We start from the raw sequence: 57,671 nt of genomic DNA on the forward strand, positions 1-57,671 counted from the left end.
GTCTGATAGAAACCAAGATGCATTGCATCAAATTATTAGGCGATAAACTCCGTGCGAGAAACTTTCAAAGCCAAGTCAATGAGATTCATGCACGTGTGGCCGTATTAAATAAATTTACAGATTTAGGCCGACCTCACACCCAAGTTGCCACTTAAATTTAGATAACTTGGAAGAAGTTTAGCTTTTGAATGTTTGTGCAACAAAGCCGTTACCTATACAAAATCCAGTTTTGTTGTTGTAAACCTTATCACTTCATACCAAAAATAAGTTTCAAACCTAACACTGTCATCACCGTCCCTGCTGCGCGGTCAAATACGGCTTTAAACTTCAAATACACACGGCGCGGCTTTTCAGCAGACAATGCCACTGCAACCAACGAACACCAACCCGCATCAATAAAGAAACATAGGATAGGCAGTACATAATAGTAATAAGTTGGGATTTCTTTGGGTAAAAGTGCAGTAAAAATACTGGCTAGAACAATCGCAATTTTAGGGTTGGATAGCTGAGTAATTAAACCAGTCATAAAGGCACGGCGTAAAGTCATTGCTTTCGAGCTGGAATGATCTGCCTCAATTGGCTCTTTGGCATGTTTAATAATTTTAAACGCGAGCCAAAGCAAATAGATCCCACCACAAATTTTTAAGGCCAAATACGCTGACGGCACTGCCAACAAAAAGGCTTGTAAACCAAGTACAGCCAACAGACCAAAAACAGCTGCGCCTGTTCCTGTCCCCAGTGCGGTAAAGAGGCCATGCTTTCGAGAAATCGCAATCGAATTTTTTGCTACATAAATCGACGTCGGTCCAGGGCTCATTGCGCCTAACATTAATGCAAAGGCAATCGAGCCCAAAATCCAAAATGATTCCAAGAGTGACCTCTAAATTGAGAAAATTTATCAGATGCGATTTTACGCTAAACAAAGTTTTTACGATATTCACTTTATCAGTTATTTTTCACATTTATATCGTGATCAAGCCGTAGCGTGTACGTCCATTATATTTTTTAATGATAAATAAAAAAGCCTATTTTAAGGAAATTTGGCATAGGGCATAGTGAAAACAACAATAGAGCAATTGCTCAAAAATAAACTGCAACATCAGTTATTTAGATCATATTAAATTTTAATAAAAAGACAAATGTGTATTAAAAATAGCCATCATATGCTTATTTTTGATTACAAAATATAATGAGGGAATTACTTCCCTTTTCATACTTTTTTAATATATAAAAAGACTTACTATTTATAAGGTTTTATTTCTAAAAACCACATTTTTTAACTTCATAATTTTTAACATCATAATTAAAGGTGAACCATGCAAAATAAGAAGCGCCCCCCATTAGACGCGCAACAGTCCCATCTTTGGATCATTGGTGGTGGTATCGCAGGTATGGCTGCTGCTGCATTTGCGATCCGTGATGCCAAAGTCCCTACCAAAAATATCCATATTTTAGAAGAACTCGATATTTCAGGCGGCTCGATGGATGGCGGACATACACCGCATGCCGCGCAAGCTTGGGTAACACGTGGTGGGCGGATGCTGACCGATGAAACTTATTTGTGCCTATGGGACTTATTTTCTAGTATTCCATCTTTGGAAAATCCAGACATTTCTGTGCGTGAAGAATGTCGTGAGTTTAATGAAAAAGTAAAAACCCACGCCAATGCACGTTTAATTGATGCCAAACATGTCATTGCGGATGCAGCAAAGCTTGGTCTGAATACACTACATCGTGCACAGATGCTGCGCCTATTGGCTTCAAAAGAAGAAAAAATTGGCAGTCGCCGCATTGATGAGTTTTTTGATGAAGCCTTTTTTGAAACCAATTTCTGGCGCATGTGGCGCACGACTTTCGCTTTTCAAAAATGGCACAGTGCAGCAGAGTTAAGACGCTATTTCTTGCGTTTTATTCAAGAATTGCCACGCATTCATACCTTAGCTGGTGTGAAACGTACCAAGTACAATCAATATGACTCGATGATTCTGCCCCTACAGCGTTGGCTAGTCGCACAAGGCGTCGATGTACGTTTTGGACACTATGTCACAGATGCTGACTTCATTACCAATGCTGAAACTCAAAAGCGCCATGCCTCGCGACTATATGTACAATTGCCTGAAGGCTCAGAGCAAATTAATCTGAAAGCCAATGATTTAGCTATTTTCACTTTAGGCTCTATTACAGCAGACTCACGTTATGGTGGTAATCATGACGTGCCTGCCCTCATTCGTCATCGAGAAGATCATGGCTGGACACTTTGGGAAACACTGGCGCAAAAAGCCCCAGACTTTGGCCGTCCAATGACCTTTTATGGCAATGTCGATGAACATAAGTGGGAGTCTTTCACTCTGACCATGAAAGATGACGTGTTGCTTAAACGCATTATTGACTATACGGGGAATGAACCAGGCACAGGCGCACTGATGACTTGGTATGAGTCGGGTTGGCATTTATCCATAGTGGTTCCCGCACAGCCGCACTTTGCCGACTTACCTGAAGGCCTGTATACCTTATGGGGCTATGGCTTCCAAATTGACCATATGGGCGATTACATCAAGAAACCAATGTCCGAAGCCACAGGGCAAGAAATCCTAACAGAACTGATTAAACAGCTCGGTTTTGACGACATTTTAGATCATGTTTTGGCAACCACCCATGTAACCACTGCCATGATGCCATATGCTTCTGCCCTGTTTGCCTGCCGTAAACCGGGAGATCGTCCACAGGTGATTCCGCAAGGCTCACAAAACTTTGCTTTCCTTGGACAGTTTGTGGAAATTGAAGATGACGTGGTCTTTACTGTGGAATATTCAGTTCGTGGAGCGATGCTTGCCATTTATGAATTCTTTGGGGTGGAACGTGAAATCCCTGAAATTTACAACGGTCTGCTTGATCCGAAAGTCGGTTTGAAAGCTTTGGAAACCGTGTTCCACTAAGCTTTTAACAATAGTGATAAGAGCATGCTTCTGTGCTCTTATCATTTTTGAGCAAAATTTCACTTATTTGAATTACAAAACTCACTTGCAGCTTTGATTGCATAGAGGCAGCATTAGACTCATCTAAAACTTTAAAAATAAATCTATGAAACTAGCAGAAGCACTTTTATTGCGTAGTGACTTACAAACCAAACTCGCTTCTTTACAACAACGGATCAACAATAATGTGCTAATCCAAGAAGGCGATGAACTGAGTGAAGACCCCAATACGCTGATTGGTGAGGCCTTTAGTGTAAATACAGAGTTACATCATCTGATTGAAAGAATTCATGCGACCAATGCTCAAGCTAAAACCAGCACGGGTCAATCCATGCTCAGTGTTTTAAACACACGTGATTTGCTCACACAACAGCATCGTATTATTCAACAGGCCATCGACAGCTCACGACGTGAAAATGGTCGTTATAGTTCGAGTGAAATTCGCTGGGTTAAAACCATTACGGTTGCAGACTTGCAAAAACAAGCCGATGCAATTAGCCAGCAACTCAGGCAAAATAACTTAGAGATTCAAGCTTCAAATTGGCAAATCGAACTGATCTAGTCAATTTGAGCCACAACAGTTTGGGCATATTGGGCGAGTACAAGGCCTTTTATACGTTTGTAAGGCTTTAATTCAACAAACGTTTGCAGGAAGTAAGACGTCTACTTCACATTTTCACAAATCTGGCGTAGCACAATGCATCTTTTATACTGCACATCGCACCTTGCACCACCATGTACTGACAATATGCCTCCCTATTTTTACCTATTAGTAGGCATCAGCCTGTGGAGGCTTTTTCTGATTAAAAGCCATATCTTGTGATGGAAGTTTATAGTCACGATCATGCACAGGAACACCACCAATAATCATGGTACGAGCCTCAATTCTAGGCTGATTCAAATCCTTTTTTGCATCACACGCGGTCAGTTGAGTGAGCAATAAAACCAATACTAGGGTAGATAAGGTTTTCATCATAGCCCCTCATTTATCATTATTGTGCTTTCAGCATAGCACTTTTATTTTTCCAATCCTATCGACTTTGTTACAACTCTTATCCATCTACATGAGGGTTCTCTGTGAATTTTCTTTATAAAATAAATATCAATCATTCATAAATAAAACAATAACATGAATGATTTAGATTAGAAAAATACAAAGTAATTTACAAAATCTTACAGGATTGAATATTTACAACGGACACTTTTGTCCGTTAAATAATAGCACTTCCAAATTAAATGAAATAATCACCATGACCAGTCGTCAACAGCGTGCTGCACAAAACCGTGAAGAATTGCTGGAAGCCGCAGTTCAGGTTTTTCGTACACACGGGATCAATGCACCCTTACAGCAGGTAATTGATGCCGCCAATGTCGGACGGGCGACGTTTTATCGTAATTTTGATGACCGTCGTGCCTTAGTGATTGCACTCATGGAGCAAGCTTTGGAACGTCTCGCAGTTCGTGCAGAAGCATTTTCTCAATATGAAGATGGTTTTATCCGTTTAATTGAAAACCATGTCTATAACTTACCGTATTTAACTGCGCTGATGGAATATTGGCGGGTGATTGAGCGTAATGATCCCGTCATGGTCGATATCTACGCACGCCGCGATGCGATTTTACAACCTTTGATTGATCAAGCCATTCGCCACGGCGTATGTCGCCCTGATTTAACCACCCAAGATTACGCCATGATTACGGCCATTTTAAGGACTTCATTTCAAGGGCTGACCGATATAGAGCAACAACAACTCGCACAACGTGCGATTGAGCTCTTACTCAATGGCATTCGGGCATAAAGGTCACCACTCATGACACAGCCTCCGCGTTTACTCGAACCTGCGCCAAACTGGACAGCAGAAGAAAAGCCAACCCTGCCCGGCTCTCCTGCCGTGATCGCGCACTCCACACCTAAGCGCTTCATATATTTTTTTATTGGTTTATTTGTCGCACTGTCTGCAAGTCTCAGTAATGGTTTCATTACCGCAAATTTACCCTTAATTCAGGGTGAATATGGGCTAACACCCTCTGGGGTAGCATGGATCCCCGCAGCTTATGTGATGGCCAATGTCAGTGCGAACCTGATTCTGTTTAAAGCCCGCCAGCAATACGGTCTGCGTCTATTCTCTGAAATTGGCTTACTGATTTTTATTGTGGTTTTAGTTTTACACGTCTTTGTGCATACCTTTGAAATGGCCGTACTGGTACGTTTCATTAGCGGCATGGTTACAGCACCACTCAGCTCTTTAGGCATGTATTACATAATGCAGGCCTTTAAGCGGGAAAATTTTGGTCGCAGTATCTATTTGGCTTTAGGCTTCCAGCAGCTCGGTATTCCTTTGGCATGGATCATTTCTCCCTATCTCATTGACGTCAATAACTGGAATGTCCTGTATACCTTTGAAATTGGTTTAGCGCTGTGCTGTTTCGCAATGGTGGTGTCTCTTAAGCTCCCCCGCAGTTTAAGAATTGCTGTTTTTGAAAAGCAAGACTTCTTCACCTTTGCCCTGCTTGCGCCCGGTTTTGCCTTTTTGTGTATTGTGCTGACCCAAGGGCCTATCTTATGGTGGTTTGAAGTGAAATGGTTAGCCTATTTGCTCATTGCAGGGTTTTGCCTAATTGTGATTGGTTTGGTCTACGAGCATTATCGGGTCAATCCACTGATTATGACGCGTTGGCTGGGGACATCATCCACGCTTCGTTTTATCATCGGTGCCTTTGCTATTCGCTTCTTAATGTCGGAGCAAAGTTATGCTGCTGTGAGTTTTCTCAAAACGATGGGCATGGGCCCCGATCAATTTGTGCCGCTCTATGTGGTGATTTTTTTAGGCATTGTGTCTGGTACCTTATTTAGTGCGATTACTTTTTCACGTGAACGGATTATTTGGCACCTACTATTAGCAGAAGTTTTGGTGTTGATTGCTTGCGGGCTGGATTTTCACCTTACCAGTGATATTCGCCCTTCCAACTTCTACGGCAGTCAGTTTTTGGTGGGCTTTGCCAGTGGTGTATTTATTGGCCCACTCTTGATCACGGGGATCTTAAGCGCCATGCAAAAAGGCCCTACCCATATTGTCACATTCATTGTTTTATTTTCAGCGACTCAAACATTTGGTGGCTTAGTTGGTTCATCGTTTTACTCCACCTATCAACAAGTCCGAACCCAAAACTATCGTGCTGAGATGATTCAGCAACTCCCCGAAACCAATCCATTGATTGCACAGCGTCTTTTAGCGTATCAACAAAGTTCGCATAGTTACACGCTGGATCAACAATTAGAGCAACAACAAGCCTTAAAAAATTTAAATCAAGTGGTGACTCGAGAAGCTCAAGTGCGTGCCTATAACGATGTGATTAGCTTCAATGGCGTCGTTGCCATGCTGCTGTTGTTGTGGGGGACATTCCTGATTGCGCGGAATCAATATCAATTTCGGAAACAAGCGAAAATCGGTCCTGCCTAATGCCACTGCTCCCTATTTATTGAGAAATTGTTATGTCTGAAGATCAAAAACCAGTAGCTCCCGCTGAAACCACTGCAAGGTCTGAAAATGCCTCTCAGCCTGAACAGCCCGTGACAGCAACAACACCGATTACGCCGCCTTCAAGTAAACTGATTCCAACAGCAAAACGGACCTTGATTTTGATGTTTTTAGTACTGATCATCGGTATTGGCATCATCTTGTGGGCATGGAAAATTGGGCCATTTGACAGTGCCGCTGAGTCCACTGACAACAGCTATGTCAAAGGCAAAACCACGGTGCTTTCTTCGCAAATTAATGGCTATGTCAAAGATGTATTGGTCAGTGATTTTGATCACGTCAAAAAAGGACAGGTGTTGATGCATATTGATGCCACAACTTATGACCAAAAAGTCACTCAAGCAGAAGCTGGGGTGGATCAAGCGCAAAATAACCTATCTAATCAAAGCCAAAATATTGCACAGCGTAAAGCCGATATTGTGACGGCAGAAGCCAAAGTTGAACAAGCGCGAGCAGCGTACCAACTGTCATTAGCACAACAGCAGCGCTATCAACAGTTGGGCGACTCTGGTGCAGTGTCTAAATCGGAACAAGACAAAGCCTTTGCCGATACCCAAAATAATTTAGCTTTACTGCAACAAGCACAGGCCAATGTATTGGTGGCAAAAGAAGCGCTCAAAACCGCTCAAGTGGCTGAAACAGGACTCAAAGCACAAGTGACCAATGCCGCTGCGCAACTGGATCAAGCAAAAACCACCAAAAATTACAGCAGTATTATCGCCCCGATGGATGGACAACTGGGTGAAGTCAATCCACGTGTGGGACAATATGTGGCCGCAGGCACACAGTTGCTCTATCTGATTCCACAACAAACTTGGGTCACTGCCAACTTTAAAGAAACTCAAATTGCCAACATGAAAATTGGACAAAAAGCATGGTTCACGGTGGATGCCCTCAATCATCAGAAATTTACAGGTCATGTCGAGCAAATTTCCCCAGCGGCGGGTTCAGAGTTCAGTGTACTTAAAGCTGATAATGCGACAGGTAACTTTACTAAAGTGGTACAACGCATTGCGGTACGGATTGCAATTGATCCGAATCAAACGAGCATTGAAAATTTACGCCCAGGCATGTCCGTGATTAGTTCGGTCGATACCCACTCTGCACAGCGTTAATTCTGTGCAGAAACCACGACTTTTCACTTACACTAAGCACTCAACCTGATTGATTAAAGTCCTATGTTTGAACAGATTGCACAGTCCATTCCCTATCAGCACATCAGTGTTGGCGGGATCAATATCAGCATCAAACGTTTAGACTTGGTCCATCCACACATTTCAGGCAATAAATTTTTTAAACTGAAATACAATCTATTGGCGGCGCAGCAACAAGGCTATAAAAAACTGCTGACTTTTGGCGGTGCCTATTCCAATCATATTGCCGCGACGGCCTATGCAGCGCAGTTATTTGGTTTTGAGAGTCTAGGCATTATTCGGGGCGAAGAACTGGCAAGTAAACCTTTAAATACAACCTTAAATACAGCACAGCAATTCGGCATGCAGGTGCAGTTTGTAACGCGAGAAGTCTATCGGCAAAAGCAAAGCTCAGCCTACTTAGCTCAGTTGCAACAAGATTACCCTGATTATTATGTGATTCCCGAAGGCGGAAGCAATCCCCTTGCCATTCAAGGCTGCACAGAAATTCTCTCTGATGCTGATCGACAAAATTACGATCTGATCTGTTGTGCCGTAGGCACAGGTGGCACCATTGCAGGTCTCATTGAAGCCAGTCATTCACAGCAGCAAATTTTGGGCTTCTCCGCGCTCAAAGGGGACTTTTTGAGTCGAGAGCTAGAGCAACTGACTGAAAAACGGAATTGGCAAATTACCGATCAATATTGCTGTGGTGGTTATGCCAAAACCACCGCTGAACTCTTGCAATTTATTCGTGCGTTTGAGCAGCAATATGACATTCCACTGGAACAGATTTACACAGGCAAAATGCTGTTGGGTTTAACCGATTTAATTCAACAAGGTACATTCCCCAAAGATCATCGTATTTTAGTGATTCATTCAGGTGGGTTGCAAGGTCGTTTAGCCGCGCTTTAGATAGTCCTGAAAAAGCAAAAAAGATGGTCTATAATGCCCTGCTTTATTCTCCCGTGAGTGTGTCATGTCCGCAAATCAATATGATGTCTTAGTTTTAGGTGCAGGTGCATCTGGCTTAATGACAGCCTATATGGCAGCTCAACGCGGACGTAAAGTGGTGGTGGTAGAAAAAGCCAATAAAGTCGGCAAAAAAATTCTCATGTCAGGTGGGGGTAAATGTAACTTTACCAACCTCTATGTCGAGCCAAGCAACTTTATTTCACATAATCCACACTTTGTGATTTCAGCCCTCACTCGCTATACCAATTGGGACTTTATTGGCCTAGTATGTGAGTACGGCATTGAATATGAAGAGCGTAAACACGGTCAGCTTTTCACCCTAAAAGGTGCCAAAGAAATTTTAGCTATGCTGTTGAGCGAGTGTGAAAAAACAGGTTTGGTCGATATTAAAACCAACTGTGAAGTGAAAGCCATCACCGCACTCGATGAGCAAGGTTTTCAAATTGCCACGACACTAGGTTATTTTGAGGCTGAATCTGTCGTGGTTGCATCAGGTGGTTTATCCATTCCAACTTTAGGTGGTTCTGGCATTGGTTATGAAATTGCCAAACAATTTGACCACCATGTATATCCAACTCGCGCAGGTTTGGTGCCTTTTACCTTTTCAGATAGCTTTAAAGAAGTGACCACACGCTTAAGTGGCAATGCGGTCGATGCCACTTTATCGAATGACTTAAACGCTTTCACCGAAGCCCTTTTATTTACCCATCGTGGGCTCAGTGGGCCAAGCTCGCTACAGCTGTCGAATTATTGGGATGTGGGACAAAGCTTCAAAATTGACTTCTTGCCAAGTGTGGATTTGCACGACTATTTAAAAGCCAAGAAGCACAGTCAACCCAAAGCCCTGCTGCGTACTTTACTTGGTGAACATTTTCCTAAAAGTGTGGTGGTTGAACTGCAAAACCTCATTTGGCCTGAACTGGCTGAAACAGCGATTGGCCAACTGTCGGATGAGAAACTGGAGCACATTGCAACGCGCTTGCATGCGTTTGAAGTCAAACCATCAGGAACCGAAGGCTACCGTACTGCTGAGGTGACTTTAGGTGGCGTAGACACCACTGAAGTTTCATCGAAAACCATGGAAAGTAAAAAGCAAAAAGGCTTGTACTTTGTCGGTGAAATACTCGATGTTACAGGACATTTGGGAGGCTTTAACTTCCAATGGGCATGGTCATCTGCGCATGCCGCATCAGAATATGTCTAAGCAATGTACTTAAGCTATAAATTATTCCAAATAGTCCGTGCGTAGCAGTACGTACTGCTTTTGCTTCTGCTGACGGGCAAGTGCTAAGTCCATTTTCGCAATAGCAATATGGACATGGCTCGGATGGATCACTGAACGTTTCATCATCAATGTTTTTTTTAATATTTGTATCATCTGTTTTTTCCTTTTTAAACTGCAATTTATAAAAATAAATCGTGAAATGTCCATACAGCTATCACAAAAGTATAGGCATGTAAGTATTTCTAATTTATGAAATATCCATATTCCACATGCATCAAACATACCAAATTAAAGTTCATTCAACACTATAGACTTTTGTATTATTTTTCATCAGATTCAACCGCATCGCGTCCCTCAGTTGCCGCAGTCGGTATTCTTTCAGCATTGGTCTGTGTTGTCTCACTGGTCTTGGTTTTTGCAAATACAAATTTATAAGCACTCACAAAAAATCCAACCGTAATACCTGCAATGATGATTGGGGCAAAATATTTATTTGGGGTTTTTTTTGACATCAGTTTACTCCAATAAAAAACACCAACCGCCATCAGCGGTCGGTGTTTAGTGCGATTAATTTAGTCTGGATCTTTGGGGTGAACGTCAATATCTTGTTCAGCTTCACCCGTTGAACCAAAAGGTTTATTTAAAGGTTTATGCGCAGGATCGACCTCTGCTGTAGTTGGAATATCATCTGCATGTTGATATTCCTCTGCAACCGTTGGTGTATCCATTTGCTCTTTCAGTGAGGCATGCTCTTCTTTGCCCTGTCCTGATTGCGTGCTTTCAGCTTTGGCCTGATAAAGTGGATTCGGTTGCGTACCTTCTTTTTTGGCTTTATCTAACAAATCGGTCAAAACCCGTTCCGCAGGTTGACGCCCACCGAGACCAAAAGCCAGTGCAAATGCAATGGCAACGGCCCCAAGCGTTAAGCCAAAAGCCAAATTCACAATGGAATCTGCGATACCCATTGCACGCAAGCCCATCGCCAATACCAAGCCAATGATCAAGACACGAACAATGTTCGCCACCCAACGAGAGCTGTTGTATTCACCACGCTCAATCACCTGTGCAACCAAGTTCGCCAGCCAGAAGCCCACGCCCAGAATGACTGCACCCAATAGGATGTTTGCACCAAACTGGATAAACATCGCAATCAAACCACTAATCTGTTCAAAACCGAGCCGATTTGCCGCCTCAGAGACCGCAAATAACATGGTAAAGAACACAATGAAATAACCCACGACGCAAGACGCTTTGGTGTTTCCTAAGAAACGTTGCAAGCCAACTTTGCTTGGAATGTCATCTACACCTGTTCCCGACAAGACTTCAACCACAAGGCTTGCAACAAAACGTGACACTACATAGGCCAAAATTAAAATTAATGCCGCCGCAATGATGTGCGGAATCGCATTCATGATTTCATACAACATGGCCGTCGCAGGTTGAGAAATTGCATCAATCCCTAAAGCTTCAAACGCAATAATCAGCGCTGTGATAATGACGATTGCAAAAACAAAAGATCCGAGCACTTTAGCCAAATCTGAGTTTTTAAACAGTCCTACTTTTTCAACCTGTTTTTGTACATCTAGGCTTCTCAATAAACCCTCAATAATGCCCCGTACAATTTTTGCCAGAATATAGCCCGCAAAAACAATTACACCCGCAATAAAGATATTTGGCAGATACAGTACGGCTTCATTGACCATATTTTGGATCGGAAAGAGCAGCCCAGTCAGACCGAGTATCGAGAAAACAATGGGTAAGAATAGTAATAAAATCAGCCAATAGACAATTTCACTGATGTTTTGACTCAGCGTACTGACTCCGACATCCTGGCTGAGCTTTTCATCTAGCTGAGTCCGATCCAGTCCTTTTTGTAAACCCACTTTGACCAGCTTTGCCACAATCCAGCCAATAAAACCCACAGCAACAGCAGCCAGTAGTTGTGGAATAAACAACAAGAACTGTTGAACCATATTACTAAATGGCCCACTTACACTGGTGAGATTGAGAACATTGAGTGCACCAATCACCGCAATAATCAAGATGAGCCAAAACACAACTCGAGAGATAATATTTTCAATATTTGAGTGATGGCCGGTAGCACTGGAAAGTTTTTGGTTGGTCCCGAGTTTGGTTAAAACCTTTTTCACAGCACCTGCAATCAATAATGCAATAATCCAACCAATGATCAGGATGGCGATTGCGGACAGGATCGGGTGAAACTGGTCCCAATAATACATCGCATCAAATCGACCCTGATGCCCTACATAATCATTCATTTTGTTCTCCCTCTTGTTGTGTCTACATCACAGCGACCTTTGCTCAACTACAGATTTTAGTTTTGAAGTAATTGTCTGCCATGAGGTATGAATGAGAAATGGAATACCTTTTGATGACTGCTAAAGAAAAAACCCCTGTACACTACAAGGGCTTTAGTCACATTTAGCGGTCTGTTGCAGTCGCCGTATTGCTATCGTTGGCTGTCGCTTCGTCACCTGCTGTTGCAGTGGTACTGTTATTTGGTGTTGCAGGCTCTGCACTCGGATTCGGATGTCCTGGAGGCGCCTCATTCGGATTTGGCTTGGTATCTGCAAACATATAAAATAATAATGCGATTAAGAAAATTCCGACCAATGCCAATATATACAAGGGCACGCGTTTTTTCTTCTGCCGCTCCTCTGGCGTTTGTACATGGGACGGTTTATTGAAATCATGTGGCATAGCTCGCCCTCAATTTTCTATTATCAAGTTGTCGAATTTTCATACTAACAACTGCTTGTGTAGCATTGTGTTTCAAAGCATAGTGAGATAGTAAACAAACGCTTTATTTTAATCTAAGTTATTATTTTTTATATTTTTAAAAACAGTAACTCGTCTGTCAATTCAGTGTTAAAAGTCATATAAAAAGTATTTCATATAGGCATAGACAAAAAGAGTCTGGCGAACAGCGCTCTTCAACTGAATTTGCGCTATAATTATGCACCTTGTTTTAGCTGTTTTTGGACTTTATGGCATATCGTCAACAAAGTGTAACGCTTGATTTAGACACTGATGTTACGCACCAATGTCATTTGCACTACACGCGAGACCAACATCTTATTGGTATTATTGAATTTTCTAAGCCTAGTTATATTCTAAAATGGGGCGATCTGGAGTTTTTCCGTCGTCGTACTGAAGAGTTTTCAGTGATGCCTTTTCCTGAATGTGTCAATGCCATGATTATTGACATTCGAAATGTGCAAGCCTTTTTAGACAATGAAACACCCATCATTCCTTGGCGCTTACTGGAAGAAGAATGTCCTGTGCGTTTAGTTGTCCCTCAAGACCGTTTAGATCACTATATTGGACTGTTTGAGCCAACATGGCTGACGACGGATATTGAAACGGCTATTTCTGAAATCCGTGAATATATGGATATGTTTGTGCACTAAGCACTTCTTGATACACACCTGCTCATCTCCTCCCCTTGCGATTGTGCCCCGTCATTTGTTCATAACGTACAGTCGCTTTTATTTTTTAATCCTCTGCGGAAAACGTAGGACAGTAAACCGAATCTAACTGACCTTTATATACTGCGTCCTAAAACGGATCATCTTCAAAATAAAGCACTTTTCTTTGCTATTGCAGTTTTAGGATGTTCTACACGAACAAAATCCATTCTGTCATGCATCCATAACGATACGCATAGCCAACCCTGTGGCATTAGACATTAGCCTAATAAAATGAATTAGAAAACTTGAAATGGCACGCATTATGCATAATTTTCTTTTTAATATCAGAGGAATATAGCGATGCACTTATTTAAAGCATTATTAACAAAATATTAAAAATCCCACTTGAGCAGCAAAAGCAATCTCGATTAAGATGCAGACTAAGCTGTAAAAAAATACCATAAAAAGAACATCTTTTGCACAGAATAAAGCTTTAACCCAATTCTGACGTTTTTGATAAAAACAATGCAATTGATGCTGCAAACAAAAGGAGTTTGTACATGACCATGCAACGTAATCTTTCTGCCTTATTTTGTGCAAGTGCACTTGCGCTGAGCCTCAGTGCATGTAGCGACAACAAAGCACCTGCAACGGATGCAGCTAGCACTGGCGCAGATGCTTCACAGTCAGGCACTTTAGATAAGATTAAAAAATCAGGAACCATTGTTTTAGGTTACCGTGACTCCTCTATTCCATTCTCCTATATCGCAGACAACCCAAATCAACCAGTCGGTTATGCACATGATTTACAGCTCAAAGTGGTTGAAGCTGTTAAACAAAAGCTGAATATGCCTGATTTGAAAGTTCGCTATAACTTAGTCACCAGCCAAAACCGTATTCCATTGGTTTCAAATGGCACAGTCGATCTTGAATGTGGTTCAACTACAAACAACAAAGAACGCCAGCAACAAGTTGATTTTTCTGTGGGCTTCTTTGAAGTGGGTTCACGTTTACTTACTGCAACCGATTCAGGTGTGAAGGACTTTGCTGACTTAAAAGGCAAAAAATTAGTAACGACAGCAGGAACAACCTCTGAACGCTATATCCGTCAGCATGAAAAAGAACTTGGTATTGGTGAAGTGATTTCTGCTAAAGACCATGCTGAATCATTCTTAATGCTCCAAAGCGGTCGTGCTGCTGCGTTTATGATGGATGACATTTTACTTGCTGGAGAAAAATCGAAAGCCAAAGATCCAAACAAGTGGCACATTGTTGGTACAGCACCAATTCAAGAAGTTTATGGCTGTATGTTGCGTAAAGGTGACACAGGCTTTAAGCAAGTGGTTGATGATGCAATTAAAGCCACTTATAGCTCAGGTGAAATTAACAAGATGTACAACAAATGGTTTGAACAACCAATTCCACCGAAAAACATTAACCTGAACTTTGCTATGTCAGACCAACTTAAAGCCTTAATTGCAAACCCACATGACCGTGATCAGTAAACGATAAGGGAAAGATTAATGTTCACTCAGGCAAAGTTTCTTTGCCTGACCTATTTTAGGGGATTGTCATGAATTATACCTGGAACTGGGCCGTCCTTTGGCAATCCACAGGCGTCGGAGATAGCACCTATCTCAGTTGGATTTTGATTGGTTTAGGCTGGCTGTTTGTTATTGCCATTGTGGCTTGGAGCATTGCAATGGTGCTCGGAAGTATTCTCGGCATTATGCGCACGCTTCCCAATAAAACCGCACGTGCCATCGGCACTGGTTACGTCACCATTTTTCGTAATGTACCGCTACTGATCCAATTATTTATTTGGTTTTATGTGGTGCCGAATTTCTTACCTGGTCCGATTAAGTCATGGTGGATTAATGATTTAAGTGCAGGAACAACAGCGCTGATTTCAGCCAGTATTGGTCTTGGACTGTTTACCGCAGCACGTGTCTGCGAACAAGTCCGCACAGGTATTGAAGCCTTACCGACAGGACAGGTGAATGCAGGTTATGCCATGGGGTTTAGTACCGCACAACTATACCGCTATGTCATTTTACCGCAGTCCTTCCGTACGATTTTGCCGCCTCTGAGCTCAGAGTTGACCAACTGCGTCAAGAATACTTCTGTGGCCTCTTTGGTTGGGGTCTCCGAGATTATTTCTCAGATGAAAACCATCAGCGAATATACACAGAACACCATCGAAATCTATACCTATGTCACGATTATTTTCATCGTTATCAACGTGTGCCTAATTACCTTAATGACGCTGCTTGAAAAACGCTTACGTGTCCCAGGTTTAATTGCAGGAGCTAAATAATGGAATGGCTCACCGCATTTACCCATGATTTGCAGTTATCTGCACCTGCCCTATGGAATGGCTCACCGCATTTACCCATGATTTGCAGTTATCTGCACCTGCCCTATGGCATGGTTTAAGCATCACTTTAAAAGTGGTCTGTATTGCCACCATTGGCGGTATTTTCATTGGCACGCTGTTGGCACTGATGCGTTTGTCTTCAATTCGCATCTTGAATTTAATTGCCCAAGGCTATGTCAATTTATTCCGCTCGATTCCTCTGCTGTTGGTATTGATGTGGTTCTACTTTGCTGTACCGTTCATCTACACCACAGTCACGGGAAATTACCTGACCATTGATACCGCTTTGGTCTCAAGTATTGTGGCGTTCATGCTGTTTGAAGCGGCTTATTTCTCGGAAATTGTACGTGCAGGGATTCAATCGATTCCTAAAGGACAGTCTGCCGCGGCTTATGCACTAGGCATGACCTATGGTCAGTCCATGCGCTTAATCATTTTGCCGCAAGCCTTTCGTAAAATGACACCGCTGCTGTTACAGCAAACCATCATCTTGTTCCAAGACTCGACCATGGTGTACGCCATTGGCCTACTCGACTTTTTCCGCACCAACTACGTGCGGGGCGATTTGATGTCTCTATTAACACAATATATTTTATTTGCAGGCCTAGTGTATTTCACCATCAGTATGCTAGCCACATATGCAGTAAAACGATTACAAAGGAGGTTAAGCGTATGAGCGACCAAAAAGTAATGATTGACCTCCAAAATGTCAGTAAATGGTATGGCGATTTTCAAGTGTTAACCGATTGCACCACACAAATTTGTCAAGGTGAAGTGGTGGTGGTCTGTGGTCCATCAGGCTCAGGAAAATCGACCCTGATTAAAACAGTGAATGGACTGGAAGCCTTCCAACAAGGTCAAATCACAGTCGATGGAATTCCCATCAAAGACCCGAAAACAGATTTGACCAAATTACGCAGTCGCGTAGGCATGGTGTTTCAGCATTTCGAGTTGTTTCCACATCTCAGCATTACTGAAAATTTAACCATTGCCCAAATTAAAGTATTGGGACGCTCTGAAGCTGAAGCGAAAAAGAAAGGCTTAGGCTATTTAGAACGGGTTGGGCTGAGTGCACATGCACATAAATTTCCAGCACAACTTTCAGGTGGACAACAACAACGTGTCGCAATTGCCCGTGCATTAAGCATGGATCCGATTGCCATGTTGTTTGATGAGCCTACATCGGCGCTTGACCCTGAAATGATTAATGAAGTTCTTGATGTGATGGTCGAGTTGGCACATGAAGGCATGACCATGATGTGTGTCACCCATGAAATGGGCTTTGCCCGCCAAGTGGCCAACCGTGTGTTGTTTATGGATCAAGGTAAAATTGTCGAAGACTGTAGCAAAGATGATTTCTTTAACACCAAACGTGGTGATCGTGCTCAACAGTTCTTAGACAAGATCTTGCACTAGCACAGACGTGTTATCCCACATTAAAAAAGCAGATCACACGATCTGCTTTTTTAATTCACGCTCTAGTCTAAAACCAAGCGCGCATTGGTGGCTTGAACAGGACGATTATTCGGATACCCCATCAGTGCAGCGAAGTTTGCGATTTGCTGTGCTGATGCCTGCTGAATATCTTTTAAGACCACCCAACGTACACCTTCAGTACACGGTGGTGTCGTGAGCGAACCATTAAAACGGTAGTACTCGCGATGTGTCGGCAGAAATTGATCTGCGTTTAAATTGAATACTTTCTGGGGGTGCCTGTACTGCTGCCACAGTCCATCAAGTGCTTGATTCTTTTCCCCTTGTTCATACATCATCGCAATCACAGTCAGCTCGCCTTTTTCAGAAGCATGGACTAAATGTAATTCCATCGGAAAGCTTTTGCCGTGAACCGTATTTTCTGAAGGGCTATGTAAATGCATTTGCAATAATTGAAATCGTTCTCCCTCTAAACTTAAATAACTGCCTTGATGAAAATTGGCTTGTAAAGTATGAGGGAGCTTCACGATACTCGTTGCAGCCGTTTTATAATCAAAATCAAATGGCGCAAGGTCTGCTGAAATAACATGCTCAATATTAATAGGCGATTGATTATGCCCCGCACAAGTTTGGTATTTGCTATTGAGCTGACTCCAATACTGCGGTGCTGTTTGTGCTTGATAACCCCAATCCGAAGTTACTTCACTACTGGCCCAAGCCATCACACATGGGAGACCAAACAATGTTGCTATTAGTTTTTTCTTCATCATAATCCATCAAAAAATATCAGTTTAAAATGCCCCAATATCCTCTAAGAAATCACGCTCAAGCAGCAAAACCTAAAATGCCAATTCTGCTGCTTGTCTTTGTTTTTTGTGCAAACTCTGTAATCATGACTTTTCAGCAAAAAGCCAATATTGCCCGACTATTTTGTCTCGTTGTAGATGTAAAACGATGAAATAGGACTGATCATATATGACAATAATTACAATTAATTACATATAGTTATGTGATTATTCAGGTTTTATCTATGATAAATTAAAATAAGAATGAGAAAATACAAATCATGTTTAAAAACTTTCACTGATGCACAATCAGCACGCACATTTCATGGCATGAGCGTTCCAAAAGAGAACAAAGCAACGGAGACTCAGCTCACAATAGCTGCTAACCGAATTTTTTTATCATTTTTTTGTGTTGCTACTTTTTGGGTTTCACTCAAAAGACAAAATATACACCTGTATATTTAAAATAAAGAAAATTAGATAAACATAATATATTCATTAACTTAATATTAATTTATATTTTAACCCATGCACCACTGCAATGCACAAACACCATCATGGTGCACACTTTTGCTTTATATCGAGTCTTGTTATTTTTAAGCAAAACTTAATCAATATTTCCTTTTTGCTGAGATCTTCACGAAATTACAGGCATCAGTATACTGAGTTTCTTTTTGCAAAATTTTGCACTCAAATGGAACCTAAACATGCAAAATATTGACTTACTTTTTCTTCTTCTTGGTGCGGTTTTAGTCCTTGCCATGCATGCGGGCTTTGCTTTTTTAGAACTAGGGACAGTTCGTCATAAAAATCAAGTCAACGCTTTAAGCAAAATTTTAACGGACTTTTCACTTTCCGCAATTGCCTACTTCTTTGTAGGTTATTACATTTCCTATGGACACCATTTTTTCCATATCGGGGATACCTTAGCGGCGGATCATGGTTATAACCTGATGCGCTGTTTTTTCCTGCTCACTTTTGCGGCCGCAATTCCAGCCATTATTTCAGGCGGTATTGCCGAGCGTGCCAAAATGCGCTCACAAGCGATTGCCACCGTGTTATTGGTGGCCTTGGTTTATCCTTTCTTTGAAGGAATCGCATGGAATGGCAACTTTGGTTTACAACAGTGGCTACAAGACACTTTCGGTGCAAGTTTCCATGACTTCGCAGGTTCAGTGGTGGTACATGCTATGGGAGGCTGGATCGCTCTGGCTGCGGTGGTTCTACTCGGTGCACGTGATGGTCGCTACAAAAAAGATGGTCGTGTCAGTGCACATCCCCCTTCGTCTATTCCTTTCTTGGCTTTAGGTTCATGGATTTTGATTGTTGGTTGGTTCGGCTTTAACGTGATGAGTGCACAACGTTTAGATGCAATTTCAGGACTGGTCGCGATTAACTCACTTATGGCCATGGTTGGCGGAACTTTAGCAGCCAACTTCGCAGGAAAAAATGACCCGGGCTTCTTACACAATGGTCCTTTAGCGGGTCTTGTGGCAATTTGTGCAGGTTCGGATGTCGTACATCCGATTGGGGCATTGGTGATTGGCGCCATTGCTGGACTGATTTTTGTCAAACTTTTCACCTACACCCAAAACAAGCTGAAAGTCGATGATGTACTCGGAGTATGGCCTTTGCACGGCGTATGTGGTGCCTTTGGTGGGCTTGCAGTCGGGATCTTTGGTCAAAAATGGCTTGGGGGCTTAGGCGGTGTTGCGATGATGTCACAGCTGATTGGTACGCTCTTAGCTATTGGTATTGCTGTTATTGGTGGATTGGTGGTCTATGGCTCTTTAAAAGCCACGATGGGCATTCGTTTAAGCCAAGAAGATGAATTCCGCGGTGCAGATTTATCCATTCATAAAATCTCTGCCAACTCAGATGACAGTATGTTCTAAACACATTTCCATTTTAATGCGGCTCACATTGGCCGCTTTTTTTTATTCGTATTGAACATTATAAGAGGCTTTTAGCATTCTAAATAATCAAAAATCTCAGACAATGCCGTAATACTCGGTGCAGTCATCTGTACTGAGGGTACATGAAAACCAGATAGCCACAGGGCTTGCATTCCAGCCTGCTGCGCACCTTGTACATCATTAATAGGATGATCACCGATAAATAAGCATTGCTCCACCTCAACAGCCAGTTGCTGTAAGGTGTCAATAAAAATATCAACTTGAGGTTTGGCTTGGCCAAACAATCCAGAGCTATTGATCACATCAAAATAATGCTGAAAGCCCAAGCCATTTAATATAGACAGCCGTGTGGCATGACCACCATTTGAAATAATGGCGAGTTTATATCCTGCTTGCTTTAGACGGGTCAGCGTTTGTTCTGCCTCAGGCATCGCCACTGCACTGGAACCAAACTGCTCAAACCAGAAATTGCTTAATGCTTCTAAATGCGGAGGCGCCTGCCAGTTTAACTCCTGTAGCAAAGCGTAAGCCACTGAAGCACCGATACTGGGATGGGTTAAATACTCTTTTAAGGGATAACCACCATTGTCGATCCGATTCACAATCGACTCAATCTGTTCTACATCGACGAAGTTAAGTTGGCTTTGATAATAGTCGACAAGGCTTTGACTAAAAGCCGCAACACTTCGCCCACGATGCGTCAAGGTATTATCCAAATCAAATAGAACAGCACGTATCGACATGTTTAAACCTCATGTATTTGAGAGCAAATGTAACACTGAACCGACACTTTGTATTCGCCTTAAAGCGATAACCAAAGCACAGATCATGCTAAAGCAGATGAAACAGCGTTTATGTTAAGCCTCGTTTAAGCTGACGCTGTTGGAATAGCGCTTATTTTCAGAACATGGCCTCACTTGTGTCGGATCAGCAACGTTTTTTCATCCTTCAGTTTTTTATTTTGACGCTGGGTTTTGCCGTATTGTGGCTGCTCTTCCCTGTAGCGGGCACCATCGACTTACAACTGATTCACCCCTTTATGGATCAAACTGGTCATTTTCCACTAAAGCGCGACTGGGCCTTAGCAGAACTGAATCACCGTTATGTTAAAGACATCATCATCGCAGTGTATGTAATTTATTTGCTGAAATGGCTCGCTTCATATAAATGGGCTGCGTTAAAACCCCAGCGTTGGCAAAATGGCTATTTCATTGGCTTAGTCCTCATCAGTACCAGCCTCATTGGAATTTTAAAATCACAATCCGCGCATGCCTGCCCATGGGACATGACTCTGGCCACGACACATGATTTCTTTTGGGACTTATCCGCCAGCGCAGGACATTGCTTCCCTGGAGGACATGCCGCAACAGGTTTTGCGCTCTTTGTGGGATATTTCGTATACCGTCTAAATGAACCCAAACGCGCGTGGTTTTATTTTCTTGCCGCCCTCATTCTAGGCTTTGTCATGGGTTGGGCGCAAATGATGCGGGGCGCACATTTCCTCAGTCACAATTTATGGACGGCATGGGTGATTTGGCTGGTCAATGTACTGGCATATGCGCTGTGTTATAAGCAGTTTACACAGCCCAGCCCAAATCAAGCCGAAACTACAGCTTAAAGATCACTTGAACTTGTAAGCCGCCCAATCCTGTACTTTGTCCAAAGTGCAGTTTGGCGCCAATTTTTTCTGCGGCTTTATCGACAATGGATAAACCCAGTCCACTGCCGACTTCCAGATGATGATGTACGCGATAGAAACGCTTTAAGATATGATCATAAAGCTCTGGCGCAATGCCCGGCCCACTGTCTTCAATTTGAACAATGGCTTGCTGATCTTGTTGATAAATGGAGACATTAATCACGCCCTGTTCAGGCGTATATTTAATCGCATTATCCAAGAGATTATAGACAATCGAATGTAAGGCAGAACTTTGAGTTTCTATCCACAGTGCTTCATGCTGTTCCAAGCCCAAATCAATGTTTTTCGCTAGTGCCAGTTCCATCAGTTGCTCCATACATTCAACTGCTACATCACTTAGCCCTAGTCTTTGTGTAGGTTCTAAACTTGGTACAGAAGCATCCTGTTTTGCCAAATTGAGCAATTGTGATACCAAATGTTGAATCCGAATTAAGCCTAAACTTAGGTTTTTTAACGCTTGGTGTTCTGGAAATTCATGCAGCAAAATTTTCATTTGCAAATTCAGCGCAGTAATCGGGGTTCTGAGCTCATGCGCTGCATCGGCAATGAATTGCTTTTGTTCTTGTTGCGACAGCGAAATTCGTTCAAATAAACGATTCATTTCATTAATGGTCGGCAGAATTTCCAGTGGATAACCGTCTGGACGAATCTCACTCAGTTCATATGGTTCACGCTGTGCAAGTTCCGCTTTAAACTCATCCAAGGGCTTTAGGCTGCGTCCAATAATCCAACTCAGCCCCCATAAAGCCAAAGGCATAAACAGTAAATACGGAATCAACATATTGGCCGCCAGCTCTAAAGCCAGCTTTTGTCTTACACTACGCTGCTGACTGACTTGAATTTGATACTTTTCTGTTGGCAGCACATAGGTATTCCATAACCCCTGTGCCGTGTGATGGGTATAAAATCCCGCTTTTTTGACAGGTTGTATTAATAAATCAAACTCATGTTGCCGTTGTTCAGGCAGTCCATACGACCAGACATCTACAAATAAATCTTCTTCGTGATAGTGTCTGTCCGCTTCAAACTCACTCTTAATTGGAGCGGGATCATGCGCGGCAACACGCTCTGCCAAATTACGCATTTGTGCATCGAGGATCTCATTGGTCTCTTCAAGTGCAATGCGATACGCTGCAATCACCAACAAACACCCCATCACAATACTGAATAAAGAGGTATAGGTAATCAGTTGACGCTTTAAGGAAACAGGAGTCGACTTCGCCATCGTTATGCTTCAACCTGCCCCAAACGATAGCCTAAACCCCGAATGGTACGGATAAAGTCTTTGCCAAGTTTGGCACGTAAATGGTGAATATAAACTTCAATGGTATTGCTATTAATTTCCGAATCAAGGTCATAGAGCTTTTCTTCCAAATTGGTTTTGGAAAAAATTTTATTGGGATGACTGACCAGAGGAATTAAAATAGCCCATTCTCGGTTCGACAAATCAATGGTCTGCCCTTTGTATTTGGCTAAGTGCAAATCTTCATCTAACTCTAGACCTGCATAACTCAAAGTCTGGCTTTGTTTTTGCTGTTTTAACGCGCCACTACGACGTAATAACGCATGAATACGTGCCAACAACTCATCAAACTCATAAGGCTTAATTAAGTAATCATCCGCACCATGGTTTAAACCATCGACTCGGTTTTGTAACTGATCTCGTGCCGAAATAATCAGCACAGGCAAAGTCGGATAAAGCGAGCGAATATTTTTTAGGACCTGCATCCCATCCATCATCGGTAGACCCAAATCCAACAACACCACATCAAATGGATATTGTTGTAATTGCTTTAAACCATCAAAACCATTGTTGACCCACACCACATCAAACTGCTGATAACGCAGCAGCGTTTGTGTGGACTCTGCAATCATAAAATCATCTTCAATAATCAATATTTTTGACATGGTCTAAGCGCTCGCTTTGGTCGCAGTACAGTGTTCTAACATATTATTTTTTGAATCAATCACCGTACTTTTTACCCCAAGTAAACTCAATAAGCTTGGGAACAAATGATCTTGGCTTAATTCTTGGCTTTTTTGTTGCCCTAAGCAAGCGATTTGTTGCGGATTCTGCTTTTGCCATGTTTCTGAAAACCACATCAGCATCGGTACGTGGGTCTGTTGGCTCGGTGCAATAGCATAAGGTGAACCATGTAAATACAGACCGTGCTCACCAGTCGACTCACCATGGTCAGATAAATACCAAAAACCGGTCTCAAAGTTTGAGTTTTGCTTTAATACACCGATCAGTTGACTCAACACATGGTCGGTATAAACAATGGAGTTGTCATAACTATTTTTCAGCTGTTCAGGTGTGCAGGCTTGAATGGCATTGGTTTCGCACATTGGTTGGAAGGGCTGAAACTTAGGCGTTGAACGCTTATAGTAAGCTGGTCCATGACTGCCCATTTGGTGTAATACAATTAAACGTGGCGTTTTATCATCAGCCGAAATACCGGTCATATAGGCTTTTAAGCTATCCACCAAAATTTCATCGGTACATTCACCATCGGCTGAACACCATTTTTTCTGTATCGGTTCAGGAATTTTATACTGCTCAACCCGATCACAAACGCCTTTGCAGCCAGAATTATTGTCAATCCATGTCACTTTGTAACCTGCACGCTGTGCAAGATCTAATAAACCTTCACGGTGGTGCGCTAACTGTGCATCATAGTTTTCACGTGGCATGCCTGAAAACATACAAGGCACCGAAACTGCAGTGGCTGTCCCGCAAGAACTGACTTGATTAAAGTTGATGACATTGAGTTTTTCCAGCTCAGGGTTGGTCTTTTTCGCATAGCCATTTAGAGAAAAACTTTCTGCACGTGCCGTTTCACCGACCACCAAAACCATCAATTTCGGCAAGTTTTGCTGTCCGACTTGCTCCACCAAATGGGCATCTTCACCATAAGTCACTAACGGTAAATGCTGCTGTGGTCGATTCTTTTTATAATACGACAGGGTTGAACTGATCGCATTTTGCGGTGAAATCATCCCTTTGAGATCACGATGCTCACGGAAAATCGCGGCATAATCAACAAAGAAAATAAATAACATGCCTGCAATCAGAAAAATAGAGACTGCACTACCGAACAGCTTGTGCAATAACACGGTTTTTAAAGGATCACGGCGGATTTTAACCTTAAATAAAACGACTAAAGGTAGCACCACCATCGCCCCAATCCACAGTACTAGACGCCATGACAACAAGTCGCGCACTTCATTGCCATCGGTTTGCATCATGTTTTGGATCTGATCTGGTGTGATCGAAACGCCTAAACTGTTGACAAAATAGGCACTCATTCCACCAATGATGATCAATAACGCAGCCAACCCTTTAGCCATCGGCCGCCACTGTAGCAGCTGAAAAACCAAATGATAAAAAGCCAACACCACCAAAACGGTAGCGCCGATAAAGGCATACGCTTTAAAACCATGATACGGTGTAAGCAACTGAACTTGCTTATAGAACATCACATTTAAAACCACGGCTAACCACAGCGCCAAATATACGTTAAAGCGCGAAAGTGAAACTTCTTTAAAAATAGACTGCAAATTGAACATTTTAAATCATGTCTTGCTGAGCGGATGCCCCAATGTAGTTTTCTAAACTTAAAACTCGCTTAAATAAAAAAGGCGCTGTGGCCGAATATATAAAGTCATACCGATCAGTTAAGCAATCAGATGCCCTTTTTGAGCCGCCCAATATTATTTGATACGCGGAAGCGTCATCCGCAACCTGCATGTCCATTTAAAAGGAATATTTTTGCAGAATGATCATTTAAATGCAGAAAAGCAAAAGGTTTTGCGGATGACAAATGTTTTTGGTTCTTTTGGCTACGCAAAAGAACGGACGAGCTCCAAATATTAAATTTTAAAATACGAAGATTCCATCATGAACGACAAAAAGTTAAGGAGTTTCTATAAAACTCCTTAACTGATCAGCATTAATCTGTATAGACTTTACCCTTTTCTATCACTTAAACATTAAAATTTGTATTCAATCCCTGTGCCTACTACAGGTTGTTTGGTTTCAAATGATGCTTGTTCAAGCGTCAAAATCCCTGCGTAACCATAAGCTTTAACTTGCTTGGTAAAGGCATAATCAGCACCTGCAATAAACTGCTGTGCATCAAAGTCATCTTTAGATGTTTTAAAGCTGGTTGAGTTTTGACTGTATTGAGCTTTCACTGTCCAAGCTTTGGCAGTCGGTAAGTTATATTCAGCCCCAACCAACCAGCCTTGTGCGTCGTCTATGGTAGCTGCGACAGCATCATTACCTTGTACATCCGCCACTTCAGAAGTTTGATATAAGGCTTTCAACGCCAAACCATTATTCAGATTTACTCGGCCAATGGCACGCAAAGTATCAGCTGCTGCAAAGGCACTACCTGCCACCCCGCCAGTCACTTCAGGCGCTGAAGCATTCAAAGTGCCACGTCCTGCAAAGGTTGACGGAATGGCCTTATCATAACCAATCCCTGCAACAAACTTTTTACTGTCATAGACCACTGATGCTGACCAAGCATCGCCCAGACCACGCCCTGCAACTTTTGCACCGCCTTTAGATTTTTCAATACCACCAGCTTCACCTGTTGCTAACAGTGCCGCAGCTTTCAGTTTACCTGCGCCCACTCCCCAAGCAGGTGTTTCATAGACCAGCACGTTATCGACTCGGTTTTCACCCGTGAAAATCCCCGCCACATCGGCTTTGTTGGCCACATAGTTATTAAAGGTATCTACCACTGAAGACAGTTGTTTAACGGGGGTATCAATTTTACCGACTTTCAATGTGCCAAGTTTCTGGTCTTGTAAGCCAACGAGTAAATTACGCGGAACGAAAGTATCCGTGCTACCACCATTGTCCACATAGAAGGTAAATTCAGCTTGGTATAGTGCATTTAAGCGATCTGTTAGCTTCTCTTCGCCCTTTAACCCCAAAAAGGAGTTGTTAGAGTTCAGCTCGACCACATCGCGGTCTTTATTTGGTGAAGTATTGTCTTCAGGTAAATAATCGGCCGTAACATCAATTTCACCATAAAAAGTAGGTGCTGCGAATGTTACCCCTGCCACTAAACTTAAAGCGATTGCGGCTGCAATTTGTGTTTTCATTATCAAAATATCCTACGGTAAATTTGTTACAAATATTACCGTTCAGACATATATGACAAAACAATTAAAAAATTATTTAGTTATATTTTTTAATTGTTTACATCATTATTTAGCACTTTTTATGATTTATTTATGAATGAATTATGAAAGGTCTGAATGCATCGCAATGCCACGCCATTTGAAGATAAACCACAGGCTCAACATCGCAATGACTACAATCATACACAGATAATTAAAATAGCCGAGCCAATCTCCCAATAGACCGCTCACACTATACAAACCACCACTGACAGTGGCCATCAACGCTACTTGAAAAGTAAAGTCCGTGCCTGCCATATGTTTACGACTGTACTGCATCACTAGGGTGAGCATGACCACCAACAGCATCGATGAGGTCATATCTTCAAAGGCATTGATCAGATATATCAGCCACGGCTGCATACTGTGCTGGTTTTCATATTGAAAGGCCAACCATGTATAAGCCGCCAGACTGAATATTTTAAGCACCGAATACAGCACTAAAGCCGTGGCACGACGAATCAACTTCAAACTATAGCCCGCAAGTCCTGCACCCATTAAGGCGGCACATGCACCTAGCATGGTGACATAAAGCCCTATCTGAGAAAAACTCAGCCCCAAATCGACCATTAAAGGTTTCAAAAGTGGCCCTGCTAAACCATCCGCTATTTTAAAGCTCAGCAGCACTGCCAACCATGCTGCGAGTACGGGACTCTGGACAAAATAAGCCAAATAGTTTTTGATCTCTTGGAGATTGAAAGGTGAAGGCTGAGCTTCTGAAACAGCTCGATGCTTTGGCTCTGGATAAATTAAAATCGGCAGCGTGTTTATAAAGACCATTGCCGCCAGCATCAAAAAAGTGCTCTGCCAGCTCAGCCAATCTAGTGCCCACAAGATTGCACCACCACCGACAATAAAACCCAGACGCGATCCAATTACCTGAAAGGTATTACCCCAGTGCTGTTGCTCCCCTTTTAAAATATTAACCGCCAATCCATCGGTTGCAATATCTTGCGTTGCCCCTAGCAAATTCATACTCAGGAGGCCCACAAAGAAAGCCCATAAATAAATAGGTTGATTTAATCCATCAATCGGGAGGAAAGACAGTCCGATCAGCACCAGCACCGTAAGAAACTGCAATGGAATAATCCAACTCCGATAGTGGCCGAAACGGGTGATCCCAAAGCGATCTAACACTGGTGCCCAAAACACTTTGATCGACCATGGCAACATCAGCAGTCCAAAGCCCCCAATCTGTGCCAATGAAACACCCTGCACTCTTAAAATGACGGGCAAGGCATGGGTCATAAACCCGACGGGTAAGCCCTGCGCCCAATACAATGAAAACAGCAAAATATATACATTGCGAATCTGTAGCATGCTGTTCCTATATACATGGATTGGTCAAAATGTTCATCTGAGATCGGTATCCGTTCACTTTTTTTGCCAATGAATTCAAGCCAATCAGTGCTTATGATGAGATGATATACATCTTGGTCGATTGAGTATAATAACAATGAACCAATATTTTCCAGAGCTACCAGATCAAGTTCCAAGTCGTAACTCATCTGCATTCACTCGCGCTATTTTTAAGCAGCTCTTTTTAGCGCAAGGTTGGCGCTTTGTTGGCGAATTTCCCAATCTACCTAAAGCGGTAGCAATTATTTCACCGCATACCTCAAATATCGATGCATGGCATGGCTTTACGGCTCTATTGGGCTTAGGCCTGCAAATCACCATTTTTGGCAAGAACAACTTGTTTCATACCCCATTGAAACCGTTACTTGAGTGGATTGGCGTGATTCCAGTCAATCGTAGCCATGCTCAAGGGTTAACCCAAGACATTATCGATATTATTCACAGCAAAGAAAAAATTTGGGTCGGTATGGCACCTGAAGGCACACGTAAGCAAGCGGAATCCATCCGTAGTGGCTTTTATCGCATTGCGCATGGTGCACAGATTCCGATTGTGATGTTTTCTTTTGACTATGCGCAAAAAACCATCCACTGCTTGGGCGTATTTCATCCCACAGGACATTTTGAGCAAGACCTAGAGCATATTTTAGATCTGTATATCGGCAAATTTTCAGCCAAGAACCCAAAATGGTTAGCCAAGCCTTTACAAAAACGCTTAAAAAATAGCTAGTAAATCAAGGTCGAATCTGCTGAGATGTGCACCATTATTTGTTTTGCGTTTTAGTATTTTTGACCATGAATTTTGCTCGTTTATCTCTGATTGGTGTACTCACACTGACTATGGCAGGATGTGATCTTGCATCAAAGAAAACACCAACAACAACTCCCATTCAAGCCCGCGAACCTGTGATTGCGATTGCACTCGGCGGTGGCGGTGCCAAAGGTTTTGCACACATTGGGGTGCTTAAAGTTTTAGAGTCACATGGTATTAAACCTAAAATTGTCACAGGAACCAGTGCGGGAAGTTTTGTGGGCAGTATCTATGCCAGTGGTAAAACGCCTTTCCAGCTTCAGCAAATTGCCTTGACCTTAAAAGAATCGGACATTCGAGACTTAACCCTCAACTCCCAAGGGTTTGTTCAAGGTCAAAAGCTGCAAGACTATGTCAACAAACACGTCGGCAACAAACCGATTCAACAGTTCCCTATCCGCTTTGCTGCGGTGGCGACCCGTCTTGATACTGGACGTAAAGCCGATTTTATCAAAGGCAATGCAGGCCAAGCAGTACGTGCCTCATGCAGTATTCCGAACGTTTTTGTCCCTGCAGTGATTGGTGGAACCAAGTATGTTGATGGCGGTCTGGTCAGCCCAATTCCAGTCAAAACAGCCAAGGACATGGGTGCGGATATTGTGATTGCTATTGATATTTCAGCGCGCCCTGTCGGTAACAAACCCCTCAATATGTGGGGCTTGCTCGACCAGACCATTAATATTATGGGGCAGCAAAGCATCAATGAAGAATTGAGCCAAGCGACTGTGGTGATTCAACCCAAAGTCGGACACTTGGGCACTTTGGACTTAAAAGCCAGCAATCAATCTATTTTAGAAGGTGAAAAAGCTGCACAGCTCAAAATTAAATCGATTGAAAAAGCCATTGTCGATTTTAAAAAGACCCCAGCTGCTTTTAAACCTGCCCCTAAAGCCAAATTCTAAAAAATTTGATTTTTAATATTCAAAGACTTATTCATCTGCTAAATTGATATAGATGCTTCTGCATCTATATCCCTATAACGAATATATGAGTAGATGTATGGAATTTGCTTTTGAGCCTTGGCACTGGTTTGTATTGGGCGTTCTGTTAATCCTATCAGAGCTGATTCTGCCTGCTTTTGCCGCATTGTGGTTCGGTATTGCGGCCATTATGGTCGGTATTCTGTACTGGATGTTCCCCATGATGGGCGTTACCACGCAGTTTGTGACGTGGATTATTTTGTCGATTTTATGCACTTTACTTTGGTTTAAGTTTATTAAACCGCTTTCGACTGACAAGACCAAAGCAGGACTGTCTCGCGAAGCAACCATCGGTCAAATTGGCATGGTGATTCAAGCGAGTCCTGAAAATGAACACATTCGCGTTCGCTTTCCCATTCCAGTACTCGGTTCAGATGAATGGAACTGTCGTACTTTAGATAAAGTCCATGTCGGCGACCGTGTTCGTGTCGTTGAAATACTGGGCAATGATTTAATGGTCAAAGCACATCTCTCAAGCAACGAAAATAGATAAAAGTGAGTTAAGCATATGTCTGGTGGATTTATTGTCGTTTTAGCAATTTTGGCTTTTGCCGCTGTCACCATTTTTAAAGGTGTCCGTATTGTTCCACAAGGTTATAAATGGATCGTGCAACGTCTGGGTAAATACCATACCACGTTGAATCCAGGTCTCAACTTTGTGATTCCTTATGTCGATGAAGTGGCTTATAAAGTGACGACCAAAGACATTGTATTAGACATTCCCTCTCAAGAAGTGATTACCCGCGATAATGCCGTTTTGCTTATGAATGCAGTGGCCTACATCAACATCACCACGCCTGTAAATGCCGTCTATGGGATTGAAAACTATACATGGGCCATTCAAAACTTAGTGCAAACCTCACTGCGTTCAATCGTTGGTGAAATGGATCTCGATGATGCGCTATCGTCTCGTGATCACATTAAAGCCAAACTTAAAGCAGCCATTTCGGATGATATTTCAGACTGGGGGATTACCCTCAAAACCGTTGAAATCCAAGACATTCAACCCTCTTCAACCATGCAAGCAGCAATGGAAGCGCAAGCGGCAGCTGAGCGTCAACGTCGTGCGACCGTGACCAAAGCCGATGGTGAAAAACAAGCCGCGATTTTAGAGGCAGATGGCCGTTTAGAAGCGTCTCGCCGTGACGCAGAAGCGCAAGTCGTCTTAGCAGAGTCTTCTCAGCGTGCTATTGAAATGGTCACTTCTGCTGTGGGCGATAAGGAAATTCCTGTGGCTTACTTGTTGGGTGAACAATATGTCAAAGCGATGCAAGATATGTCTAAATCGAACAACGCTAAAACAGTGGTGTTACCAGCCGATATTTTAAGTACCATCCGCGGTGTTATGGGACGTAAAGACATCTAACTGATGCTTGGTTTGATTAAATGAGGACAGCTTTCGAGCTGTCTTTTTTATTGGGGTTGTGAAAAAACTCAAGCCTCTAAGGAACAAGCATTAAAAAAGAGGACACGCTATGTCCTCTTTTTTTAATCTAAACACTGAAACTTAGCTTTGGCGAGCCAATAAAAACTGTGAAATCTGATTAAGTTCTGCTGCCGCATCAGTTGGGAAATAAGCCAAAGCAGCAAAGGCTTGATTATGCAAAGTCTTGGCATAGTCTTGTGCAGCCTCAAGTCCCATCAAGGCTGGATAAGTCGATTTTTCGACTTGCTCATCCTTCCCTGCGGTTTTACCCAGTACATCTGTATTTGAAATGATATCTAAAATATCGTCTTGCACCTGAAAAGCCAAACCAATTGCCTGCGCATATTCGCGTAACGTAGGAATCGCTTGATCGCAACCGTCAAATACAGTCACCGCGGCCATCATCACCGCAGCAGAGATTAATGCACCCGTTTTATTCCGATGGATATTTTCAAGTGCAGCCTGATCGACACGTTTACCTTCGGCTTGCAGGTCAAGGACTTGGCCACACACCATTTTAGAGCTCGCTGTCGCTAAAATTTGCATCTGCTTCAGTACAATACCCTGATCAACCACTGGGCCAGCATCAAACAGTCGACTACCTAAAATTTCAAATGCCATAGACTGCAAGATATCACCCGCAAGCAAAGCTGTATCTTCACCATAAGCCACGTGACAGGTCGGCTGACCACGGCGCAAAAGATCATTGTCCATACACGGCAAATCATCATGTGCCAAGGAATAACAATGAATCAGTTCCACAGCCACAGCGGCACGGCGCACGGCAGCGGCAGCGGCATTATTGTTTGGATTTAAATGTGCCGTGGCATAGCACAGCGCAGGACGCACACGTTTGCCACCTAACATGACCGCATGATGCACAGCACTCTTTAACGGTTCCGGAATTGAAAAAGCATCAAGTGCCGTCAATAAATCATCGTGAATACGTTGTTGAGCCTGTTGGAGTGCATTTGCTGATACGTCGGTTAGTGCTGACACATTCGCCTCGAATAACAATAGGATAAATTAATCTGGTGCTCAGTTTGACTGAGTCGATCATTTGAAATGATCTGTTGGCATGATACTGCTTTCTGCCCGCTTTCTCTATGCCGAAAGCACAAACAAGGCACAGTATTCTATTAATTTTTGCAGACGAGGTGATAAGAATGACTTTTCTACTATTTCAAGCAACCATTACACAAGCAATTAAGCTCTAAAATTCACCGCTCATGCTCTTGGTTATTTTTCGCATGCTTATCACAGACCTAGAGTTGAGATAAAAAAGCCTCTACAGAGAGAGGCTTTTTACATAGCGCTACTCCAAGCTTTCCGCTGGAATACACACCCAACCTTCCATCAACACGCGAGCACTACGACTCATGACAGCTTTTTTCACTATCCACTGACCCTTTTCTTGTATCGCTTGCGCTCCGACACGTAAAGTCCCTGAAGGATGACCAAAACGAACCGCTTCACGTGCTCCACCACCCGCGGCCAAATTGACCAAGGTTCCAGGTATCGCTGCTGCGGTACCAATGGCAACAGCCGCTGTCCCCATCATCGCATGGTGTAATTTACCCATAGAAAGTGCACGAACCAATAAATCGGTGTCTTGCTCTGTAATGGTTTTACCACTCGAAGAGACATATTGTTTTGGCTTAGAAACAAAAGCAATTTTAGGCGTGTGTTGACGACTGCCAGCTTCAGAAATGTCTTGAATCAGCCCCATCTGTTTTGCACCATAGGCACGAATGGTTTCAAAACGCGCTAAAGCTTTGGCATCGCCATTAATTGCGTCTTGTAATTCACTCCCCGTGTAGCCAATGTCTTCTGCATTTAAGAAAATAGTCGGAATACCTGCATTGATAAACGTTGCTTGAAAGCGACCAATCTCTGGAACCTCTAAAGTGTCAACCAAATTCCCTGTTGGGAACATTGCACCCCCATCTTCACCATCATCGGCTGGATCTAAAAATTCAATTTGCACTTCTGCAGCTGGGAACGTCACGCCATCAAGTTCAAAATCACCTGTTTCTTGAACTTGGCCCTGCGTAATAGGTACATGTGCAATAATGGTTTTTTGAATATTCACCTGCCAAATGCGGACTGTGCAGATGCCATTTTCTGGAATACGTGCAGCATCGACCAAACCATTTGAAATCGCAAATGAACCAACAGCAGCCGTTAAGTTACCGCAGTTTCCACTCCAGTCGACAAAAGGCTGATCAATCGACACCTGCCCAAATAAATAGTCGACATCATGTTCGGGCTGTTGGCTCTTCGCTAAAATCACCGTTTTACTGGTACTCGATGTTGCACCACCCATACCATCAATCTGCTTTGCATAAGGATCGGGGCTACCAATCACACGGAGCAATAACTGATCTCGAACGCGTCCAGCCTGTTGCGCGGCTTCTGGGAGATCATCTAATTTAAAGAATACGCCCTTACTGGTCCCTCCACGCATATACGTTGCTGGAATTTTGATTTGCGGTGCAAAACTCATTTTTATTGAATCCTTCATATTTATCATTGTGTTAAGTCAAAAGATCTGATTTAACTTAGGCTCATCATACCTTTTTTCCCTATGCCTACGTAAAATACAGACTTAAGTCTAAAAAAACATCATTTGTGAACGTCCGGTTTCCAAATAAAATTCCTGATTTGATAATTTAAATAAAATTAATATATTGATTCGTATGTTTTTTATTTACAATTCATTACACATTATTTTTCATATGAATAATAACTTTTTTTCATGGATTTTGAGCTACTATGCGATTTCTTCGCGATCTATTACAATCGGAAACACTTATCCATTGTCGGGCTGAAATAACTTGAATAAAGAGTCGTCTCAACTTCAGCGTGGCTTAAAGAACCGTCATATTCAATTGATTGCCATGGGCGGCGCAATTGGTACTGGCTTATTTTTAGGTTCCGCTCATGTGATTGAATCTGCTGGCCCATCTATTATTTTGGGCTATGCAATTGGCGGTTTAATTGCATTTCTAATCATGCGTCAACTTGGGGAAATGATCGTTGAGGAACCTGTAGCTGGTTCTTTTAGTCATTTTGCAAACAAATACTGGGGTAAATTTGCAGGCTTTCTTGCAGGCTGGAACTACTGGATTCTATATGTTCTAGTGGCCATGACCGAGCTGACCGCTGTTGCGAAGTATATCAACTACTGGTGGCCCCATATTCCTGCATGGGCATCTGTTCTCACCTTCTTTGTGATCATTACCTTAGTCAATTTAGGTAATGTGAAGTTTTACGGTGAATCAGAGTTCTGGCTAGCTATTATCAAAGTCACGGCCGTCGTCGCTATGATTGTATTTGGTCTTTATCTTTTGGCCACGGCAGGCGCAGATTCCACGGCTTCATTTAGCAACCTTTGGTCACATGGCGGTTTCTTCCCACATGGCGTTGAAGGTCTCTTCTATATGCTTGCCTTCCTCATGTTTGCCTTTGGCGGCATTGAGTTGATTGGTATGGCTGCGGCAGAAGCTGATAACCCACAAAAATCAATTCCTAAAGCAATCAACCAAGTGGTATTCCGTATCCTCATTTTCTATGTGGGTTCTTTGACCATTTTATTATCGCTGGTACCTTGGAATGAATTGCAACTTGGCGGCTTAGATAAGAGCCCATTTGTAATGATCTTCAGTCAATTAGGTATTGGTTGGGCTGCACATTTACTGAATTTTATTATCTTGACTGCAGCACTTTCTGTATATAACAGCGGTATGTATGCTAACAGCCGCATGCTGTTTGGTTTAGCACAGCAAGGCAATGCACCTAAAATATTCAGTAAAACCAATAAACAAGGTGTGCCAATTCCAGCAGTCTTGTTCTCTGCTTTACTGATTTTCGGTTGTGTACTATTGAATTATTTTGCGCCAGAAGATGCTCTCAGCAACTTAATTTATATTGTTGTTGGTGCTTTGGTATTGAACTGGGCCATGATCAGCTTAACTCATCTTCAATTTATGAAGGCCATGAAAAGCGAAGCGAAAAAACCATTATTTCCTGCACTTTGGTCGCCTTTCAGTAACTACCTTGTTCTTGCATTTATTGCTGTAGTGCTTTACATCATGTGGACTCAAGGTTTAAGCGGCGCTGTGATCATGATTCCAATCTGGATCGTATTAATGTTCGTTCTATACAAAATTCTGTATAGAAAAGCATAAAATATTCATTTTTAAATAGTTATTGTTTCGGCAATAACTATTTTTTTTGAGTAAAATCAGCTACATTAACCGCACTTTTGCGCTCTTAGCTTAACTGGATAGAGCAGTTGCCTCCTAAGCGACCGACGTGGGTTCGAGTCCCGCAGAGCGCACCACCCCAACAACAGAATATAAAACATTTTAGTTAAAAGACATTTATATTCAATCATATATAAAAAAACATAGAAGAATATAGGTAAATATATAAGGATATAGTTGCAAAATATAAGGATATGATTGAGGATATATATAGTTCTACTCAATATGTATCCTTATTTGATCATGGCCAAAAAGACTATTCCGCTATCTGACTCCAAGTGCACTGGGGCAAAACCACAGGAAAAAGACTACTCCCTATATGATGGTCATGGCCTTATTTTGTTCATTCGAAAGAGTGGTTCAAAGGTATGGCGATTTAAATATAAAAGAGCCAGTGGCAAAGATGGATTGATGACTTTAGGCAACTTCCCTGCATTAAGCTTAAAAGCGGCCAGAGAAAAACGCCGTGAATTAGAAGAACTAATAGCTAATGGAATAGATCCAATTGAACACGCCGAAATACAGAAGGCCAAATCAAATAATGCATATAGTTTTGAAGTTATAGCTCGAGACTGGCATAAGGAATACAGCAATACTGGTCGCTGGATTGCACATACAGCCGAAAGAGCATTAAAGAACTTGGAAGACTATGTTTTCCCTACCATTGGACAGCAGTCGATAGATGCAGTCAAACCTAGAGACCTTGTTAAAGTTTTACGCTTCATTGAAGAAACTGGATATACGGAAGTATTGAAGAAAACTCGTCAAAGGTTCAGCAGTATATTTTCTTATGCGATATCGCGCGGTCTCATTGAAGAGAATCCCGCTTACTTCCTAAAAGATGTTTTTGTAATAACGAAGAAGTCTAAACATCATCCTCAATTACCTTTAGAGCAACTACCTGAGCTTTTACAAAGATTAGAAAATGATAAAGGCTATCCTATAACAAAATTATGTACGGCATTTGCACTTCATACATTCGTGCGTTCCAGCGAATTTCGTTTTGCACGTTGGAGTGAGTTTGATCTTCAAAAAGGCCTATGGACCATTCCTGGAGAAAGAGAGTTTATTCCGGGGCAGAAATTTTCTAATCGTGGTGCCAAAATGAAGTTAAATCATTTAATTCCATTATCGCCTCAGGTTATCGAAATTTTAAAAGGAATCCATCTCTACAGCGGAATGACAAAAAATGTCTTTCCAAAAAATGGTGACCCACAAGGTTTTATTAGTGAATCTACTATCAATAAAACCTTACGCCGTATAGGCTATGACACCAATACAGATATATGCGGACATGGTTTCAGAGGCATGGCATGTTCCGCCTTGGTGCAAAGCACCCTATTTCAAAAGGAAGCCGTAGAGAAGCAAATGAGTCACCAGGAACGCGACCAAGTACGTTTAGCTTACACGCATCAAGCAGAGTACCTGGAAGAACGCAAGGCCATGCTCAACTGGTGGAGCGACTATTTAGAAGCAAATTGCGTCAAATACATTAGTCCGTATGATTTTACGCAACAATTACTGAACGACAATGTAATCAATTTCAAATATGCCAAACTGGTGAAATAAGCAGTTTTAATATTTTGCTAGGTCTTACCTGACGAAACGAAAACCTGATATCTAATCTATTTAAATATGCGCTAGGAGAAGTTATGGAAATCAATATAACTCAAAAATTTGTAGATTTAATATATGATCTTATTGGATCCTTAAAAGGTGGTGGTATTGATCAAATTGATATTAAAGACCCTGGCACTAATGCTATTGTCAACAATAACACTTTAACTTTAATTGATAATATAAGTTCTATCCGTAGAATGACTAATATAATTTTCGCCAACTTTAATCTCGATCCTGATTTGGAAAAACAATTCCTATCAGAAAATCCTTTTATATCAAATATCTTAAATTATTATAAAAATTTACCAGATCAGGTAACCCAAAAAGACATTTTATATACAGCTCAAGGTATCAGTAAGGAAGCAATCCTATTTTCTTCATTCAACCCCTCAAAAGAAGATATTTATAAATTTCTGATTTCAGTATCAGAATTTTATTTGCTTGATAAAAAAATTGAATTTAATCACTTAATTAATGATCCAGCCATCATTAAAGAAATCAAAAACTCCTCATGGCTTTTTGAAAGATCACATGACACGATAAAAAATTTATTTTTAAGTAAAGTAACAAATAATGTTTTTCTCTTAGATGTTAATTTTTTACTTTTACTAGCTGTAAGTTACCCACAATATATTAATGAAGCGCTAACTAGTCTCAATTTAAGATTTCTTGAAAGAGGCTCTAACACTTATAGTCAAAGTTTTGAAAATGATTTAAAAAAAATCAAAAGTATTCAGGCTTCAAAAAATGCAAAGGTCAAAGCTGATAAAGAAGCTACAAAAAAGAAACCAATTTTTCAAAAGCTAGAAGCAATCTGGGATGATGGAGAATGGTCCAAAAAAGGTCGTGGTAAATATACGGAATTTGCTAAGTATATAATTTATAACGATGAGATAGAAGGGATAGAATTTGATGCTATTCGTAGTTATGCATCCCAATATGATAAATCAAAGTCTGAAAAGTGCTAGCACCTTTCAATTGTTGCTAGCAGCTTTAAGTTTCTACTAGCAACCAAATTTATTTTAATAAAAAACATAAACATACTACAACCATATTCACGCAAATATGGTCGTACTTATGCTTCAAACAACTCCCATCAGAATCCAATTCAGTACTGCATGTCAGCTACTTGACGTAACACGCGAATCACTTCGTCACACTATTCGCAAAGACCCTTCCTTTCCACGCCCTCTTAAGATGGGCACTTCAAAACAATCACCTGTTTTCTTTGATTATCAAGAATTAGTCGATTGGCACAACAGCAAGAAAGAAGCTGCTGCTGAGATGGAGGCATAATTATGAATGCTTCCTCAAATTTAACTGTTCTTCCTTTAACTCAAATTAGTATTGATGGTGCTACGATCCACCAAGATCGACATGGTCGTTTTTGCCTTAATGATTTACATAAGGCAAGTGGTGGTGAGGTAAAAAACAAGCCATCTAACTTCCTGCAAAATGACAAGACACAAGAACTTGTTGCTGAATTGATCGTTGCTGGAAATCCATCATCGGTAAATATTGAACCAGTATCAGCGATTAGAGGTGGTCCAGAACAAGGTACATACGTTGTCAAAGAATTAGTCTATGCATATGCCATGTGGATCAGCCCAGCTTTTCATCTTAAAGTGATTCGTACCTTTGATACTTTAACGGCGCAACCAAAACTGCCGGATCTTAATGATCCAACGCAATTACGGGGCTTGCTGCTAGGCTATGCTGAACAAAACATCCAGCTCACTACTGAAAATCAAGTGCTGTCAAAAGCCATTGAAACAATTACGCATACAGAGCACGGCGTTAAGTTTCAGCAAGCATGCAAGATCCTGAACATCAAACAGCAGACATTGGCGGAATGGTTGAGAAAACATAATTGGGATCGGTATTTGAATGGTGCCAGAGCATCTACTTACTACTCTGAAAACCGCGGCTACTGTGAAACTAAATACTCACTTAAAGAAGGCGTAAAACCTTCCGGCCAATCATATAGCTACACACAGACTGAGTTCTTCATATTGCCAAAAGGTATGCAGATCCTAGCTAAAAGGTTTGGGGAGCAGCCATGAGTTTTCAAAATATTTTCTGTTTAAGGCTTCTCAAATTAAAAATGATCGGCTATATTGACTCTGTTCGGTGCAAAATCATCGAATTAGTCTTGGCAGACTATCAATCGTTAGCGCATACAGTCCGCTCAGGGCTTTTTTTATGCGTAATTTCTCTATGCATTCGCATCATTATGGTGAAGCTGGAGAGGGACACTTTCGAGTGTGCTGGTACTCTAACGAACCAGTCTGCCAACCCTTTTCGGCTTTGCCACCCTTACTTGGCAGTAAATGGCAGAGCTTCTAAACTATCGTTAGGAGCGTATTCGTCATGAACGCTAAAGTACAAATTTCATTATCAAAACAAATTCCTTTATATCGTACGATCAATATGGTTGATGCTTATTCACTAGCATTCAATACAACTACTCAAACTCAAGTTTTGATCAGCTGCATAAGTAAAGAAACTATTCGACTTAAAAGTCTTGAACAAGAAAATAGCGCTGTACCTCATAGCTTTACTGTACTTGAAAGTCTTATTTCAATTGCAGAAGATCTAGCTACCAACTACTGCAATATTTTTGATGTAGAGCATGATAAATATAAAAATGGATTAAATAATTCAAATATTCAATATGATGCTGGAGATTTATTGGAGCCATATGGTCTGGCTCATGAAGTATCCACCTGGCTTTCAACTTTAATTTTTCAAATGAAAGATGAACTAATTACTGTAAAAAAATCATCTACAGCGCTTTGTGATGCTGTTTTTGCAGGCCTCGAAAATCTGATCAATATTGCAGACTATTTATCTGACAATCACAGAAACACTTTCAAAATTGAATTTGAAAAGTATGAAGCAGAATGGGAGGCATCTAAAAATGGATAAGCCTTCTAATGCTTCTGAGAAAAATACAATTCAGCCAAATGTGGAGTCAAAGCCCGTCCCCTCATCATCTGCATATGCTGAGTCAGTACGAATGACAAAGCAACGTCTCATTGACGCCGTGATTAAAAACAGTCGGCAAGGGGGATCCAGTGAGCATTGATGCAACGCGCTGGGCTTGGACTGCTCAAGTTAAAAACTCCTCTCAACGTCTCGTTCTGCTTTCACTAGCAGACCGAGCTGGTGAGCATCATACTGCATGGCCTAGTATTGATCGCCTTGCGAAAGATACAGCATTGAACGAAAAGACTGTTCAGAAAGTTATTTTAGAGTTAATCAACTTGGGCCTAGTTGAAGATACAGGTGAACGCACGGGACCTACCAGACGTGTTCGCGTTCTTAAGCTCAACGGCGTGAAGGGTCGCGAGGACTATACCCAAAATTTAGATGATGCCAATACACCCAAAAACGGGAACATTAAACAATCCCAAAAACGGAATGATTCCAAAAATGGGAATGATCCCGAAAATGGTGCTTTGAACGATCCCGAAAACGGTATTTTGAACGATCCCAATTTTGGGATGCAGAACCAACCATTGAATCTATCAATGAATCTCTCTCAAGAACACGATTGGATTCCAGATCAAAATCAATTGATCAATGTATTAAACACCGCTGGTCAGCAACAAAATTTAGAATTGATTTTTGGATTGCCTGATTTCGAATTTCAACTTGGAGCCTTTAACGCTCACTATGCTGGCCAAGTGATGCCCAACGCAAGAAAATTGTATTCATTCGTTCGCTGGATCATCGATAAGTTTGAACGCTACCAAAAAGCTAATCCAAGTTATGTAAAACAGGCCGTTGAACAATCACAACTTCAGCAAGCTCAACCACTAATCAACCTACCCTCGAAACCTAAAAGTTTACTGGAGAGCATGCAATGAACTCTAATACCCTGCTCCCTATTCACAACCTTCAAATCGAACAGGCTGTACTGGCAGCATTGATGACCGTTGCAAACTCATACGCTCAAGTTGAAAACCTGCTTACTGAAGAAGATTTTCACGCTACACGCCATAAACTGATTTTTAACGCAATTGTAGACCTTGATAGCAAGAACTCTCCATATGATGCTGTACTCGTCAATCAATGGCTAGAAATGCGAAATCATGGGGAAGCATCAGGCGGTGAGAAATATCTCATGCAACTGATGAGTGATGCCCCTTCCAGTTTCTACAATCTGCAATCGTACGCAGAGAAATTGAAAGATTTTACCACTTGCCGCAAAGTTGAGGCAGAAGCCCAAAAAGTAATTCAGAGTGCACGTAGCTTAACCGTAAGCCGTGGGGATTTGGTTTTGAATGCTCAGACAGCTTTTGCAGAAATAAACACAGAACAGAGCACTGAGAGCCTTTTCCATATTCATGATGCTGCATCAAATACTTTTCTTGAAATCAGCCGCAAGATGGAAGCAATGATTGCTGGTGAAACTATGATTAAAGGTATCCAGACTGGTATATATGATCTTGATAAAAAATTAGGCGATATTGAGCCAGGTTGTCTGATGGTGGTAGCAGCACGACCGGCTATGGGTAAAACCACAATGATGCAACTCATCGCCAACCACGTAGCAATCATTCAGAAAAAACCAGTCTTGATTATGTCGGGTGAAATGCCGAAAGAACAGATTGCTATGCGTCTCTGTTGTGCCATGGCACCTGCTGATATTGGTTTAGTGCGTAATTTCCCACACTTACTCCCCAAAGATGAATTTACGGCTTATACGAACGCCGTGGTGATGCTTAAAAATGTACCTATGCAAATCAATGACACCTCACGACCGTCTATTGCCAATATTCGTGAATCCATTCGTAAGACTCAGCATCAATATGGCTTAGTAGGCGCTGTACTGGTTGATTATCTACAGATCATGAAAACGACTAAGCCATTTGCCCGGGAAGACTTGAAGATTGCTTATTTTACTGGTGAGCTCAAAGCAATGGCTAAAGAATTTAATTGCGTCATCGTCCTACTTTCACAACTTAACCGCGAACTTGAGAAGAGGCCAAATAAGCGCCCTGTTCTATCCGATCTTCGGGAATCTGGTGCGATTGAACAAGATGCTGATCAGATTATCTTTCTATACCGCGATGAAATTTACAATAAGGAATCTCAATTTAGAGGCATTGCTGAAGCCATAGTTGGGAAAAATCGCCACGGCGAAACTGGTACAGCATATATGCATGCTCAACTGAAATACTGTCAATTTACCAATCTAGATCATGATGCACTTAATCAAATCCAGGGGAATTTAATATGATGTTTATTCAGGGTGACCGCGTAGATTCTATTGCATCTAAAAGATCTGCCGCCGAAAGATTTATCAACCTTAGACAGCAAAAGAAAGTCAAAGAATTTTTGGTGAAACTACGTGGCTATAAGCGCCCAGACTTCAATAGAATGATTCTTGATCTATGCCGCTTGAAGTGGACACACGAGAAAATTTCTTTTGTTCTCCCCGTTTCTAGCGCCTCAACTGTCTCAGAATGGGCACGTGGCGGTACACCAAATTTTGAAAATGGAGAGGCTCTTATCGAACTTTGGAGAGCTGAAACAGGTATTGAACGTATTCCACGCGAAGGTGAATGGCAGAGTTATCAATATAAGATTGGACAGTTGGATCTTCTTTGATACCACTTTAATTAAAGCATTTCATCAAATTTAATAATGACTTTTCTTATGTAACGAGTCATTAAATTATACGAACCACCCAATTCTCATACATGAAAACACACTGTTTTCATGTATGTAATCTATAGTTTTTATGCTGTGTAACGCACGGTTTTTATGCTGTGTAACGCACAGTTTTTATGCTGTGTAACGCACGGTTTTTATGCTGTGTAACGCACAGTTTTTATGCTGTGTAACGCACAGTTTTTATGCTGTGTAACGCACAGTTTTTTGCTCTGTAACGCACGGTTTTTTGGCATGTAACAGAGGTGAATTTCATCAATTTTTGTTTGAAACGCACATTTTGGGGCTGTGTAACGGTAGACATGAGTAAAATTTAATCTATGTATTCAAGAATTATTAATCAGTCTGTTATTTAGCTACTATTCTCATGGGCTGAAAGTCATCAATATGAACTTTTTTAGCCTTTAGCAAATCCTCTCTTTTACCATCTATAACCAAGACGGCGCGCTTAACCTGAACTGTCCAAGTACGATCTGCTCCACACATTGTTTCAGATTCAAGAAAAACATTTCCAAATGCTTTACCCTGAAGATTTTGTATATCGCCGTAGGTTATTACATTTTCCGAAGTCCCCTGCACTCTGCCGGATCTGTCCTTTGCTACCAGGTCTAAATACAGTTTGTCATAGGTCCCAAGAAAATCATGGATCGTCACATCCACCACGGCGGAACAGATCCCTGAGTTCACATAGCTGGTCTTGGAATGCTGAAGTGTAATTGGGGTGGCAAATACTACTGAACTCATAAGAGCAGCCAAGGAGAAGGTTAATATTTTTTTCATAATGGAAGGCTGCCTTGTATTAAAGCCATAAGTGAATCTAAGTTATCCCAACCAACATCTACAATTTTTGTTGTTAGATGCTTTAGACCTTCTGCTGGTAGCTCTTTGATTGCATCAATCATTGTAGTTTTGCGTTCAGGACTAAGATCAGAACTCATGATTTTTGCAGCTAGAATAGCCTTTAATTGCTCAGTTTCAAACTTGATAGTCACGGTACCTAAGATTGCAGATAGTCCACCGTCATCAGCCAAGAAATCCATACCTTTGTGACTTAGCCTGGTATTTCCCAAGGTCCAGCTTCCTATACCGTCCAGGCTATTAGTGTAGTGAATACTCTTTGGTTCTAATAATCCATGAGATTGTAAGTAGTAGAGATTCGAATAAAGCTTATGCTGATTTTCTTTATCTCGATAATCAAGATCAGTCCAAAAGTTATATGCAGCTGGGTACACCTCAGCCATCTTTTTCATAATTTCGAGTTGGAATTCGCGGTCTAAAATCATATTCAATTTCCAAAAAGTTCTTTTCTATTTCATATCCAATAAAATCTTGGCACATCCATTCTGAGCATATGATTCTTTAGATTTGGAAAAATATTTATCAGATCCTTTGGCATCTAAATCATAGGTTATGGCTTTCGTATTATCCCTAACCTTCTGAAAAATAGCCCCGAGCATAAAATCTACATTAGGCGTCAACTTTAACTCGGGGTACATAATGCCAGGGATATATCTTCGTTTATCGTCCTGATTGATTTTTGCATTTAATAAGCCTTGCACATATACGCGTCCATGATCATATCCATTCAATAGAAATGCCTCACTTGCCTTTTGATCCCCCATGAGATCGGCCCACACAGAACAAGTAAAACTTTCGAAAGCGAGAATAGACTTATTGGCCAACTCTTTAGATGTCAGCACTTCATATGCAGCATACCCATCATCAGCATGGCTAAACGAACTGATCAGACCAGCAAGACCGATACCTATTAGAGCCATTCTTCTTTTCACTAAAGCTTCTCTTTTTATCTTTTCCACAAATACCATACAACAAAAAAGGAGCCGAAGCTCCTAATTCTATTCTGATAAATCCCACCAGTAACTATTGCCTAAGTTCTCCAGACGCTGCTGTGTTCTTGGTAAATAATCAGGATCAATCATATTCTGCATTTTGGAATACAGCATTCGATCTACGACCAGTTTACTGTACCAAAGATTCTGTAATGGAATATTACTCTTCAGGGTATTGGCCACTTCCATCATCCGGGTAGACTCTTTCCCCTCAATGATGTTGTTGCCCATACCTGTTAACAGCATACCCAGCTTCATGCTTTGGCCTAATAATGGGCCACTGATAAAGTCTGATGCACTTCGACCAGTTGGATCCGACAGTGCGGACATGATGTCACCCAAGAAAGAAAGCCCACCACCCTTAAGAAGTGATTTGCCAAAGAAATCAATCGTAAATACCGGCTCTGGATTCTTACCATTGGCCAAGTTCTGAGTTTGAACGATCAATGCCCCTGCTAATGTTTGATAAGCCAACAGCGAAGCCAAGAACGTCACTCTGCTCTTAATATCTCCTTGGGCAAAGGCACGATGACCAATACGGAACATATAAGCTAATGGAAAACCCTTAAACTGGAATAGTGTTCTGCCTAATTCTCCCTGGATGGTTCCAGCTTCACCTAAGTTAATGATGCTACGTTCACGCACACCTGCTTCAATAATTGCGACTGACTCCTCATTGAAGATATGAGTCTGATACTTCATTGCGGCCTTATAGCGGAAGTCAGCAATCGCATTAGCACTGTCCTGCTTATCCAATGGCAAGAACTGCTTAATGACATCATCAGAGGCTTTGAAGAAATCATTCTGAGTAAGTACCGCCGTTCCATCTTCACGCTTGCTTGGCTCCAGCTGCTGCCATAACTGCCAATCGCGTTCGGTAATGCCATTCCCCTGTAGGATCTTAAGATCATCTGCACCTAGATCCTTCCAATCTGTTTTACGGGTCAACTCAGCAAGCTTATTCATATGCACTAGATTGAATGCTCGTTTCGCTCCTGCAGTCACGGCGTTCAGTCCTGATAGTTTCATAGTCGTTGCAGCAAAAGCCTGCATACGTGCATTAAAGCGGCCTGACTTGGTAGCACTGCTGACAATATCAGCATCACCAAAACGAGTCATTGAACCGGCCATTTCGTTAATGCCAAGGCCAAAACGTAAAGCTTCATCTCGTGTGGCCCCCTGTTTCAATTGTTTTATATATTCAGGAAGAATGGATTTGGTATAAGACAGGCCCAGCATATTAGCCACTTTCTTCATGCTAGCATGATCGCCAAAGGTCGTTAATGTGGTTCCACCTAATTTAGATGCCACCATTAAAGCACGAAGACCACCCATGACATTTCCTAGGGTTGAATCAATCGCCCGGGTATTAGCATCGAGGGTGTTATACATTGATATAGCCCGGTGAGCCTGCTTATCAATTTCGCCGTGTTTTAATCCATTATCTGGATCAGCCTTAAGTTTTATCTTAGCTTCATCCAGCAACGATTCAAATGTATGACGTGGATTGGATCCAAGGTTCTGCATCATGGCTACTTCAGTACTCATACGCTGAGTATGGTTTTTCAGAATCTCATGAAAGCCGGCTTCATTGTAGGTACCATACTTCTTCTGGTAAGCCAACCAAGCATCACCATCTTTAAAATGCAATGCTCGCGCTTCCTGGTGTCGGTTTGCCATTTTTGAGCGACCACCTACTGGTGATGCTCCTGCTTTGGCCTGTTTATTTAGCACCTGAAGATCTTTATTTGCGCCGTTGGTAGCAATAGTCTTATAGATCTCCTCCAACATGGATTTAAGTTCCAACTCATCCATAAGCTCGCCAGTATCTTTGACGTACTGATTTCGATCCGCACCAGCTAAAACATCATTTACCCATTCAGATTGGTCAGTTAAAGCAACCTTTTTCTGATCGTGCGAAGTCATAAATCCAAAATTGTCCAGCTTCTTAATATTTCCGCCTGCACGATTGAATGCTAAGCGCATTTCTTCTAAAGCTGCACTGACCTCTTTAGCCATTGCAGTAATTTCGGGATTATCAGACTTGCCACCAAACATAACCCTGATAATGTCATCAGTCATGGCTTTGTTCACTGACATTCCAAACCGTTCTTGAGTTTTGGTAAATACATCAGCAACTAAAGACATCCAGCGACTATGTAAAGCTTGTGACTGCTTTTCTATAGACTGAATACCGCTTTGATCCGAAAAATAAGCAATCTTCCGCATTAATGCCTGAACAGGGTTTAATTTTGGATGGTTATAAATCTCAGTTTGAAGCTGAGCTTTAATGACAGCATCTCTGGCAATATTCTGATTATTCTTAGCAATCTGCACGGCGAGATCCGAAGCCGTTTTCTGCGCAATAGCTTCCGCACGCTCAGCATGACTTTTAAAAATCCAGTCTGGATCTGTTCTGGCCAAAATATTTTGTGCACGGATATACAGTGATGAAATACGATTACTGTCCGCAGCACTTAATTTTCTTTTACCTAATGCCTTTGCAACTTGTTCTCTACATTCAGCTCTCATGCTGCTTCACTCCCGAATTTTAATGCGCAGCTTGCTAATGCTTTCACTGCCTGAATTTCATCTTTTGCTATTTCTTCTTGCTCTTTGACATAGTCCAATAGATCTCGGGATGACATCGTCACAATTTCTTCATTCCCGTTTTCATCCAGGCGCGTAAAGGTCACTTCCATATCGGGATCTGCTTCTAGAATTGAAACTGCTTCCCTACCGTCTGCCGTGTCAGTGAATGCGCCATATTCCCCTTTACTAGACTTGGTTAAGTCCGGTGCACCATCAACCTTGGACTTGCTAGGCTTCCAGAACTCCCGTTCTAATGCCTGAGTAGCTTTATGCTGTACCGCAGTCAATTCAGGACTATCAGCTTTACCATTAGCAGGATGGGCAAATAGATCATTCCCATTACGTGTAGCCTTTACCGGGCTAATGGTGCCATCCTGATTAATCTGGCGCTGGAATGTCGTATTAGAAGTACTATTGTGTAGCTCTTGAATAATTCCCCCATCCTCCATTAAACGCTCTCGTTTGAGATAGTTTTGCGATCTGGTCGGAGTCCAATTGTCTACACCATCAACAATTGAGTTTTGCGGAATATTTGAACCTGATGTTCTGGTATTGATATCTAAAGTGTTCGATTCTGGATCTGGAAGAATAACGCGTTGTTGTTCTGGCTCAAGCTGGTAAAGATCAGAGTCCAATGTATCCAAATTACGACTGGCACTATTACCAGGGCCAGATAAGTCGACCTGAGGTTCAACATACGGCGTTCGGTAAGCACCTCCTTCCGAATACTGATAATGCGCCGTAGCCTTGAGGTATTCCAGATCCTCCTTGGTCAATGGAGAAGATAGGGCTTCGAACTCTTCCTGGAGTGACTTAACACTATGCTCATCTGCACTGAGTACAAAAGGCATTGCTTCAACTTCAGCATCAGATTGGGACTTGTAAGCAGGTGGTGCAGTTATATCAGACTCAAACTGTGGGAACTCTGATTCGCTCCCTCGGACTTCGGTAGGATGTGCTGCACTTTGTGAACCGACATCACCATAAAGTTTAGCTATATCGTTCCAGCGCTTTTCGTATTTGGCCTTTACCTGCCCAACAGTCATACCATTGAATTGGTGGCTTGAGGTAATGCCTTCTGCAATCTGTCTTGCAGTCTTCTTCTGATTTCCTTTACTCCAGCGTGTGGCCACATCAACAAAAAGCTCATTATCCTTGGCTTTCAAAAAGACTGGTCCACCACCCTCACCAAAGAAATGCAGGTAGTAAAGCTCTAGGCCATTCGGATCTCGATTAAAGTGACTACGAATAACCTTGGAGTTATGTTCGTAGTAGTTCAGGCCCGCTTTAATTTGATCATTGCCATCAAACTTGTTCTTACCTCCCATACGGGCAAAGGTGCTATCCAAAGTCTGGAATAAGCCGGTAGCTGACGATAGTAACTTACCGTTTCTGTCCTTTGGCTGGATTGAAGTGCTGAAGGTGCCACCAGTTTCCAAATGGGAAATGATTAAGGCATCCACTGGATTGATACCCCGTTTAGAGGCTTCCTGGACAATCGTTTTTGTCCACGGTTTTTTATCAAATACAGGGTTAGTCAAGACATCGGCTATTACTGGTGCTTTATGTTCATCAGTATTGATAGCGCTTGGTCTTACGAGGGCCTTCGGTGTACCTATTATTGGTACCACTGGTGTATTGGTTGCTACTGCTTTAGGTGTGCCTGTCACTGGTGCTTTTAAGCTGACCAGCTCATCATTGAGTGCACTCTCCATTGCACTATCCAATGCATCAAAGTGTGAATTGGCCTCTTTTGCATTAGTTGGACTAAATGGGTTCGTGCCTTCTGCATGCTCGATGTTGGCCTGAATATGAGCCGCATCATTCATGGTATCTACATTACTATGGTCTTTGATCTGCTCTGGTCGCAATCGCCCCTTGTTTGCCCATAGATTAAGCAATAAAGCCATTCCACCGTTTGAAGCTAATGTGGTTGGACTGGTTGCATTTTCCTTTAATGCTTCACCGTATTGGGCAACCTTTTTATTTTGATGATCTTCAAGATATGAGCCTTCTAGATAATCACCTGCCGAACCCGCCCCTGTTGCTAGGGCTGTGGTAGCCACGGCATCAGCTATTGCAGATTTAGATACGCCGTGTGTAGGGATGGCAAAACCTAATGCATCCGTCACCCCTTTAATTGCACCCGCTGTTTTAGCAGTACGGATATCGGCCCCCTTATTGATTAAGTCTGATTTTTCGGCCTCATAAGTCTGATAGCCAAAAAGCCCTGAATTAAGTGCTAATCCAGGTACACCACCAGTACCAAGTGTAGTCACGGCGTTCCAACCAATACGAGTAAAATCTTTAGTTAAACCATAAGTAAACTCCCCTACTCCTCCTAAGTCATCAGGTTTAAAAATCTCGAGGTTTTGTGCTCTTAGGGCAGCTGCTTTCTTGTCACCTCGGATTAATGCATCTGGTGCTGTAGCGGCCTCAATGGTCCCCATTGCAACACCAGAAAGAGTCCCTAAGGCACCATCGGCAAAGCCACCACGCTGGCTTTTTGGTTTAAATCGTGGATCATCCTGATTTAATGTGAGTTCATCATCTGCTAAAAAATCCATAGATCACCTCATCGAACCGTAAAAGTTAAACGTGTTTTGCGTTGCTTATCATTCACATCCATGACGTACTTGGCACCATTTTTAAAATAGTATTTATATGGATTATGAGGATCTTGCTCCAATGGCAAATCAAGAAAGAAATCTTTATCCGAACCGCCGTATGCACGTGCATTGCTTGAATTGAAAGTTTTTAGCTGATCATCAAAGGATTTTTCATTAACAGTATGTGGTCGCAATACAACTGACTTCGAACCAAAGAAACCGCCTGAGGTATATTTTCCACCAGTTGCGTTTAATACAGCCTTATGAAATAAATCTTCATCAATAGATTTATTTAAAATACTTCCTTTTGAATCGGCTACTTGTCCCGACTTCTGCAGTAAATAGGCATAATTAGCCTTCACTGATTCTAAATAAATTTCAAAGTCTGGCTTGCCAGGAGAGGTAACACCTGATAGATAATTCGCCGTACTGGCTCTAAGTGCATTGTCATCAACTTTGACCAGATTTTTATCCAGCAAATCCTGTCCTGTGACAATCTGCCCAGCAATATCATTTAGTCCTCTGCGACCCAATGAGGCAGACAGGCGGTAGGCCCCACTATCCCCGGCAATGCTTTTGATCATATCGCGTGAGGCATTAGCGTTTCCTGCACTGGCTGTAAATAGATTGGTCAAAAGAGTAAGTTTGTCTCCAGGCTTTGCCTTACCCCAGTAATCCTTCAATTCTTGTTGCTGTTGAGTAGAAAGTGGATTAAGTGAACCATTTACACCATCAATAATATTACTAGCGTGGATCGTTTTAATATTTTTGGATAATGCTGCAACTGCTTTAGGGTCTCCCATAATAATTGAGGTCGTTGGTACTGGTGTTAACTCCTGTCCAGTCTTAATTGAATATGCTAGAGATGAGTTATTTTTCTCATAGCCCAACATATTCTCATGCGTTTTAGACAGAAGGCTTAACTTCCAGCTCACGTCTTTAGCATTATCTTGCGCCGTATTTTGAGCTTCTGAACGTTTTTTACTGAGGTAAGCTTCACGCTCATCCGCTCCCAGTCTCATGAACTGCTGTACTTCAACCAAAGCCCCGCTGTACTGAACAAACTCAGATTCTTTACCTGTACCCTTAACACGTGCTAAACGGGATTTAATCACGTCTTCACTTGGGATCAAACCTGTTTCAATATCCGCCTTCATCTCATTAACAGCATCTTTGGCGTCATCTTCTAACTGCTTTTGCTGTAAGGCAACCGCTCGGTTATTCTGATCGATTTGACTTGATACCCGCCCACTCCAGTAGACAGCCTGCTCTTGAGTCAAATTAGGATGCTTTGCTATTACAGCCTCGGGAGTGGATAGTTCATTTAGCTTTTCGTTATCTGACTTATTTCCTAAATAAAATGTGGATACATCATTGCCAGCGCGATTATTTTTATACTCGTTAAAAGTGTCCTGGACATGAGCTAAAGGTAAATTTTTTGACTGTGCATACAGGGACAAACCACCCCAGACTTCTTGTTCTGAAGCATTAGGATTCTTGAGATAGTTTTCTCTCATATCCTTTAACTTTACAATTGCCTGCTGCTGCTCGGACTTCTGCGCAATCGGCAAATACTTCGATGCACTTTGGTAAGAATGCTGCTCAAAATAATTATTAAAGTTCTGCTCAAACTGTTTAGGGATTAGGTCTTTGTACTGACCTTTGATTGTTTCTAAGCTCTTTTGACGTTGAGCTACGGCGTCATCATAGGCAATTGCACCACTTTGCATTTTAAGCAAAAGATCATCATCCACTACACTGATGTCCGCCCCAACCTTAGAGGATTGCAATGCAAGCTCAGCTTTGTCTTTCTTATCCTGCTCTATCTTTTGCTTTTCTTGTGCAAGTTCTTCTCTTTCATGCTGCTGCTGTGCAACTTGGGACATATTCTGCAATGCACCTGCAATCATCTGACCCGATTGATTTTGCGGCATCTGGATACGACCAACTTGAGGCATGGCATTACCAAAATTACCCATAGGAATTTTAGCCATTAATTTATCCTTCTAAATCTATTGAATAGAATCAATTTAGGACAGTATTAACCTTCAAAAAATGGGTGTATTTAGATGTAAAAAAAGGAGCTAATGCTCCTTGATTATTGATCAAAAACTAATATGCTTTGACTATTTCCAGCCCCCGGTTGTCTTTGGCGGTGCTGCTGTATTGATAGCGGCCTGATCTGCAGCTTTCTTAGCCGCCTTAGCCTTAGAATAACCACTAGCACCTGTGGAAACAGTATCTAAAACACCAGTTGCCGCTGCTGCATTTGCATTATTTTTATGTTGACTAGCTGCGGCTTTTAATTGCTGTGATGAGTTATAACCAGTGATTTCAGCCATTGCCGCATCATAGTTTGCGGCGCGTTCAATCTCATCATTAATGACAATTGAAGTCCCTTCATTCACATCAAGCCCATTTCCTGCAGCGGCTGCTCGTGCTGTTGATTGAGCTTTTTCTTTTTCCTTGCGAATACGTTCAGCCTCAAGACGACCACGTGCTAACTGTGCTTTGCCGTCTGCTTCCGCTTGCTCTGCCATGCCTTTATTTTGGTTATAACTTGAATAACCTGCAAGTGCTGTACTTGCTACTGCGGCTGCCGCCGCTACTGCTGCCCAGGTCATGATATGAACTCCTGAATGTTATGCCCGATTGATGTTAAGAATTTTTCTTCATCTCCATCTGGAACAATCACTTCTTTTTCGATTTCATCTAAATCTGTACTTTCAGTAGGATGAATCGTCATACATGTAGAATCTTCATGAAAATAAGCCACCCGCTTTGTTCCTGGCATAGTGCGCTGAATACAAGGAGCCTTAATATGTTCAATGCCGTTCTCCGTTAGCACACTTAAGCTGCCAGTTAAAAACAATATAAAATGTTCTGTGCGATGCATTTTACTTACAACGAGAGTTCCAGCCTTCGCACTGAACTCTCTAAGATAAACACCGGGTGAAAAATGATTAAGCAATCCTGTATCTGCTTTTTCAATTTCGCCTGACTCTATTTTCTGTTCTAACTCATTTTGCAAACTTAGTGCTGAACTTATATAAGATTGTTTATGAGCACCACTCATAATATGAATTAAGAACTCTGTATTTTCAGGGGGGATGATATCAGTCATGTTCAACTCATTTTCTACTAAGATACATTAAGTCTATAGATCTGTTTATGCAGAAAAATGGGTGTATACATCTAAAAAAAGGAGCACAAATTGCTCCTTTTTCGTATGGCCAAATTTTATTAAACATAGTGAGAAATATTTCTGACACCAGACTTACGTCCAACAGAAAGTGATTGAAGCACAGGTTTTATAAACTGAATCTTTTTAACAATTTCACCCATTGCTATATCAAAAGTATTTCGATTTACCATCCGCTTAAACTCTTTAGTTGGATCAAGATAGTACGCCGTGATAATCAATACATTTGGCGCCGTACTTAAACTTTTTAAGATTGCGAATAAATGTTGAAAATAGAACTCTTTATTATTCTTGTCAGCCAAATAGGTTAATCTATGAATTAATTCCTCCAAATTATCAGCAATTTTCAACAATTGCATTTGATAGCTTAACTCATATAACTGGTTGGGCTCTTTACAGTTAATTTCCCTCTGGAATTCATCAATTAAATATTCAACCCCATTGCATAGCTGAATTGACCTCACCATATCATTACAATCTAGGGGCTTATACGCTGGCTGCTTAATCATCAATCATATTCTCCAGTGATTAATTCGAGGGATGTCTTGATCTGTTTTTTCAGTAAAAGTTTTCCATAATTCAACAAATGCTTCGCCAGCTTCATAGTTTGGTCTGCCACCTTTTGCCCATTCGTTAATAGTACTAGCACTCGTAACTGGAAGCATGAAAGCAATCTTTTCACATGTCATTTCATGGTGCTCTTTTAGTTCCCGAATCATTTCCATGTAATTAGGTGCGCCGTAATGAATCGCAGCCTTAAGAAAAATTAATCTTTTTGATGCTCCAAAATTATTGAGCTCAACAAAAATCCCCATGTTTGTCCCCATAAGTTTTATTTCATTAGGGAACGATTCAAGTATTTAAAAAATGGGTATATTTGCCAACAAAACGCGCGCGCGCGCGAGGCAGGGAGCAAAACCCTATATTTTTAGCTATTTCCACCCTATAACATTGCGTTCAAACGAACTTTTTATCCTAGATAAATACGATGACAATGGGTGAGCAAATAATATTTATAACAAGCTCTCTCATATCGTTCTAATTTGCCCTACAAGCTCACAAAAATTATTGATGTACCATTTATCATTTTTTTAATTCAAATCGCCCACAGCTCAAACCAGCGCAAAATTAGTGCATATATCAAATTGGTTTTAAATCTTATTCTTGAATATGAGAGAAGATTTGACCTTGAATTAAGACGGCGCTCTCTTAAAAGAGAGATGATTGATTCAATGGTAGATTCATTGATAGGTTCTGCATCCCAAAAACGGGATCGTTCAAAATCCCAAAATTGGGATCGTTCAAAATACCGTTTTTGGGAATATTCCCGTTTTTGGAATGATACCTAATCTGGAATGATACCAATATTGGATACATTACCGTTTATAAACTCCTCCGAACAAAGACGGTTATTCAAGTTTTAAATGAATCTCCAAAGAGTACGTGCAGCAACAAAAGCCCAAATGCAGCAACAAAAAGTCTTACATGTAGAAACAGAAATTTTCTGATGCAACAACATTGCAAAAATAGAACCTTTTTGATGTTGTAACATGGCAAAGCTAGTTCAAAATTAATCCCTTTTATATCTGTCTATCTTTATTAATTTAAGAAAATTAGCAGGTGAAAAGATGTTCAAACAAAAATATATCATCACTATAGAGAGCGAATCGCCTCCTAAAATATGTCTTGGAGATTCGATACACGGCGCCACTGTTATTGCATTAGAAATAGAACAGTATCCTGATCTAGTTGATTTAGCATGGCTCACTAAACGCTTTCCAATGTCCAGAGAAACACTCTCTCAAAAACTAGAACTATTCAACGTAGGCAGTTCTGGAAAGAAACTCTATGACCCCAATGTTGTTATCCCTTTTCTTAAAACCGATTTGAAAAGTCGACGCGGACGACCAAGGAAGAATTAATGAAACATATAGATCCAAAGCTTAATACCTACACAATGCTATGCATGCGCTATGTATCACCAGTAGTTCACCTAGATACCATTGTCCAAGATTATTTCACGCATATGGATGTCAAAACGGCGCGTAAGAAAGCTAACTTCCATGAACTGCCATTTCCAGCATTTAAAATCGAGCAATCAGCTAAAGCGCCGTGGATGGTCAGGCTTGAAGATTTTGCTATTTATTTAAATCAACAATACGCCCTACATCGCCATGACTACAATGCTATGAACTCTTAGCATTATTTTTTGGGTCTAAAATTAAAATTGGTGAAGAAAATAACTTTTAAGCTAACATAGCAAAATATAGTTGTTGGAAAAGCATACAATAAAAGTTATAACTCTCATGATTTATATATTTTTTCTTTTTATTTTTTTTGGGGGTTCTTATGTCATACATCATTAAATTGATCTCAGAAAATTGCTACATCATTCCTGATGATGAAGGCTGGTTGACCACTACAGAATCGCAGCAAGAAGCTATAGAGATAGGCTTATTCGATGATATGGAATCTGCAGATGAAACAGCACAAAGTTTCAGCGGTGGTATGACCAGAGGCGTTGATTACCTAATCCAGCCAGTTTCTAAAGATCCCTACCATGTTGTGGAAATTATTATTCCTGAATCAATCGCCCCAAAACTAAAGGACGTCAATAAATTTATTAAAAATGGTAAGGCACACGTATTCCTTACTAATGTAACAACTGCAAATGATGCTATGGATGGCTTTACTCGCTACGGCGTTTCTACTGGCACCAATACAGTCCTTTATAAAGCAGCTCAATATCAAGATCGTAAAGATCAAGTTTCACAATACCTAAATGAGCGCTTTGGAAATCAATGGGAAGTAAAACTTATCCCTGTACAAATTTAAGTAACCAAGCGAGAAAAGCTGTGAACCCAACGCAGTCTTTTAGAGCAGATCTGGACACTGAATGAAAATATGTATTCACAGCCTTTAAACCTTGACTGGCCATAAAAAACTATGGGCTTTGGAGTATGGTTGTAAGTTGGTTGGCAAAGTTGTTGGGTTGTATCGGGATGTTTAAAACTAATTTTTAAATAGGGTTAATTATGGAATTTACAATTTCTTTAAGCGATATCTTAACTTTTATAACAGGTTTATTAACTGGTTCAGGAATCACTTACACAAGCCAAAAATTTATTTCTAAAAATTCCAACTCTAACAAAGTTGTACAAAAAAGAAATAATGTAAATGGGAAAATGGTTGGGCGTGATGATAATAGCGTGAATTGAAATGTACAATCCAGTCAATCAATCTGACAACAATGCAGATAAAATAGTCGGTAGAGATGATAATAGTCGTAATTATCATACTTATCTTGATAATAATAAAAACAATGGAACTAAGGCCATTGTAGATATGTATCTAAAAATTTTAGAAAATTCTAATAACTTTTTAGATGACGATACTTATCATGAAGTTACAGAAAGCCTTCTCCGCTATAAGTCTCCGAAATCAGATATGAAAGATCTAGGTACTAAATTATCAGAAGCTTCTAGAAGTGATTTAGTAGATGAAGCTTTAGAATTAAAAGAATTCACAAGTAAATTTATAACTAGATATGAAGCATCTGACTCTGGGCAATTCATTTTGGTTAATATTTTAGCTACCATAGCAAGCAATCACCGAGCTTATGTCATTCCAGCTATAGCAGAAGGACAATCAAGATCAGTAATTGATGCAATTATAGATACAAAAGTAATAGGTAATACATTAAATGCAATAGATGGTACTGGGAAATCAATCACTAGTGATAGAATGTACGGTTTAATGTATTTCCTCGCTGGAAATTGCCATATTAAGTGGACAGTCTAAATGTTAATATACAGCCCTGCATTTGATCTATCACATTGTATATTTAGAATTTTTTTTATATTAAATACTTTTAGTGAAAATACATCCATTGAAATAGATAAAATCAGAATTATTGATTTTTATCTAGCATATCCAGGGTGTATAAATGACTTTAAGTTTCCTGAAGATATTCAAGAGATCAAAAAAGATTTTAAAGATTTACGTAAAGAATATCGAGACCCTATAAACCATAAGATCACTTTTCAAAGGATATCTATTCTTCAAAAGAAAGCCATTTCTAGCCTACTATCGCTGGGTTATATTGATATGGAAAGCTACAAGCAAGGTTTGGTTAAACGTTCAAAGAAAAAATTTACTTCAGATATAAAAGACAAGCTATTTTATTTCTCATTTTATGGCAATCATCAGCTTCCGCTAATAATAGTCATTACACTATTACAGATTGAGCTTAAGGGGGAAAATGGTTTGAAAGCAAGATCTTCTCTTATGGAATATAGATATGAACATAATTGAACCGACATTAGAAATTAACAATTTATTAGTTATTAAAGATGAAAAAATAGCTTTTAACGGTGTATTTAAAACAGGATTGAATATAATTACTGGAGACAACTCTTCAGGTAAAACTACAATTCTCGATTTAATAGCATATACATTAGGTATGGAAGAAATTCCCTTAAAAGCAGAAGCTTTGAGTTGTGATGTAAGTTATTTATCTATTAAAATTAATAATTCAAATCTTATTTTAAAAAGAGAGATATCTGAAATTTCAAGAAGACCTATTTCAAT

At 41.2% G+C, this 57,671-nt stretch carries 59 protein-coding genes, 1 tRNA gene and 3 pseudogenes (1 of these 63 running past the window's edge); 37 read left to right on the forward strand and 26 right to left on the reverse strand.

Going from position 1 to position 57,671, the window contains the following annotated elements; all coding sequences use genetic code 11:
- Nucleotides 1-155, forward strand: a pseudogene (locus tag HYI04_RS10360) (IS5/IS1182 family transposase); the annotation flags it as partial.
- Between the two features lie 92 nt (nt 156-247).
- Here HYI04_RS10360 and HYI04_RS10365 read toward each other — a convergent pair.
- Nucleotides 248-871 carry a LysE family translocator gene (locus HYI04_RS10365; protein WP_004981207.1) on the reverse strand — a complete coding sequence of 208 codons (624 nt, stop codon included), beginning with the start codon at nt 869-871 and terminating at the stop codon, nt 248-250.
- 445 nt (nt 872-1,316) lie between these two features.
- Between HYI04_RS10365 and HYI04_RS10370 the strand changes: the two genes are divergently transcribed.
- Together HYI04_RS10370 and HYI04_RS10375 are read left to right on the forward strand one after the other, a co-directional pair.
- Nucleotides 1,317-2,936, forward strand: coding sequence for an oleate hydratase (locus HYI04_RS10370; protein WP_159153209.1), 1,620 nt, complete (start codon nt 1,317-1,319; stop codon nt 2,934-2,936).
- 145 nt (nt 2,937-3,081) lie between these two features.
- The gene (locus tag HYI04_RS10375) at nt 3,082-3,537 is read left to right on the forward strand and encodes a DIP1984 family protein (protein ID WP_159153208.1); all 456 of its coding nucleotides are present in this window, start codon (nt 3,082-3,084) and stop codon (nt 3,535-3,537) included.
- A 207-nt stretch (nt 3,538-3,744) separates the two neighbouring features.
- Here HYI04_RS10375 and HYI04_RS10380 read toward each other — a convergent pair whose 3' ends face one another.
- The gene (locus HYI04_RS10380) at nt 3,745-3,948 is read right to left on the reverse strand and encodes an NF038215 family lipoprotein (protein WP_159153214.1); all 204 of its coding nucleotides are present in this window, start codon (nt 3,946-3,948) and stop codon (nt 3,745-3,747) included.
- A gap of 277 nt (nt 3,949-4,225) precedes the next feature.
- On the opposite strand from HYI04_RS10380, the gene HYI04_RS10385 reads away from it, so the two are divergent.
- From HYI04_RS10385 to HYI04_RS10405, 5 genes are all read left to right on the forward strand, one after another.
- Complete coding sequence (locus HYI04_RS10385) at nt 4,226-4,774, forward strand: TetR/AcrR family transcriptional regulator (protein WP_058869137.1); 549 nt, start codon at nt 4,226-4,228, stop codon at nt 4,772-4,774.
- Nucleotides 4,775-4,786: 12 nt separating this feature from the next.
- Nucleotides 4,787-6,436: an MFS transporter gene (locus HYI04_RS10390; protein ID WP_159153207.1), complete on the forward strand. Its 1,650-nt coding sequence runs from the start codon at nt 4,787-4,789 to the stop codon at nt 6,434-6,436.
- Between the two features lie 32 nt (nt 6,437-6,468).
- Nucleotides 6,469-7,629, forward strand: a complete 1,161-nt coding sequence (locus HYI04_RS10395) for an HlyD family secretion protein (protein WP_159153206.1) — start codon at nt 6,469-6,471, stop codon at nt 7,627-7,629.
- A 63-nt stretch (nt 7,630-7,692) separates the two neighbouring features.
- Complete coding sequence (locus HYI04_RS10400) at nt 7,693-8,562, forward strand: 1-aminocyclopropane-1-carboxylate deaminase/D-cysteine desulfhydrase (RefSeq protein WP_159153205.1); 870 nt, start codon at nt 7,693-7,695, stop codon at nt 8,560-8,562.
- 64 nt (nt 8,563-8,626) lie between these two features.
- Entirely contained in the window at nt 8,627-9,826 is a 1,200-nt protein-coding gene (locus HYI04_RS10405; protein ID WP_159153204.1) for an NAD(P)/FAD-dependent oxidoreductase, read from the forward strand.
- A 21-nt stretch (nt 9,827-9,847) separates the two neighbouring features.
- Here the strand turns inward: HYI04_RS10405 and HYI04_RS10410 are convergent, their stop codons facing one another.
- The 4 genes from HYI04_RS10410 to HYI04_RS10425 all read right to left on the reverse strand — a co-directional run bounded on the left by HYI04_RS10410 (nt 9,848) and on the right by HYI04_RS10425 (nt 12,568).
- Nucleotides 9,848-10,000 carry a hypothetical protein gene (locus HYI04_RS10410; RefSeq protein WP_171519357.1) on the reverse strand — a complete coding sequence of 51 codons (153 nt, stop codon included), beginning with the start codon at nt 9,998-10,000 and terminating at the stop codon, nt 9,848-9,850.
- Between the two features lie 167 nt (nt 10,001-10,167).
- The gene (locus HYI04_RS10415; RefSeq protein WP_159153203.1) at nt 10,168-10,359 is read right to left on the reverse strand and encodes a hypothetical protein; all 192 of its coding nucleotides are present in this window, start codon (nt 10,357-10,359) and stop codon (nt 10,168-10,170) included.
- A gap of 60 nt (nt 10,360-10,419) precedes the next feature.
- Nucleotides 10,420-12,126 (reverse strand): mechanosensitive ion channel, encoded by a 1,707-nt coding sequence (locus HYI04_RS10420; protein WP_178896130.1) that lies wholly within the window; start codon nt 12,124-12,126, stop codon nt 10,420-10,422.
- Between the two features lie 163 nt (nt 12,127-12,289).
- Complete coding sequence (locus HYI04_RS10425; protein ID WP_004694569.1) at nt 12,290-12,568, reverse strand: hypothetical protein; 279 nt, start codon at nt 12,566-12,568, stop codon at nt 12,290-12,292.
- A 287-nt stretch (nt 12,569-12,855) separates the two neighbouring features.
- Between HYI04_RS10425 and HYI04_RS10430 the strand changes: the two genes are divergently transcribed.
- From HYI04_RS10430 to HYI04_RS10450, 5 genes are all read left to right on the forward strand, one after another.
- Nucleotides 12,856-13,278 (forward strand): hypothetical protein, encoded by a 423-nt coding sequence (locus HYI04_RS10430; protein WP_004694572.1) that lies wholly within the window; start codon nt 12,856-12,858, stop codon nt 13,276-13,278.
- Nucleotides 13,279-13,838: 560 nt separating this feature from the next.
- The gene (locus tag HYI04_RS10435; RefSeq protein ID WP_010326225.1) at nt 13,839-14,783 is read left to right on the forward strand and encodes a transporter substrate-binding domain-containing protein; all 945 of its coding nucleotides are present in this window, start codon (nt 13,839-13,841) and stop codon (nt 14,781-14,783) included.
- Nucleotides 14,784-14,851: 68 nt separating this feature from the next.
- On the forward strand, nt 14,852-15,595 hold the full coding sequence (locus tag HYI04_RS10440; RefSeq protein ID WP_159153201.1) for an amino acid ABC transporter permease: 744 nt from the start codon (nt 14,852-14,854) through the stop codon (nt 15,593-15,595).
- A gap of 52 nt (nt 15,596-15,647) precedes the next feature.
- On the forward strand, nt 15,648-16,331 hold the full coding sequence (locus tag HYI04_RS10445; RefSeq protein WP_062034370.1) for an ABC transporter permease subunit: 684 nt from the start codon (nt 15,648-15,650) through the stop codon (nt 16,329-16,331).
- A gap of 14 nt (nt 16,332-16,345) precedes the next feature.
- Nucleotides 16,346-17,071: an amino acid ABC transporter ATP-binding protein gene (locus HYI04_RS10450; protein ID WP_010326224.1), complete on the forward strand. Its 726-nt coding sequence runs from the start codon at nt 16,346-16,348 to the stop codon at nt 17,069-17,071.
- 62 nt (nt 17,072-17,133) lie between these two features.
- Here the strand turns inward: HYI04_RS10450 and HYI04_RS10455 are convergent, their stop codons facing one another.
- Entirely contained in the window at nt 17,134-17,856 is a 723-nt protein-coding gene (locus HYI04_RS10455) for a carbonic anhydrase (protein WP_159153213.1), read from the reverse strand.
- A 725-nt stretch (nt 17,857-18,581) separates the two neighbouring features.
- Here HYI04_RS10455 and HYI04_RS10460 point away from each other — a divergent pair.
- Complete coding sequence (locus HYI04_RS10460) at nt 18,582-19,769, forward strand: ammonium transporter (protein WP_159153200.1); 1,188 nt, start codon at nt 18,582-18,584, stop codon at nt 19,767-19,769.
- Between the two features lie 71 nt (nt 19,770-19,840).
- Here the strand turns inward: HYI04_RS10460 and HYI04_RS10465 are convergent, their stop codons facing one another.
- Complete coding sequence (locus tag HYI04_RS10465; RefSeq protein WP_159153199.1) at nt 19,841-20,533, reverse strand: HAD family hydrolase; 693 nt, start codon at nt 20,531-20,533, stop codon at nt 19,841-19,843.
- Nucleotides 20,534-20,697: 164 nt separating this feature from the next.
- On the opposite strand from HYI04_RS10465, the gene HYI04_RS10470 reads away from it, so the two are divergent.
- The gene (locus tag HYI04_RS10470; protein WP_159153198.1) at nt 20,698-21,408 is read left to right on the forward strand and encodes a phosphatase PAP2 family protein; all 711 of its coding nucleotides are present in this window, start codon (nt 20,698-20,700) and stop codon (nt 21,406-21,408) included.
- Here HYI04_RS10470 and HYI04_RS10475 read toward each other — a convergent pair.
- The 5 genes from HYI04_RS10475 to HYI04_RS10495 all read right to left on the reverse strand — a co-directional run bounded on the left by HYI04_RS10475 (nt 21,398) and on the right by HYI04_RS10495 (nt 28,005).
- Nucleotides 21,398-22,714, reverse strand: a complete 1,317-nt coding sequence (locus HYI04_RS10475; RefSeq protein WP_062034374.1) for an ATP-binding protein — start codon at nt 22,712-22,714, stop codon at nt 21,398-21,400. The genes HYI04_RS10470 and HYI04_RS10475 overlap by 11 nt on opposite strands.
- Before the next feature lie 2 nt (nt 22,715-22,716).
- Nucleotides 22,717-23,397 carry a response regulator transcription factor gene (locus HYI04_RS10480; protein ID WP_004694591.1) on the reverse strand — a complete coding sequence of 227 codons (681 nt, stop codon included), beginning with the start codon at nt 23,395-23,397 and terminating at the stop codon, nt 22,717-22,719.
- Nucleotides 23,398-23,400: 3 nt separating this feature from the next.
- Complete coding sequence (locus tag HYI04_RS10485; protein WP_159153197.1) at nt 23,401-25,059, reverse strand: phosphoethanolamine transferase; 1,659 nt, start codon at nt 25,057-25,059, stop codon at nt 23,401-23,403.
- Nucleotides 25,060-25,482: 423 nt separating this feature from the next.
- On the reverse strand, nt 25,483-26,607 hold the full coding sequence (locus HYI04_RS10490) for a porin (protein ID WP_104221787.1): 1,125 nt from the start codon (nt 26,605-26,607) through the stop codon (nt 25,483-25,485).
- 141 nt (nt 26,608-26,748) lie between these two features.
- Nucleotides 26,749-28,005, reverse strand: coding sequence for an MFS transporter (locus tag HYI04_RS10495; protein WP_159153196.1), 1,257 nt, complete (start codon nt 28,003-28,005; stop codon nt 26,749-26,751).
- 136 nt (nt 28,006-28,141) lie between these two features.
- Here HYI04_RS10495 and HYI04_RS10500 point away from each other — a divergent pair, with 136 nt between their 5' ends.
- The 4 genes from HYI04_RS10500 to HYI04_RS10515 all read left to right on the forward strand — a co-directional run bounded on the left by HYI04_RS10500 (nt 28,142) and on the right by HYI04_RS10515 (nt 31,198).
- Nucleotides 28,142-28,771 carry a 1-acyl-sn-glycerol-3-phosphate acyltransferase gene (locus HYI04_RS10500; protein WP_160362357.1) on the forward strand — a complete coding sequence of 210 codons (630 nt, stop codon included), beginning with the start codon at nt 28,142-28,144 and terminating at the stop codon, nt 28,769-28,771.
- A gap of 65 nt (nt 28,772-28,836) precedes the next feature.
- The gene (locus HYI04_RS10505) at nt 28,837-29,754 is read left to right on the forward strand and encodes a patatin-like phospholipase family protein (protein ID WP_160362356.1); all 918 of its coding nucleotides are present in this window, start codon (nt 28,837-28,839) and stop codon (nt 29,752-29,754) included.
- Nucleotides 29,755-29,851: 97 nt separating this feature from the next.
- A complete protein-coding gene (locus HYI04_RS10510; protein ID WP_160362355.1) occupies nt 29,852-30,325 on the forward strand; it encodes an NfeD family protein in 474 nt (157 codons plus the stop codon).
- 15 nt (nt 30,326-30,340) lie between these two features.
- Nucleotides 30,341-31,198: an SPFH domain-containing protein gene (locus HYI04_RS10515; protein ID WP_004981272.1), complete on the forward strand. Its 858-nt coding sequence runs from the start codon at nt 30,341-30,343 to the stop codon at nt 31,196-31,198.
- 141 nt (nt 31,199-31,339) lie between these two features.
- Here HYI04_RS10515 and HYI04_RS10520 read toward each other — a convergent pair whose 3' ends face one another.
- Both HYI04_RS10520 and prpF read right to left on the reverse strand, forming a co-directional pair.
- Nucleotides 31,340-32,257 (reverse strand): polyprenyl synthetase family protein, encoded by a 918-nt coding sequence (locus HYI04_RS10520; protein ID WP_160362354.1) that lies wholly within the window; start codon nt 32,255-32,257, stop codon nt 31,340-31,342.
- Between the two features lie 316 nt (nt 32,258-32,573).
- Nucleotides 32,574-33,764: a 2-methylaconitate cis-trans isomerase PrpF gene (gene prpF, locus HYI04_RS10525; RefSeq protein WP_178896131.1), complete on the reverse strand. Its 1,191-nt coding sequence runs from the start codon at nt 33,762-33,764 to the stop codon at nt 32,574-32,576.
- Between the two features lie 331 nt (nt 33,765-34,095).
- Here prpF and HYI04_RS10530 point away from each other — a divergent pair, with 331 nt between their 5' ends.
- From HYI04_RS10530 to HYI04_RS10580, 10 genes are all read left to right on the forward strand, one after another.
- The gene (locus HYI04_RS10530) at nt 34,096-35,448 is read left to right on the forward strand and encodes an amino acid permease (RefSeq protein WP_029574969.1); all 1,353 of its coding nucleotides are present in this window, start codon (nt 34,096-34,098) and stop codon (nt 35,446-35,448) included.
- 79 nt (nt 35,449-35,527) lie between these two features.
- Nucleotides 35,528-35,603, forward strand: a tRNA-Arg gene (locus HYI04_RS10535).
- 166 nt (nt 35,604-35,769) lie between these two features.
- Nucleotides 35,770-37,095 carry an integrase arm-type DNA-binding domain-containing protein gene (locus HYI04_RS10540; RefSeq protein ID WP_178896132.1) on the forward strand — a complete coding sequence of 442 codons (1,326 nt, stop codon included), beginning with the start codon at nt 35,770-35,772 and terminating at the stop codon, nt 37,093-37,095.
- An 83-nt stretch (nt 37,096-37,178) separates the two neighbouring features.
- Nucleotides 37,179-38,114, forward strand: coding sequence for a hypothetical protein (locus HYI04_RS10545; protein WP_178896133.1), 936 nt, complete (start codon nt 37,179-37,181; stop codon nt 38,112-38,114).
- A 109-nt stretch (nt 38,115-38,223) separates the two neighbouring features.
- On the forward strand, nt 38,224-38,442 hold the full coding sequence (locus tag HYI04_RS10550) for a transcriptional regulator (RefSeq protein WP_178896134.1): 219 nt from the start codon (nt 38,224-38,226) through the stop codon (nt 38,440-38,442).
- A 2-nt stretch (nt 38,443-38,444) separates the two neighbouring features.
- Nucleotides 38,445-39,209: a KilA-N domain-containing protein gene (locus HYI04_RS16945; protein ID WP_256732987.1), complete on the forward strand. Its 765-nt coding sequence runs from the start codon at nt 38,445-38,447 to the stop codon at nt 39,207-39,209.
- Between the two features lie 307 nt (nt 39,210-39,516).
- Complete coding sequence (locus HYI04_RS10565) at nt 39,517-40,074, forward strand: hypothetical protein (RefSeq protein ID WP_178896135.1); 558 nt, start codon at nt 39,517-39,519, stop codon at nt 40,072-40,074.
- A 149-nt stretch (nt 40,075-40,223) separates the two neighbouring features.
- Nucleotides 40,224-41,018, forward strand: a complete 795-nt coding sequence (locus tag HYI04_RS10570; protein ID WP_178896136.1) for a helix-turn-helix domain-containing protein — start codon at nt 40,224-40,226, stop codon at nt 41,016-41,018.
- Nucleotides 41,015-42,394: a replicative DNA helicase gene (locus HYI04_RS10575; protein ID WP_178896137.1), complete on the forward strand. Its 1,380-nt coding sequence runs from the start codon at nt 41,015-41,017 to the stop codon at nt 42,392-42,394. The genes HYI04_RS10570 and HYI04_RS10575 overlap by 4 nt, the downstream gene beginning before the upstream one ends.
- A complete protein-coding gene (locus tag HYI04_RS10580; RefSeq protein ID WP_178896138.1) occupies nt 42,391-42,765 on the forward strand; it encodes a hypothetical protein in 375 nt (124 codons plus the stop codon). The genes HYI04_RS10575 and HYI04_RS10580 overlap by 4 nt, the downstream gene beginning before the upstream one ends.
- A 411-nt stretch (nt 42,766-43,176) precedes the next feature.
- On the opposite strand, the gene HYI04_RS10585 is transcribed toward HYI04_RS10580, so the two are convergent.
- The 11 genes and pseudogenes from HYI04_RS10585 to HYI04_RS16950 form a co-directional block, all read right to left on the reverse strand.
- Nucleotides 43,177-43,608: a hypothetical protein gene (locus tag HYI04_RS10585; protein WP_178896139.1), complete on the reverse strand. Its 432-nt coding sequence runs from the start codon at nt 43,606-43,608 to the stop codon at nt 43,177-43,179.
- Nucleotides 43,605-44,111, reverse strand: a complete 507-nt coding sequence (locus HYI04_RS10590) for a hypothetical protein (protein WP_178896140.1) — start codon at nt 44,109-44,111, stop codon at nt 43,605-43,607. The genes HYI04_RS10585 and HYI04_RS10590 overlap by 4 nt, the downstream gene beginning before the upstream one ends.
- A gap of 24 nt (nt 44,112-44,135) precedes the next feature.
- The gene (locus tag HYI04_RS10595) at nt 44,136-44,645 is read right to left on the reverse strand and encodes a hypothetical protein (RefSeq protein WP_178896141.1); all 510 of its coding nucleotides are present in this window, start codon (nt 44,643-44,645) and stop codon (nt 44,136-44,138) included.
- A 39-nt stretch (nt 44,646-44,684) separates the two neighbouring features.
- Complete coding sequence (locus HYI04_RS10600; RefSeq protein ID WP_178896142.1) at nt 44,685-47,210, reverse strand: hypothetical protein; 2,526 nt, start codon at nt 47,208-47,210, stop codon at nt 44,685-44,687.
- Nucleotides 47,207-49,837, reverse strand: coding sequence for a hypothetical protein (locus tag HYI04_RS10605; protein WP_178896143.1), 2,631 nt, complete (start codon nt 49,835-49,837; stop codon nt 47,207-47,209). The genes HYI04_RS10600 and HYI04_RS10605 overlap by 4 nt, the downstream gene beginning before the upstream one ends.
- A gap of 8 nt (nt 49,838-49,845) precedes the next feature.
- Nucleotides 49,846-51,765, reverse strand: a complete 1,920-nt coding sequence (locus HYI04_RS10610) for a hypothetical protein (protein ID WP_256732988.1) — start codon at nt 51,763-51,765, stop codon at nt 49,846-49,848.
- Nucleotides 51,766-52,005: 240 nt separating this feature from the next.
- Nucleotides 52,006-52,503 (reverse strand): hypothetical protein, encoded by a 498-nt coding sequence (locus HYI04_RS10615; protein WP_010326197.1) that lies wholly within the window; start codon nt 52,501-52,503, stop codon nt 52,006-52,008.
- Complete coding sequence (locus HYI04_RS10620; protein ID WP_178896145.1) at nt 52,500-53,003, reverse strand: hypothetical protein; 504 nt, start codon at nt 53,001-53,003, stop codon at nt 52,500-52,502. Before HYI04_RS10620 ends, HYI04_RS10615 begins: the two co-directional genes overlap by 4 nt.
- Before the next feature lie 119 nt (nt 53,004-53,122).
- Nucleotides 53,123-53,590 carry a hypothetical protein gene (locus tag HYI04_RS10625; RefSeq protein ID WP_004691613.1) on the reverse strand — a complete coding sequence of 156 codons (468 nt, stop codon included), beginning with the start codon at nt 53,588-53,590 and terminating at the stop codon, nt 53,123-53,125.
- A gap of 3 nt (nt 53,591-53,593) precedes the next feature.
- Nucleotides 53,594-53,896: a hypothetical protein gene (locus HYI04_RS10630; protein ID WP_004691615.1), complete on the reverse strand. Its 303-nt coding sequence runs from the start codon at nt 53,894-53,896 to the stop codon at nt 53,594-53,596.
- Nucleotides 53,897-54,302: 406 nt separating this feature from the next.
- A pseudogene (locus HYI04_RS16950) lies at nt 54,303-54,434 on the reverse strand (helix-turn-helix domain-containing protein); the annotation flags it as partial.
- A gap of 275 nt (nt 54,435-54,709) precedes the next feature.
- On the opposite strand from HYI04_RS16950, the gene HYI04_RS10635 reads away from it, so the two are divergent.
- From HYI04_RS10635 to HYI04_RS10665, 8 genes and pseudogenes are all read left to right on the forward strand, one after another.
- Nucleotides 54,710-55,003, forward strand: coding sequence for a hypothetical protein (locus tag HYI04_RS10635; RefSeq protein WP_004691616.1), 294 nt, complete (start codon nt 54,710-54,712; stop codon nt 55,001-55,003).
- Nucleotides 55,003-55,281, forward strand: a complete 279-nt coding sequence (locus tag HYI04_RS10640; RefSeq protein ID WP_178896146.1) for a pyocin activator PrtN family protein — start codon at nt 55,003-55,005, stop codon at nt 55,279-55,281. Before HYI04_RS10635 ends, HYI04_RS10640 begins: the two co-directional genes overlap by 1 nt.
- 149 nt (nt 55,282-55,430) lie before the next feature.
- Nucleotides 55,431-55,916, forward strand: a complete 486-nt coding sequence (locus HYI04_RS10645; protein ID WP_178896147.1) for a hypothetical protein — start codon at nt 55,431-55,433, stop codon at nt 55,914-55,916.
- 63 nt (nt 55,917-55,979) lie between these two features.
- Nucleotides 55,980-56,091: pseudogene (locus HYI04_RS17060) on the forward strand (peptidase S24); the annotation flags it as partial.
- 25 nt (nt 56,092-56,116) lie between these two features.
- Nucleotides 56,117-56,299 (forward strand): hypothetical protein, encoded by a 183-nt coding sequence (locus HYI04_RS10650; protein WP_178896148.1) that lies wholly within the window; start codon nt 56,117-56,119, stop codon nt 56,297-56,299.
- A gap of 1 nt (nt 56,300) precedes the next feature.
- A complete protein-coding gene (locus tag HYI04_RS10655) occupies nt 56,301-56,882 on the forward strand; it encodes an ABC-three component system protein (protein WP_171533157.1) in 582 nt (193 codons plus the stop codon).
- Nucleotides 56,883-57,395, forward strand: coding sequence for an ABC-three component system middle component 5 (locus HYI04_RS10660; protein WP_171533156.1), 513 nt, complete (start codon nt 56,883-56,885; stop codon nt 57,393-57,395).
- Nucleotides 57,382-57,671, forward strand: the 5' end (the start) of a protein-coding gene (locus HYI04_RS10665; protein WP_178896149.1) for an AAA family ATPase. It continues 1,606 nt past the right edge of the window; the window shows 290 of its 1,896 coding nt (coding positions 1-290); its start codon is at nt 57,382-57,384; its stop codon lies beyond the right edge, outside the window. The genes HYI04_RS10660 and HYI04_RS10665 overlap by 14 nt, the downstream gene beginning before the upstream one ends.

Source organism: Acinetobacter sp. SwsAc2, assembly GCF_013391465.1.
GTDB classification, from domain to species: domain Bacteria; phylum Pseudomonadota; class Gammaproteobacteria; order Pseudomonadales; family Moraxellaceae; genus Acinetobacter; species Acinetobacter johnsonii.

Coding starts and splice junctions, on each gene's coding strand:
- HYI04_RS10545 (WP_178896133.1), top strand. CDS start 37,179: ATGGAAATCAATATAACTCAAAAATTTGTAGATTTAATATATGATCTT.
- HYI04_RS10610 (WP_256732988.1), bottom strand. CDS start 51,765: ATGTCCCAAGTTGCACAGCAGCAGCATGAAAGAGAAGAACTTGCACAA.
- HYI04_RS10500 (WP_160362357.1), top strand. CDS start 28,142: ATGAACCAATATTTTCCAGAGCTACCAGATCAAGTTCCAAGTCGTAAC.
- HYI04_RS10375 (WP_159153208.1), top strand. CDS start 3,082: ATGAAACTAGCAGAAGCACTTTTATTGCGTAGTGACTTACAAACCAAA.
- HYI04_RS10590 (WP_178896140.1), bottom strand. CDS start 44,111: ATGATTTTAGACCGCGAATTCCAACTCGAAATTATGAAAAAGATGGCT.
- HYI04_RS10475 (WP_062034374.1), bottom strand. CDS start 22,714: ATGGCGAAGTCGACTCCTGTTTCCTTAAAGCGTCAACTGATTACCTAT.
- HYI04_RS10435 (WP_010326225.1), top strand. CDS start 13,839: ATGACCATGCAACGTAATCTTTCTGCCTTATTTTGTGCAAGTGCACTT.
- HYI04_RS10490 (WP_104221787.1), bottom strand. CDS start 26,607: ATGAAAACACAAATTGCAGCCGCAATCGCTTTAAGTTTAGTGGCAGGG.
- HYI04_RS10510 (WP_160362355.1), top strand. CDS start 29,852: ATGGAATTTGCTTTTGAGCCTTGGCACTGGTTTGTATTGGGCGTTCTG.
- HYI04_RS10655 (WP_171533157.1), top strand. CDS start 56,301: ATGTACAATCCAGTCAATCAATCTGACAACAATGCAGATAAAATAGTC.
- HYI04_RS10630 (WP_004691615.1), bottom strand. CDS start 53,896: ATGGGGATTTTTGTTGAGCTCAATAATTTTGGAGCATCAAAAAGATTA.
- HYI04_RS10420 (WP_178896130.1), bottom strand. CDS start 12,126: ATGAATGATTATGTAGGGCATCAGGGTCGATTTGATGCGATGTATTAT.
- HYI04_RS10515 (WP_004981272.1), top strand. CDS start 30,341: ATGTCTGGTGGATTTATTGTCGTTTTAGCAATTTTGGCTTTTGCCGCT.
- HYI04_RS16945 (WP_256732987.1), top strand. CDS start 38,445: ATGAATGCTTCCTCAAATTTAACTGTTCTTCCTTTAACTCAAATTAGT.
- HYI04_RS10440 (WP_159153201.1), top strand. CDS start 14,852: ATGAATTATACCTGGAACTGGGCCGTCCTTTGGCAATCCACAGGCGTC.
- HYI04_RS10480 (WP_004694591.1), bottom strand. CDS start 23,397: ATGTCAAAAATATTGATTATTGAAGATGATTTTATGATTGCAGAGTCC.
- HYI04_RS10640 (WP_178896146.1), top strand. CDS start 55,003: ATGAAACATATAGATCCAAAGCTTAATACCTACACAATGCTATGCATG.
- HYI04_RS10550 (WP_178896134.1), top strand. CDS start 38,224: ATGCTTCAAACAACTCCCATCAGAATCCAATTCAGTACTGCATGTCAG.
- HYI04_RS10620 (WP_178896145.1), bottom strand. CDS start 53,003: ATGACTGATATCATCCCCCCTGAAAATACAGAGTTCTTAATTCATATT.
- HYI04_RS10585 (WP_178896139.1), bottom strand. CDS start 43,608: ATGAAAAAAATATTAACCTTCTCCTTGGCTGCTCTTATGAGTTCAGTA.
- HYI04_RS10455 (WP_159153213.1), bottom strand. CDS start 17,856: ATGAAGAAAAAACTAATAGCAACATTGTTTGGTCTCCCATGTGTGATG.
- HYI04_RS10400 (WP_159153205.1), top strand. CDS start 7,693: ATGTTTGAACAGATTGCACAGTCCATTCCCTATCAGCACATCAGTGTT.
- HYI04_RS10385 (WP_058869137.1), top strand. CDS start 4,226: ATGACCAGTCGTCAACAGCGTGCTGCACAAAACCGTGAAGAATTGCTG.
- HYI04_RS10410 (WP_171519357.1), bottom strand. CDS start 10,000: ATGATACAAATATTAAAAAAAACATTGATGATGAAACGTTCAGTGATC.
- HYI04_RS10370 (WP_159153209.1), top strand. CDS start 1,317: ATGCAAAATAAGAAGCGCCCCCCATTAGACGCGCAACAGTCCCATCTT.
- HYI04_RS10415 (WP_159153203.1), bottom strand. CDS start 10,359: ATGTCAAAAAAAACCCCAAATAAATATTTTGCCCCAATCATCATTGCA.
- HYI04_RS10470 (WP_159153198.1), top strand. CDS start 20,698: ATGGCCTCACTTGTGTCGGATCAGCAACGTTTTTTCATCCTTCAGTTT.
- HYI04_RS10605 (WP_178896143.1), bottom strand. CDS start 49,837: ATGGATTTTTTAGCAGATGATGAACTCACATTAAATCAGGATGATCCA.
- HYI04_RS10660 (WP_171533156.1), top strand. CDS start 56,883: ATGTTAATATACAGCCCTGCATTTGATCTATCACATTGTATATTTAGA.
- HYI04_RS10615 (WP_010326197.1), bottom strand. CDS start 52,503: ATGACCTGGGCAGCAGTAGCGGCGGCAGCCGCAGTAGCAAGTACAGCA.
- HYI04_RS10425 (WP_004694569.1), bottom strand. CDS start 12,568: ATGCCACATGATTTCAATAAACCGTCCCATGTACAAACGCCAGAGGAG.
- HYI04_RS10390 (WP_159153207.1), top strand. CDS start 4,787: ATGACACAGCCTCCGCGTTTACTCGAACCTGCGCCAAACTGGACAGCA.
- HYI04_RS10405 (WP_159153204.1), top strand. CDS start 8,627: ATGTCCGCAAATCAATATGATGTCTTAGTTTTAGGTGCAGGTGCATCT.
- HYI04_RS10625 (WP_004691613.1), bottom strand. CDS start 53,590: ATGATTAAGCAGCCAGCGTATAAGCCCCTAGATTGTAATGATATGGTG.
- HYI04_RS10505 (WP_160362356.1), top strand. CDS start 28,837: ATGAATTTTGCTCGTTTATCTCTGATTGGTGTACTCACACTGACTATG.
- prpF (WP_178896131.1), bottom strand. CDS start 33,764: ATGAGTTTTGCACCGCAAATCAAAATTCCAGCAACGTATATGCGTGGA.
- HYI04_RS10540 (WP_178896132.1), top strand. CDS start 35,770: ATGGCCAAAAAGACTATTCCGCTATCTGACTCCAAGTGCACTGGGGCA.
- HYI04_RS10600 (WP_178896142.1), bottom strand. CDS start 47,210: ATGAGAGCTGAATGTAGAGAACAAGTTGCAAAGGCATTAGGTAAAAGA.
- HYI04_RS10485 (WP_159153197.1), bottom strand. CDS start 25,059: ATGTTCAATTTGCAGTCTATTTTTAAAGAAGTTTCACTTTCGCGCTTT.
- HYI04_RS10465 (WP_159153199.1), bottom strand. CDS start 20,533: ATGTCGATACGTGCTGTTCTATTTGATTTGGATAATACCTTGACGCAT.
- HYI04_RS10580 (WP_178896138.1), top strand. CDS start 42,391: ATGATGTTTATTCAGGGTGACCGCGTAGATTCTATTGCATCTAAAAGA.
- HYI04_RS10450 (WP_010326224.1), top strand. CDS start 16,346: ATGATTGACCTCCAAAATGTCAGTAAATGGTATGGCGATTTTCAAGTG.
- HYI04_RS10445 (WP_062034370.1), top strand. CDS start 15,648: ATGGAATGGCTCACCGCATTTACCCATGATTTGCAGTTATCTGCACCT.
- HYI04_RS10460 (WP_159153200.1), top strand. CDS start 18,582: ATGCAAAATATTGACTTACTTTTTCTTCTTCTTGGTGCGGTTTTAGTC.
- HYI04_RS10380 (WP_159153214.1), bottom strand. CDS start 3,948: ATGAAAACCTTATCTACCCTAGTATTGGTTTTATTGCTCACTCAACTG.
- HYI04_RS10495 (WP_159153196.1), bottom strand. CDS start 28,005: ATGCTACAGATTCGCAATGTATATATTTTGCTGTTTTCATTGTATTGG.
- HYI04_RS10645 (WP_178896147.1), top strand. CDS start 55,431: ATGTCATACATCATTAAATTGATCTCAGAAAATTGCTACATCATTCCT.
- HYI04_RS10395 (WP_159153206.1), top strand. CDS start 6,469: ATGTCTGAAGATCAAAAACCAGTAGCTCCCGCTGAAACCACTGCAAGG.
- HYI04_RS10650 (WP_178896148.1), top strand. CDS start 56,117: ATGGAATTTACAATTTCTTTAAGCGATATCTTAACTTTTATAACAGGT.
- HYI04_RS10565 (WP_178896135.1), top strand. CDS start 39,517: ATGAACGCTAAAGTACAAATTTCATTATCAAAACAAATTCCTTTATAT.
- HYI04_RS10635 (WP_004691616.1), top strand. CDS start 54,710: ATGTTCAAACAAAAATATATCATCACTATAGAGAGCGAATCGCCTCCT.
- HYI04_RS10575 (WP_178896137.1), top strand. CDS start 41,015: ATGAACTCTAATACCCTGCTCCCTATTCACAACCTTCAAATCGAACAG.
- HYI04_RS10430 (WP_004694572.1), top strand. CDS start 12,856: ATGGCATATCGTCAACAAAGTGTAACGCTTGATTTAGACACTGATGTT.